Source organism: Absicoccus porci (genome assembly GCF_003725415.1).
GTDB lineage: Bacteria > Bacillota_I > Bacilli_A > Erysipelotrichales > Erysipelotrichaceae > Absicoccus > Absicoccus porci.
The window spans coordinates 436,417-494,087 of sequence record NZ_RJQC01000001.1; the positions used below are offsets into that span (position 1 = coordinate 436,417).

56 protein-coding genes, 1 tRNA gene, 1 pseudogene, 1 riboswitch and 1 other annotated feature (1 of these 60 running past the window's edge) are annotated in these 57,671 nt (G+C 37.9%); of the genes and pseudogenes, 47 read left to right on the forward strand and 11 right to left on the reverse strand.

The annotated features are described in order from the left end of the window. Nucleotides 1-26: 26 nt before the first annotated feature. Nucleotides 27-1,454, reverse strand: coding sequence for an IS3 family transposase (locus tag EDX97_RS02225; RefSeq protein ID WP_128519555.1), 1,428 nt, complete (start codon nucleotides 1,452-1,454; stop codon nucleotides 27-29). A 401-nt stretch (nucleotides 1,455-1,855) separates the two neighbouring features. On the opposite strand from EDX97_RS02225, the gene EDX97_RS11655 reads away from it, so the two are divergent. The 9 genes and pseudogenes from EDX97_RS11655 to EDX97_RS02270 all read left to right on the forward strand — a co-directional run bounded on the left by EDX97_RS11655 (nucleotide 1,856) and on the right by EDX97_RS02270 (nucleotide 8,808). Next, nucleotides 1,856-1,999, forward strand: a complete 144-nt coding sequence (locus EDX97_RS11655) for a hypothetical protein (RefSeq protein ID WP_183164236.1) — start codon at nucleotides 1,856-1,858, stop codon at nucleotides 1,997-1,999. A 48-nt stretch (nucleotides 2,000-2,047) separates the two neighbouring features. Then, a complete protein-coding gene (locus EDX97_RS02230) occupies nucleotides 2,048-2,392 on the forward strand; it encodes a hypothetical protein (protein WP_128519556.1) in 345 nt (114 codons plus the stop codon). A 47-nt stretch (nucleotides 2,393-2,439) separates the two neighbouring features. Next, a pseudogene (locus EDX97_RS11830) lies at nucleotides 2,440-2,941 on the forward strand (ATP-binding protein). 462 nt (nucleotides 2,942-3,403) lie between these two features. Then, nucleotides 3,404-4,243: a GYF domain-containing protein gene (locus EDX97_RS02245; RefSeq protein WP_128519559.1), complete on the forward strand. Its 840-nt coding sequence runs from the start codon at nucleotides 3,404-3,406 to the stop codon at nucleotides 4,241-4,243. 49 nt (nucleotides 4,244-4,292) lie between these two features. Continuing rightward, nucleotides 4,293-4,460: riboswitch (Lysine riboswitch) on the forward strand. Nucleotides 4,461-4,531: 71 nt separating this feature from the next. After that, on the forward strand, nucleotides 4,532-5,362 hold the full coding sequence (locus EDX97_RS02250; protein WP_128519560.1) for a transporter substrate-binding domain-containing protein: 831 nt from the start codon (nucleotides 4,532-4,534) through the stop codon (nucleotides 5,360-5,362). Between the two features lie 20 nt (nucleotides 5,363-5,382). Next, nucleotides 5,383-6,108 (forward strand): amino acid ABC transporter permease, encoded by a 726-nt coding sequence (locus tag EDX97_RS02255; protein ID WP_128519561.1) that lies wholly within the window; start codon nucleotides 5,383-5,385, stop codon nucleotides 6,106-6,108. An 11-nt stretch (nucleotides 6,109-6,119) separates the two neighbouring features. Beyond that, complete coding sequence (locus tag EDX97_RS02260; RefSeq protein ID WP_128519562.1) at nucleotides 6,120-6,860, forward strand: amino acid ABC transporter ATP-binding protein; 741 nt, start codon at nucleotides 6,120-6,122, stop codon at nucleotides 6,858-6,860. Between the two features lie 77 nt (nucleotides 6,861-6,937). Then, complete coding sequence (locus EDX97_RS02265) at nucleotides 6,938-7,645, forward strand: M15 family metallopeptidase (protein WP_128519563.1); 708 nt, start codon at nucleotides 6,938-6,940, stop codon at nucleotides 7,643-7,645. Further along, nucleotides 7,642-8,808 (forward strand): M15 family metallopeptidase, encoded by a 1,167-nt coding sequence (locus EDX97_RS02270; protein WP_245977979.1) that lies wholly within the window; start codon nucleotides 7,642-7,644, stop codon nucleotides 8,806-8,808. Before EDX97_RS02265 ends, EDX97_RS02270 begins: the two co-directional genes overlap by 4 nt. Before the next feature lie 3 nt (nucleotides 8,809-8,811). Here EDX97_RS02270 and EDX97_RS02275 read toward each other — a convergent pair whose 3' ends face one another. After that, a complete protein-coding gene (locus EDX97_RS02275; protein WP_128519564.1) occupies nucleotides 8,812-9,918 on the reverse strand; it encodes a hypothetical protein in 1,107 nt (368 codons plus the stop codon). Between the two features lie 38 nt (nucleotides 9,919-9,956). Here EDX97_RS02275 and EDX97_RS02280 point away from each other — a divergent pair, with 38 nt between their 5' ends. Beyond that, nucleotides 9,957-10,319 (forward strand): thioesterase family protein, encoded by a 363-nt coding sequence (locus EDX97_RS02280; RefSeq protein WP_128519565.1) that lies wholly within the window; start codon nucleotides 9,957-9,959, stop codon nucleotides 10,317-10,319. A 146-nt stretch (nucleotides 10,320-10,465) separates the two neighbouring features. Beyond that, the gene (locus EDX97_RS02285; protein WP_128519566.1) at nucleotides 10,466-12,181 is read left to right on the forward strand and encodes a putative glycoside hydrolase; all 1,716 of its coding nucleotides are present in this window, start codon (nucleotides 10,466-10,468) and stop codon (nucleotides 12,179-12,181) included. A 4-nt stretch (nucleotides 12,182-12,185) separates the two neighbouring features. Here the strand turns inward: EDX97_RS02285 and EDX97_RS02290 are convergent, their stop codons facing one another. Together EDX97_RS02290 and EDX97_RS02295 are read right to left on the reverse strand one after the other, a co-directional pair. After that, nucleotides 12,186-12,557 (reverse strand): VanZ family protein, encoded by a 372-nt coding sequence (locus tag EDX97_RS02290; RefSeq protein WP_128519567.1) that lies wholly within the window; start codon nucleotides 12,555-12,557, stop codon nucleotides 12,186-12,188. Further along, entirely contained in the window at nucleotides 12,550-13,053 is a 504-nt protein-coding gene (locus tag EDX97_RS02295; protein WP_128519568.1) for an HAD domain-containing protein, read from the reverse strand. Before EDX97_RS02295 ends, EDX97_RS02290 begins: the two co-directional genes overlap by 8 nt. Nucleotides 13,054-13,122: 69 nt before the next feature. On the opposite strand from EDX97_RS02295, the gene rapZ reads away from it, so the two are divergent. The 19 genes from rapZ to EDX97_RS02390 all read left to right on the forward strand — a co-directional run bounded on the left by rapZ (nucleotide 13,123) and on the right by EDX97_RS02390 (nucleotide 33,304). Further along, nucleotides 13,123-13,983 (forward strand): RNase adapter RapZ, encoded by an 861-nt coding sequence (rapZ, locus tag EDX97_RS02300; RefSeq protein WP_128519569.1) that lies wholly within the window; start codon nucleotides 13,123-13,125, stop codon nucleotides 13,981-13,983. Next, nucleotides 13,980-14,981, forward strand: a complete 1,002-nt coding sequence (locus tag EDX97_RS02305) for a gluconeogenesis factor YvcK family protein (protein ID WP_128519570.1) — start codon at nucleotides 13,980-13,982, stop codon at nucleotides 14,979-14,981. Before rapZ ends, EDX97_RS02305 begins: the two co-directional genes overlap by 4 nt. Continuing rightward, nucleotides 14,944-15,888 carry a DNA-binding protein WhiA gene (gene whiA, locus EDX97_RS02310; RefSeq protein ID WP_128519571.1) on the forward strand — a complete coding sequence of 315 codons (945 nt, stop codon included), beginning with the start codon at nucleotides 14,944-14,946 and terminating at the stop codon, nucleotides 15,886-15,888. Before EDX97_RS02305 ends, whiA begins: the two co-directional genes overlap by 38 nt. Beyond that, complete coding sequence (locus EDX97_RS02315; protein WP_128519572.1) at nucleotides 15,885-16,412, forward strand: hypothetical protein; 528 nt, start codon at nucleotides 15,885-15,887, stop codon at nucleotides 16,410-16,412. Before whiA ends, EDX97_RS02315 begins: the two co-directional genes overlap by 4 nt. Before the next feature lie 6 nt (nucleotides 16,413-16,418). After that, nucleotides 16,419-16,790 (forward strand): NusG domain II-containing protein, encoded by a 372-nt coding sequence (locus EDX97_RS02320; protein WP_245977980.1) that lies wholly within the window; start codon nucleotides 16,419-16,421, stop codon nucleotides 16,788-16,790. Further along, on the forward strand, nucleotides 16,790-17,293 hold the full coding sequence (locus tag EDX97_RS02325) for a Gx transporter family protein (RefSeq protein WP_128519574.1): 504 nt from the start codon (nucleotides 16,790-16,792) through the stop codon (nucleotides 17,291-17,293). The genes EDX97_RS02320 and EDX97_RS02325 overlap by 1 nt, the downstream gene beginning before the upstream one ends. Beyond that, nucleotides 17,290-17,898, forward strand: a complete 609-nt coding sequence (locus tag EDX97_RS02330; protein ID WP_128519575.1) for a hypothetical protein — start codon at nucleotides 17,290-17,292, stop codon at nucleotides 17,896-17,898. The genes EDX97_RS02325 and EDX97_RS02330 overlap by 4 nt, the downstream gene beginning before the upstream one ends. A gap of 84 nt (nucleotides 17,899-17,982) precedes the next feature. Continuing rightward, entirely contained in the window at nucleotides 17,983-18,627 is a 645-nt protein-coding gene (locus tag EDX97_RS02335) for a redox-sensing transcriptional repressor Rex (protein ID WP_128519576.1), read from the forward strand. Nucleotides 18,628-18,851: 224 nt separating this feature from the next. Continuing rightward, a complete protein-coding gene (asnS, locus tag EDX97_RS02340) occupies nucleotides 18,852-20,207 on the forward strand; it encodes an asparagine--tRNA ligase (protein ID WP_128519577.1) in 1,356 nt (451 codons plus the stop codon). Nucleotides 20,208-20,256: 49 nt separating this feature from the next. Beyond that, nucleotides 20,257-21,555 carry an N-acetylmuramoyl-L-alanine amidase gene (locus EDX97_RS02345; RefSeq protein ID WP_128519578.1) on the forward strand — a complete coding sequence of 433 codons (1,299 nt, stop codon included), beginning with the start codon at nucleotides 20,257-20,259 and terminating at the stop codon, nucleotides 21,553-21,555. Then, nucleotides 21,552-23,423 carry an ABC-F family ATP-binding cassette domain-containing protein gene (locus tag EDX97_RS02350; protein ID WP_128519579.1) on the forward strand — a complete coding sequence of 624 codons (1,872 nt, stop codon included), beginning with the start codon at nucleotides 21,552-21,554 and terminating at the stop codon, nucleotides 23,421-23,423. The genes EDX97_RS02345 and EDX97_RS02350 overlap by 4 nt, the downstream gene beginning before the upstream one ends. 56 nt (nucleotides 23,424-23,479) lie before the next feature. Further along, nucleotides 23,480-26,512, forward strand: a complete 3,033-nt coding sequence (locus EDX97_RS02355; protein WP_128519580.1) for a DNA polymerase III subunit alpha — start codon at nucleotides 23,480-23,482, stop codon at nucleotides 26,510-26,512. Nucleotides 26,513-26,566: 54 nt separating this feature from the next. Next, nucleotides 26,567-26,638: a sequence feature (ribosomal protein L21 leader region), on the forward strand. 11 nt (nucleotides 26,639-26,649) lie between these two features. Then, nucleotides 26,650-26,952, forward strand: coding sequence for a 50S ribosomal protein L21 (gene rplU / locus EDX97_RS02360; protein WP_128519581.1), 303 nt, complete (start codon nucleotides 26,650-26,652; stop codon nucleotides 26,950-26,952). A gap of 2 nt (nucleotides 26,953-26,954) precedes the next feature. Continuing rightward, a complete protein-coding gene (locus tag EDX97_RS02365; protein ID WP_128519582.1) occupies nucleotides 26,955-27,275 on the forward strand; it encodes a ribosomal-processing cysteine protease Prp in 321 nt (106 codons plus the stop codon). A gap of 5 nt (nucleotides 27,276-27,280) precedes the next feature. Then, on the forward strand, nucleotides 27,281-27,565 hold the full coding sequence (gene rpmA, locus EDX97_RS02370) for a 50S ribosomal protein L27 (protein ID WP_128519583.1): 285 nt from the start codon (nucleotides 27,281-27,283) through the stop codon (nucleotides 27,563-27,565). Between the two features lie 58 nt (nucleotides 27,566-27,623). Continuing rightward, nucleotides 27,624-28,907, forward strand: a complete 1,284-nt coding sequence (gene obgE / locus EDX97_RS02375) for a GTPase ObgE (protein WP_128520019.1) — start codon at nucleotides 27,624-27,626, stop codon at nucleotides 28,905-28,907. A 44-nt stretch (nucleotides 28,908-28,951) separates the two neighbouring features. After that, a complete protein-coding gene (locus EDX97_RS02380; RefSeq protein WP_128519584.1) occupies nucleotides 28,952-30,493 on the forward strand; it encodes a single-stranded-DNA-specific exonuclease RecJ in 1,542 nt (513 codons plus the stop codon). 60 nt (nucleotides 30,494-30,553) lie between these two features. Next, nucleotides 30,554-31,075, forward strand: a complete 522-nt coding sequence (locus tag EDX97_RS02385) for an adenine phosphoribosyltransferase (protein WP_128519585.1) — start codon at nucleotides 30,554-30,556, stop codon at nucleotides 31,073-31,075. A gap of 27 nt (nucleotides 31,076-31,102) precedes the next feature. Then, nucleotides 31,103-33,304 (forward strand): RelA/SpoT family protein, encoded by a 2,202-nt coding sequence (locus tag EDX97_RS02390; protein ID WP_128519586.1) that lies wholly within the window; start codon nucleotides 31,103-31,105, stop codon nucleotides 33,302-33,304. Nucleotides 33,305-33,316: 12 nt separating this feature from the next. Here the strand turns inward: EDX97_RS02390 and EDX97_RS02395 are convergent, their stop codons facing one another. Further along, nucleotides 33,317-33,853, reverse strand: coding sequence for a YdcF family protein (locus EDX97_RS02395; protein ID WP_128519587.1), 537 nt, complete (start codon nucleotides 33,851-33,853; stop codon nucleotides 33,317-33,319). After that, nucleotides 33,850-34,851, reverse strand: coding sequence for a nucleotidyltransferase family protein (locus EDX97_RS02400; protein ID WP_128519588.1), 1,002 nt, complete (start codon nucleotides 34,849-34,851; stop codon nucleotides 33,850-33,852). The genes EDX97_RS02395 and EDX97_RS02400 overlap by 4 nt, the downstream gene beginning before the upstream one ends. 77 nt (nucleotides 34,852-34,928) lie before the next feature. Here EDX97_RS02400 and EDX97_RS02405 point away from each other — a divergent pair, with 77 nt between their 5' ends. The 7 genes from EDX97_RS02405 (at nucleotide 34,929) to EDX97_RS02435 (ending at nucleotide 40,738) form a co-directional block, all read left to right on the forward strand. After that, a complete protein-coding gene (locus EDX97_RS02405; protein WP_173445805.1) occupies nucleotides 34,929-35,453 on the forward strand; it encodes a YceD family protein in 525 nt (174 codons plus the stop codon). Between the two features lie 11 nt (nucleotides 35,454-35,464). Next, on the forward strand, nucleotides 35,465-35,635 hold the full coding sequence (gene rpmF / locus EDX97_RS02410) for a 50S ribosomal protein L32 (protein WP_128519590.1): 171 nt from the start codon (nucleotides 35,465-35,467) through the stop codon (nucleotides 35,633-35,635). Nucleotides 35,636-35,738: 103 nt separating this feature from the next. Beyond that, nucleotides 35,739-37,181 carry a leucine-rich repeat domain-containing protein gene (locus tag EDX97_RS02415; protein ID WP_128519591.1) on the forward strand — a complete coding sequence of 481 codons (1,443 nt, stop codon included), beginning with the start codon at nucleotides 35,739-35,741 and terminating at the stop codon, nucleotides 37,179-37,181. Between the two features lie 70 nt (nucleotides 37,182-37,251). After that, complete coding sequence (locus EDX97_RS02420; RefSeq protein WP_128519592.1) at nucleotides 37,252-38,841, forward strand: ABC1 kinase family protein; 1,590 nt, start codon at nucleotides 37,252-37,254, stop codon at nucleotides 38,839-38,841. 4 nt (nucleotides 38,842-38,845) lie between these two features. Continuing rightward, nucleotides 38,846-39,343 carry a signal peptidase II gene (lspA, locus tag EDX97_RS02425; RefSeq protein WP_128519593.1) on the forward strand — a complete coding sequence of 166 codons (498 nt, stop codon included), beginning with the start codon at nucleotides 38,846-38,848 and terminating at the stop codon, nucleotides 39,341-39,343. Continuing rightward, entirely contained in the window at nucleotides 39,328-40,239 is a 912-nt protein-coding gene (locus EDX97_RS02430) for an RluA family pseudouridine synthase (RefSeq protein WP_128519594.1), read from the forward strand. Before lspA ends, EDX97_RS02430 begins: the two co-directional genes overlap by 16 nt. 1 nt (nucleotide 40,240) lies before the next feature. Further along, nucleotides 40,241-40,738: a deoxycytidylate deaminase gene (locus EDX97_RS02435; protein WP_128519595.1), complete on the forward strand. Its 498-nt coding sequence runs from the start codon at nucleotides 40,241-40,243 to the stop codon at nucleotides 40,736-40,738. A gap of 6 nt (nucleotides 40,739-40,744) precedes the next feature. Here the strand turns inward: EDX97_RS02435 and rnhC are convergent, their stop codons facing one another. Further along, nucleotides 40,745-41,593 (reverse strand): ribonuclease HIII, encoded by an 849-nt coding sequence (gene rnhC / locus EDX97_RS02440; protein ID WP_128519596.1) that lies wholly within the window; start codon nucleotides 41,591-41,593, stop codon nucleotides 40,745-40,747. Between the two features lie 36 nt (nucleotides 41,594-41,629). On the opposite strand from rnhC, the gene EDX97_RS02445 reads away from it, so the two are divergent. The 5 genes from EDX97_RS02445 to EDX97_RS02465 are packed head-to-tail and all read left to right on the forward strand — an operon-like array spanning nucleotide 41,630 to nucleotide 47,750. Beyond that, entirely contained in the window at nucleotides 41,630-42,145 is a 516-nt protein-coding gene (locus tag EDX97_RS02445; RefSeq protein ID WP_128519597.1) for a CvpA family protein, read from the forward strand. Then, nucleotides 42,126-44,435: an endonuclease MutS2 gene (locus EDX97_RS02450; protein WP_128519598.1), complete on the forward strand. Its 2,310-nt coding sequence runs from the start codon at nucleotides 42,126-42,128 to the stop codon at nucleotides 44,433-44,435. The genes EDX97_RS02445 and EDX97_RS02450 overlap by 20 nt, the downstream gene beginning before the upstream one ends. A gap of 14 nt (nucleotides 44,436-44,449) precedes the next feature. Then, complete coding sequence (uvrC, locus tag EDX97_RS02455) at nucleotides 44,450-46,207, forward strand: excinuclease ABC subunit UvrC (RefSeq protein WP_128519599.1); 1,758 nt, start codon at nucleotides 44,450-44,452, stop codon at nucleotides 46,205-46,207. 25 nt (nucleotides 46,208-46,232) lie between these two features. Next, on the forward strand, nucleotides 46,233-47,279 hold the full coding sequence (locus EDX97_RS02460; RefSeq protein WP_128519600.1) for a M15 family metallopeptidase: 1,047 nt from the start codon (nucleotides 46,233-46,235) through the stop codon (nucleotides 47,277-47,279). A 9-nt stretch (nucleotides 47,280-47,288) separates the two neighbouring features. Then, complete coding sequence (locus EDX97_RS02465) at nucleotides 47,289-47,750, forward strand: metallophosphoesterase family protein (protein WP_128519601.1); 462 nt, start codon at nucleotides 47,289-47,291, stop codon at nucleotides 47,748-47,750. On the opposite strand, the gene EDX97_RS02470 is transcribed toward EDX97_RS02465, so the two are convergent. The 3 genes from EDX97_RS02470 to EDX97_RS02480 all read right to left on the reverse strand — a co-directional run bounded on the left by EDX97_RS02470 (nucleotide 47,744) and on the right by EDX97_RS02480 (nucleotide 50,244). Next, nucleotides 47,744-48,415, reverse strand: a complete 672-nt coding sequence (locus EDX97_RS02470) for a B3/B4 domain-containing protein (RefSeq protein ID WP_128519602.1) — start codon at nucleotides 48,413-48,415, stop codon at nucleotides 47,744-47,746. The genes EDX97_RS02465 and EDX97_RS02470 overlap by 7 nt on opposite strands. 167 nt (nucleotides 48,416-48,582) lie before the next feature. Next, on the reverse strand, nucleotides 48,583-49,647 hold the full coding sequence (locus tag EDX97_RS02475; protein WP_128519603.1) for a hypothetical protein: 1,065 nt from the start codon (nucleotides 49,645-49,647) through the stop codon (nucleotides 48,583-48,585). A 520-nt stretch (nucleotides 49,648-50,167) separates the two neighbouring features. Further along, nucleotides 50,168-50,244 (reverse strand) — tRNA-Arg (locus EDX97_RS02480). 51 nt (nucleotides 50,245-50,295) lie between these two features. On the opposite strand from EDX97_RS02480, the gene EDX97_RS02485 reads away from it, so the two are divergent. From EDX97_RS02485 to yihA, 5 genes are all read left to right on the forward strand, one after another. Next, nucleotides 50,296-51,054, forward strand: coding sequence for an InlB B-repeat-containing protein (locus EDX97_RS02485; RefSeq protein ID WP_128519604.1), 759 nt, complete (start codon nucleotides 50,296-50,298; stop codon nucleotides 51,052-51,054). A 43-nt stretch (nucleotides 51,055-51,097) separates the two neighbouring features. Next, nucleotides 51,098-51,826, forward strand: coding sequence for a DUF3196 family protein (locus EDX97_RS02490; protein WP_128519605.1), 729 nt, complete (start codon nucleotides 51,098-51,100; stop codon nucleotides 51,824-51,826). Continuing rightward, nucleotides 51,816-53,093 carry a trigger factor gene (tig, locus tag EDX97_RS02495; RefSeq protein ID WP_128519606.1) on the forward strand — a complete coding sequence of 426 codons (1,278 nt, stop codon included), beginning with the start codon at nucleotides 51,816-51,818 and terminating at the stop codon, nucleotides 53,091-53,093. Before EDX97_RS02490 ends, tig begins: the two co-directional genes overlap by 11 nt. A 69-nt stretch (nucleotides 53,094-53,162) precedes the next feature. Next, nucleotides 53,163-55,466: an endopeptidase La gene (gene lon / locus EDX97_RS02500; RefSeq protein ID WP_128519607.1), complete on the forward strand. Its 2,304-nt coding sequence runs from the start codon at nucleotides 53,163-53,165 to the stop codon at nucleotides 55,464-55,466. Between the two features lies 1 nt (nucleotide 55,467). Continuing rightward, nucleotides 55,468-56,040: a ribosome biogenesis GTP-binding protein YihA/YsxC gene (yihA, locus tag EDX97_RS02505; RefSeq protein WP_128519608.1), complete on the forward strand. Its 573-nt coding sequence runs from the start codon at nucleotides 55,468-55,470 to the stop codon at nucleotides 56,038-56,040. Nucleotides 56,041-56,630: 590 nt separating this feature from the next. Here yihA and EDX97_RS02510 read toward each other — a convergent pair. Next, nucleotides 56,631-57,671 carry the 3' portion of an MATE family efflux transporter gene (locus EDX97_RS02510; RefSeq protein ID WP_128519609.1) on the reverse strand. Its footprint extends 309 nt past the window's final position, so the window shows 1,041 of its 1,350 coding nt (coding positions 310-1,350); its start codon lies off the right edge, out of view; the stop codon is at nucleotides 56,631-56,633.

The following is a 57,671-nucleotide window of genomic DNA, read 5'->3' on the forward strand; positions in this document are numbered from 1 at the left end:
TAGTGAACCCCAAATTTTGAACAAAGCTAAATAGAGATTAAGGCTTGATTTCTTGCTTGGCAAGGGGTCAAGCCTTTTAATCGTGTTTGTATGCGCTCTGTATTGTAATAGTCTATGTATTCTTTAATTGCGTTGCGTAGTTCATCTATTGTTGTAAATTCATATTCATGTCCATAAAACATTTCATTTTTCAACTTCCCAAAAAAGTTTTCCATGACACAGTTATCCAGGCAATTGCCTTTCCTTGACATGGATTGAATGATTCCTTTCTCTTCCAGTCTTTTATGATAGGCCTGCATCTGATATTGCCAGCCTTGATCAGAATGGAAGATCAATCCGTCCAGATTGAGATGTTTCTGAAATGCTTTATCCAACATGTCTGTTATTTGTGCAAAGTTAGGGCTTGTGGATAAATTATATGACACGATCTCATGACTATACATATCCAGGATTGGAGATAGATACAATTTGCCGGCTGCTATATGAAATTCCGAAACATCGGTTGTCCATTTTTCGTTGACGGTCTTTGTCTTGAAATTGCGAGTGTAGTATGTTTTATGTTCTTCTTCATCCACTACCTTATCTAGCAGTAAATTCTTTACTGTCCCATTCATATCTCCTTTATATGACCGATATTTCGCCCGTGGTGTTGCTCCGGCTAATCCCATTTTGTTCATCAATCGTTGTATTAATTTATGGTTTACATGGAATCCAGCATTTGATAGAGCCAGTGTTATTCGTCTATATCCATATCGTGTTTTATGATCATAGAAAATGGTTATTATCCTGTTCATCAGTTCATCATATTTCCAATCTGGATCCGAATGAGTACACCAGTAATAATAATCACTTCTACTGATATGCGGCAGTGTATCTGAACTGTTGATCGCATTCAATATAAATGACAATGAACGCTTTGTTTCCTGCCTTAGCTCCGTTACTGCCTGTGCTATTTCTTGTTTTCTCGCTTTTTTTTTGCCGTAACTAAGGCATCTAATTTTTTTAAGTATTCTTGCCGTATCATAAGAATCTCGTTCTGCTTGCGTAACTTTGCATTCTCTTCCTTCAGTGCTTTGTTCTCCGCTTGCAGATTGTTCGTCTTCTTTTTCATGAGACTTTCTCCCTCGTTTCTTTACAACAACAGTATACTCATTTTCTTCGAATTCTTTAATCCATCTTGTTAAAGTGCCTTTGTCTGATAATCCAAGATCAATAGATACAGACGTTATACTTTCATCATTTATTAATACTCTATTAATTGCAGTTAATTTAAATTCTGAAGCATAGTGATGTGAACAATGCTTCGTGCTTTCCAGACCATGTGCATCGATCAGACGAATAAGATAATTGATACGCGATTTATTTACTTCGTACTCTTCAGAAAGTGAAGAAACGGTCTTCCCGTTTTTACGTTTTTGATAAATTTCTTTTTTCTGTTTTTCTGTCAATTTCATAGAAAAAGTGAACCCTCCTGTTGAACTTCATTTTGTCCAACTTTCTGGGTTCACTACACTNGTTTTTGATAAATTTCTTTTTTCTGTTTTTCTGTCAATTTCATAGAAAAAGTGAACCCTCCTGTTGAACTTCATTTTGTCCAACTTTCTGGGTTCACTACAGTCGCAATTCAAAATTGACCAGTTTTTTTATTATGCTTCTTAATGGGTTTTTATAATCAAAAGGAGGCAAAAAAGAGATGAAAACGATTATGCAAAAGTAGGAAATCATTCGATTGAAGAAGGAGGGATGGAATGATAATAAGATTTTCAAGACATTTGGTGTTTCCAGAAATACGATTCCAAAGTACGAAAGATCCTATTGCAGCAATCTGTAGGAACTATTAAAACTTGATCCAAATGTGGACACACACAAGATCATTGAAACGTTGATCGATGATCCGTCCTATAATTCATCAAGACGAACTGCCAGAAAGTATTCCGAAGGAATGGATATCCAACTGCGTAAGATCCTGACCGATGAAGAAAACAGGACCAGACGCTAGGGACCGGGCCATAAGCAGGCCTTAAATGACAGGCAGATCTACCAGCTGTTGATCGATCAGGGATTTGATATTGGTGAAACAACGATACGAAATCGGCTGCGAGTCATTAGAGATGAAAAAAAAGAAGCTTTTATTAAACAGGAATATGATTACTGTGACCGATTTGAATACGATTTTGGCGAAGTAAGACTGATTATCGATGGCAGGAATATAAAAGGATACCTGGCCGTCCTGGTCTGTCCTGCATCCGGATTTCGCTGGGCCTATCTGTATCGCAATTCGAAGATGGATGTCTTCCTGGATTCACATGTACGTTTCTTCGAGATGCTTGGCGGATCTTTCAAGGAAGGGGTCTATGACAATATGAAGAATGCGCTAGAGAGGCACGATTAAAAGATATGAACTTTGAAGATTTTTTGGGAGAACTGTAGAAAAATGAAGTGGAACTCCGAACCAGAAACAGTATAAAGACGAGGATAAGACGGGCAAAGTTTCTCTATCCGATGATCTTGCAGGATTATCAAAAAGAACATCTAAGCATAGAGATACGACAAAAAATTCATGAACTGGAGACGCTTGAATTCATCGACAATAAGCTGAATATCATATTGATTGGCAATCCGGGAAGGCAAAACGGCACTGAGCATCGCATGGGGAACAGAAGCATGTCAGCAGGGCAAGAAAGTATTGTTTGTGAGCATACCGACCCTTTTGATAGAACGGAAAGAAGCAATGAATCAAAATCAAATAACGATGTACAAAAGAAAATTTGAAAGCTATGACCTGGTCATACTGGACGAGCTGGGATACTGCACATTCGACCAAGAACGAGGAGAGATATTGTTCAATCTGTTATCCAGCCGAAATGTAAAAGGAGCCATGATCATCACATCCAATCTGACATTTGATTGGTGGAATGAAGTGTTCAAAGACCAGGTATAAACAGGAGCAATCATTGACAGACTGGCATACATGTCTTACCTGATTGACATGTCTGGAGATAGTTATAGAACTCTGGCAACAAAGAATTGGAATTCAAAAAATGGTTCAACAACCAATCAATAGCTATTAAAGTATTCAGAAAAAATCGAAGATATTTCATCACGTTTCAGGATGAATATCTTCGATTCGAGAATGAATAGTTGGTCAGTTTTCAGTTGACAAATATTATCGCAGTTCTTATGGATTTGACAGTTTGAAGATGCTCGAATGTGTTTTGTTGGCTTTTGCTATGATAAAAGCTGCCTCCCATCTGTTAGATTTTTGAGCTAACTTTTTTTGGGGGAGTAGCTTGGCTCATAGATCAATGCGAAAATGCTTCTATTCGTTACAGTCCCTTTTTCTTTTGTTATTTAAGAGTTTAACCTATGCTATACTATAGAAAATGCATGTGGAGGAATTCTTATGAAGTGTACACATTGTGGTCATGAATTAAATGGAACAGAAAAGTTTTGTCCCAATTGTGGACAACCAGTCGATATACAACCAGCCGAAACGATAGAAGCACACCCAAATATCCAATGGTATTTTGTCGAAAATAATGAATCCAAAGGGCCTTTTACGGAATCACAAATGAAAGAATTTTATGATTCGGGACGTATCAACGATTTGACCTATGTATGGCATGATGGACAATCCGATTGGGAGTCCCTAAAAGTTTCGGGTTTAGCTTTTGGTGAATCTCAGGAAACAAAAGTGGATGGATGGTATTTCATCGATCTTCACCAAAACCAGCATGGGCCCTACACCAAAGCGCAAATGAATGGTTTTTTAGCCAATAATACTATTGGTGCTAACACCTATGTCTGGCGAGAAGGTATGGCGGATTGGGATACCTTAAATCATACGGAATTATATAGTCAATCCATGTACCCACAGATGCAATCCAATGAATCTTTATTCATCAAGCATCGAAGTATACTTTCTTGCATCCTATTGAGTATTTTTACTTGTGGAATCTACGCTATATATTGGCAATACAGTATTGCCCGTGATATGAATACCTTGCTTCGGTCCAATGGCTATCCAGAAGATACAAGTCCGGCGCAAGTGGTGATTTTTTCGTTTATTACCCTTGGTATCTATGGCATTTATTTCTTGTACAAAGTTGCTAAAAACCTGAATCAGATTGAAGATGTGTATAACAATAATGCTCTATTATATGTGATCTTAAGTATTTTTGGACTATCTATTGTAGCTTATGCCATTATCCAGGATAACATCAATCATAGGGTAGATGCATAATATATCCTTGACAATATGATTCACTGTTCTATAATATTGAGGTAAATCAGATGAAGATAGAGGCAGCGATGCGTCAGAGTATGAAATGGAGTTGGCAGACGGTGAAGTTTCAGAAAGGTAATCATCGCCGAAAGAAATAAAATGGCAATTTTATTTCTTGGGGTTCTAAGAAATACTTAGTTCACTCCTTCGTTGCAGAAGAGGCGTTATCTGAAAGCAAGGCATGTAGGCTATGTGAAGATAACACATAGCCTTTTTTCTTCATTTGTAGAAAAAGGAGAGAGAGAAATGAAAAAATTATTAACGGCAATCGCGGTTGCATCCTTAAGCATGTCTTTGGTGGGTTGTGGCAGTGGTTCTTCCAATTCAAGTGCAGATTCAGACACATTTACAGTAGGTATGGAATGCAACTATGCACCATTTAACTGGCAACAAAGTAAGAAATCATCTACAGCTTCCAAATTAGGCAGTGGAGCTGGTTATTGTGATGGTTATGATGTTGTCATGTCTCGTAAAATTGCGAAAAAATTAGGTAAGAAATTGGTGGTTAAGAAAATTAGTTGGGATGGTTTACAACCAGCTGTTGAATCGGGTGAAATCGATGCCATCGTTGCCGGTATGACCGCCAATAAGAAGCGTGAAAAAGGAATCGATTTTACAACACCTTATTATCAAAGTGAAACCGTCATGATCGTTCGTGCAAATAGTGAACAAGCCGGTTATACGAGTATTCAACAGTTCTCTGGACAAAAAGTCATGGGACAAAAGAATACAAACTATGATACGATCATTGATCAGATCAATGGCGTAAAACACGAGACACCAAAAGCAACGTATCCAGAATTGGTGGTTGCTCTACAAAATGGTGATGCCGATGGTATTCCAGCTGAATTACCAGTTGCCAATGGTATCGTATCCGCCAACCCAGATTTGACCATCGTACATTTTGCCGATGGCCAAGGATTTGATAATGATACATCCGTATCCATTGGTTTAAAGAATGGAACACGTAAAACAAAATACTTCAAGAAAGTGCAGAAAGCTTTGGATTCTATCTCTCAAGAAGAGCGAATGAAATTGATGGAAGATGCTGTTAAGCGTGCACCTACAGAAGACTAATAAAGTGAGGAGTAGATAGAATGCAAATTGATTTTGCGTATGCATGGCAAACATTAGTAAAATCGTGGCCCATGTTTGCTTACGGAATTCGTTTAACAATGGAATTTGCCATTGTTGGTACCTTAGTTGGTTTACTTTTAGGATTGGTTGTCGGCGCTATTCATGCCGTGGACATTGATCCATTTGATAAACCAATTACGCGATTTTTCAAACATTTAGGCCACATTATTACTGGTTTATATGTTTGGGTATTCCGTGGAACACCAATGATGGTACAAGCCGTATTCTTGTATTATTTATTGAAGCCAGCTTTGGGATGGACAGGCTTTACGGCTGGTATGTTTATCATTTCTATCAATACGGGTGCCTATATGGCTGAAATCATTCGTTCAGGTATTCAGTCCATTGATAAAGGCCAAACAGAAGCTGCTAAATCTATTGGTATGACCAATACGCAAACGATGATGCAGATCATCTTCCCACAAGCCATCAAAAATACCTTTCCGGCACTTGGTAATCAATTGATTGTCAATATCAAGGATAGTTGTATGTTGAATGCCATTGCTGTTACGGAACTTTACTTCCAAGCCACTTCGATTGCCGGATCCAACATGCGTTATATTGAAGTCTATATGGTAACTGCTATTCTCTATTTGATTCTAACCACTATTGCGACGATCATCTTGAACTATGTCGAAAAGAAAATTAATCACACCGACAAAGTGTCCTTTAAAGCCAATGTCTAGGAGGAATCAAAATGAGTGATACAGTTATTAAAATCGAACATCTACAAAAACACTTTGGTAAACTCCAAGTATTGAATGATATCAACTTCCAAATCACCAAGGGACAAGTCGTGACGATCATTGGTTCATCGGGATCGGGGAAAAGTACGATGCTTCGTTGCATCAACTTATTGGAAGTACCCGATGGCGGAAAGATCTATTATGAAGGAAAAGATATCTTAGGTGGTGACTTAGATGTCACGAAATATCGATCCAAAGTATGTATGGTTTTTCAGAGTTTCAATCTTTTCAATAATAAAAATGTTTTGGATAATTGTACTATAGGGCAAATCAAAGTCTTAAAACGCTCCAAAGCCGAAGCCGAAAAGATTGCGATGGAACATCTAAAAACCGTTGGTATGGAATCCTTTGCTCATGCCGCAAGTACTACACTATCGGGTGGACAAAAACAACGAGTTGCCATTGCCAGGGCTTTGTGTATGAATCCGGATGTCATCTTATTTGATGAACCAACCAGTGCACTGGATCCAGAAATGGTTGGTGGTGTATTGGATGTCATGAAAGATCTAGCCAAAAAAGGAATGACCATGGTCGTGGTTACTCATGAGATGCAATTTGCTCGTGAAGTCAGTGACTATGTTGTGTTCATGGACCAAGGTGTCATTGCTGAAGCGGCAGAACCGGAAGAGTTATTTGGCCATCCAAAAGAGGAAAGAACAAAACAATTCTTATCTCGGTATTCAAATCGCTAACGTCGTAGAAATACGACGTTTTTTTGTTATAATGAATACCAAGAGTGGGGAAGAGATATGAAAAAATATGGTTATTTATGATTTGCGCTTTGGTTTTGAGCGGATGTGGACCTTATTCCAAAGCAGAGAAAGCTCAATTAAGAGCAGATGGTGTATATTTAAGAGCAGGTGGTGTATATTCACAAGCCAAAGATTGTGCACATACGGATAGTGTGAAAAAAGATACGGATCCAGCCTATTTGGTCAATAAATTCTATGCTTTGCCAAAAGGGTATGAACCCAATGATTTAGAATCAATAGCCAGTGTTTGTACTGTAGGGGATACCGGATGCAACAGTGATGAACTTTATTTACGAAAAGAGGCAAACTCCGCTTTTCAAAAAATGGTGAAATCGGGTAAAAAACATGTGAAGATCGTTGCCATTTCGGGATATCGAACGTATGATTATCAATTGAATTTATGGACAACCAATGCCCAAACGTATGGGCAAGACTATGCCGATGCGTATTTTGCCCGAGCAGGTCAAAGTGAACACAATACCGGACTAGCAGTTGATATTACCTTTAATGATCATCCTTTTAACGAAATTGAAAACTACAAAGGCTATAACTGGATCTTAAAAAATATGCATACGTATGGATTTATCTTGCGTTATCCCAAAGAGAAAGAAAAGGTGACACGCTATAACTATGAAAGTTGGCATCTACGCTATGTAGGAAAAAAGGTAGCGAAGACTTGTTTTGAAAAGAATTGGACATTAGAAGAATATTGGGGGAATCAATGAAAAAAATCAACAAAAAGAAAGCACGACGGAATCGTGCCATATTGGTAGGTATCGTTGTGGTATTATGTATTGGTTTATTTAACCATACGCGCTTGCAGCTGTGGCATGCTGGATATACCTTTGATCAACAAACCGTGATCCTGCAAAGTGATGATATATCGCATTATCTAGATAAAAAAATCGATATCGATGCATGGGATACCAAGAAAAACAATCAACATTATTATGACTATGCCACCGTTCATCAACAAACCGGACTTTCGAAAGCCAAGACCATTGCGTATGTCGATGGTGTCTATCAAGTGGTTCCATCCCTGAAAAAACTGGGTTATTCGATGGATACGATTCGTTCGTTGATGAAACAACATATGTCTCTTTCCGCTATGAGGGCTTTAGCCAACAGCAAAGTGTCTTATACCACGGCAAAAAAATATATAAAGATCAATGGCTTTGTGGCACAAGACCTGAAAAAATATGTAGCTTCCAGGAAAAAGCCATTGGCTACCATATTATCCATTTCTCATGCGCAGATCAATTCCAAAAATAAGATGACACGGACTTATAGAATTGCCAATCCTTCGTATTTGACTTTAGTGAAAGATGGCTATGGTATTTCGAAAAACTATGTGCCCAATGATTTGGTTACCGTAAATGTGGCTACGGCTTCTGCGGATACACCGAATAAAATGCGTAAGGCTGCGGCCACGGCTTTAGAAAAAATGGCCAAGGCGGCCAAGAAAAAAGGCTTGGAACTGGTAATCAACAGTGCCTATCGATCTTATACGCAACAAGAAGAACTATATAATGAATATCATGCGATGTATGATACGGAAACAGCCGATAGTTTAGTGGCAAAACCAGGATATAGCGAACATCAATTGGGCTTAGGCGTTGATATGACCAGTCAAAGTGTCGTAGATGGAAAGTATTCGACATTTGGTGAAACGAAAGAATATCAATGGATGAAAAAGAATGCCTATAAATATGGATTCATTCTTCGTTATCCATCTTCCAAAACAAGTATAACGGGTACTTCGAATGAACCATGGCATTATCGTTATGTTGGAAAGAAAGCTGCGAAAGAATGCTATATAAACAATTGGACATTAGAAGAATATATTTTACATCACGGTTTTGATACCAAAATAATATATGCCGAGTAGATTCTACTCGGCACCTTCATATTCATCATCATTGTCGTATTCATCATCGTCATTTTTGGGTTCGGGTGGATCCATCTTGAAAATAGGTCGAATGGTCATTCCTAGCAATAAGTAACGAACGACATCAAAAGCAATATAGAAAATAAACGTTCGTACTGGATACGTAGTATCTTCCGCTCGAATATAGCCAATAAACGTTGGCAAATAACAAGCAATGCGAATCAGCTCACCTAAGATACAAGCTTTGACCAGTTGTTTCGATTTGGGGTGTTCATAATACATGAACAAAACCGGAACGGTCCATAAGATTGCACTAATCAGGCAGGATACAAACATATCATGATTGGCAAAAATGTATTGGTAATCATTGCTGGCAAACAAACTATGAAAGATTTGAATGAGAATAGGGAATAGCCCTAAACTGCTATAGACCACAATACCAATACGCACGGCCAGTTTTTGATACGTTAAGGTCTCGACCAAAGCCTCCGATACCTCATCATCAATTTCTTGATGAGGCAATTCCACTTGTGGCTGCTCCATATCTACGACTTGTACGGTATCATCTTCTCCCATATTCAATTGTGATATGGTTTTCTTTTGTTGCTTCGCTAGATCTTTGGCAAAACGAGGATCTTCAAAATTGCCATTTTCATCGACTTCAACGATATGATCAAAAAAGACCTTTGAAGACGGATTATTTTTTAAATAATCGCCCGTACTCCATAAGACTTGTAGCTTTACGATCATGCAAACCAGTAAAACCAAATACGAAAGCAAATGTCCCATATCGGTAATGGCCGTGGAAATAGGCACATACAACATGGCTACCGACAAAGCAAAAGCTACCCAATAGATATAACGATATATTTTCGATCCCGTTGTTAATAAGATAAAGATGACCATATAAATACCAACTTGCGAAAGTAAAATACCAGATAACAACACATCAAAACCATTGGCATCCACTTTTAAAAAAGCCGTATTTAAGGCATAAGCCACACCTACACTATAAGCAATCAAAAAAAGAAGCGTAATCAATAGGCGTCGCTCAACACGTCTTCGACAATTTCGATACAGGATCAAATCTTGTTGATTGACATTATTCATATGATTTATTATATCATATATAGAAATGGAGATAAAATATGAAGCAAACTGTAACATTACATACAATCGTAGAAAAAGCACATTTAGCCTCTACCATGAAAAGTGGATCCTTGGACGTTTTAGCTACCCCACAGATGATTGCTTGGATGGAACAAGCCGCATGCATGTGTTTGGAACTTGAAGAAGGACAAACCAGTGTTGGTATTGCGATGAATGTGACACATGATGCTCCAAGTCCACTTGGCGCCGAAATTACCATTCAAGCCACAGTAACTGAACAAAAAGGACGTATTATTCATTATGAAGTGAAAGCATATCAAGGCGATACATGTATTGGTAAAGGGGAACATACACGCTGTATTGTCAACAGTGAGAAGTTCTTGGCAAAAGTATATAAATAAACGTTGGAAGACGAATGACATTCCATTCGTCTTTTTTCGTTGCGAAAAATGGGACCAGATGGGTCAAAAGTGAAAATAAGACAGAGAAAATCGGTCTAAAATCGCCAAAAATAGCATGTTTTCGCAAACTATGATAGTATAAGTTTATGAATAAGAAGAATCAAAAGCGATTACAAATGCTGAAAGAAAGTTATCGTCATCATAAAAAAGGTCTCTTTATTACGGTCTTGGTGATTTTCGCTTTAGTTATTTGTGTTCCGCAAGTGGATGCTTTGATCCATCCCAAACGCTACATTGCCTGTAGCGGAGATACCTTGGAAGTAACCGTATCTTATTACGCTAAAAATGATGAAGCAGGGCAACGTGTTGTATCAATTCCACGAGGATCGGAAGTTGAACTACGCGAATTGGGTGAAAAGACATCAACTATCGTATATAAAAACGAGACATTGACCGTAGATAATGATCATTTAGTTGATAATCTAGAAGATGCGATTCAAATTAAATATGTGTATCCTCGACGATTATTAAATTTATTGATCAATAAACAAGGAAAGCTTTCGGACATGGTGGTTCGTAAAGGCGAAAAAGTGAAAGTCGTTTCCGTCAAAACGGAAGACCTAGATCGTAAGACCGGTCGTATCCAATGGTATCAAGTCAAGAAAAATGGTAAAAAATATTGGATCAATGGAGCGCATGTTGAAACAACCAAAAGTGCTGCCACTGCCAATTATGCCCAAGACATTACGTATTCAACCTATTGGGATGATTATTATGGTAAGGGATACTCCAAAGATGCCTATGTTGATCAAATCGATTATAAACCACAACCGGCCTCTCGGTATGCAGACAATCCGATTCGTACGGATATCAATTCGGTTCATGTTTCTCTCAGTAACTTAAAAAATCATAAAAAATATTATTTATCACTGATCAAAAAAACCGGAATCAACTCCATTACCATTGAATGTAAAGGCGATGGCGGAAATCTATTCTATGATAGTGATGTTCCCAAGAAATATTTATCCAAACCATCTGAAGCTTTGACGGGATCTGTCATGTCAAAACAAGAATTGAAAGATTTGATTCATGAATTTCAAGATGCCGGCTATTACATGATTGCACGATGTGTCACATTTAAAGATTCCATTTTTGCGAAACAAAATAAAAAAGAAGCCATTGTGGATAAAAAGGGCAACTTTATTGAAATCAATGATGAATATTGGCCAAGTATTTATTCACGCAAAGCCTGGATGTACAATGTGGACATCTGCAAAGAAATTGCCCAGATGGGCATCAATGAAATTCAATTTGATTATTGCCGTTTTCCAGATGGTACAGCCAGTCAAAAAGATGATTTGAATATGCGCAATACATACAATGAAAGTAAGGCCGCTGCCATTCAAGGCTTCTTTACATACGCAAAAGATCAGATTAGTCCGTATCATGTATATGTGGCCGCCGATGTTTTCGCATGGCCGATCGTTGTGCAAGATGACCAAGATATTGGCCAGTTCTTCCCAGCCATTGCGAATGTTGTTGATGTCGTTTGTCCGATGCCATATACCGATTTATTCTCTCAAGGCGCTATGGATATTGCCGATCCAACCGCGGTGCCAAAGAAAACCTTGTATAAGTTCTCCACCATTGCGAAGCGACAAATGGATGAAATTGGCACCCAAGCTATCTATCGAACTTGGATCCAAGCCTATAGTCCATTTGATGCAAGCGACGTCAAAGCGGAAATCAAAGGAATCAATAAAGCTGGATTTGAAGGCTATCTAATTTGGTTTGGCAATGGGGATCCCAACGATCTAAAAGGTGTACAAAAAGGTTTTGTTGATAGTAAGATCAAAAACTGAGCAATCATTTGCTCAGTTTTTTATATAGGCCCAAAAGGATCAGGGCCCCTAAGGTATCAATGCCTACATCGATGGGACTGCCACTTCGACCCGGAATAAAGAGTTGATGGAATTCATCTGTACAAGCATAAAGGATAACGATCCCAAGCGTTGTTTTAATGGTTGGTTTTTCTTGTGCCTGATAGACACAAAAAGCCAATAAAGCATAGATAGACATATGCGCTGCCTTGCGAATGAACCACACCTGTATATGCCCATGAAATAAATGATAAAACCAACCACTTTGCAGATTCGAAGCACTCGCATTTTGATTGGAAAACCAGAAAATTAGGATCATCACCAATATCGAAAGAAGTTTCCACACAAGCTTACGCATGTTGCACCTCCAATAGTTGAATCGCTAATTGATATTGTTCTTTAGAAAACAAATTATATGTCTTGATACAATGGCCTGGAAAATCAGCACGCATATCAATATCATCCAATACAAGATACACTTGGATATGATGGGCTTCAATATAAGCACGAATCTTATGAGGACGGGATTGATTTTCTTTTGAAGTTGTATCGATGACATATGTATCCAATTGACGCAAACTCAATAACGCTTTGATTTGCTTCAAAGAATAAAATTCTTTCCAAGAAGAGGTCACAACGATTTTTAAATCAAACCGATCACAAAGATTTTTGACATATCGACAAGCATCCACATCGAAATTCGTATTGACCTGACCAATCGTATAAGTCGGGATGTGTAAAAAGCCTGGATGCTTCCATATACGCAACCATTTCTTTCGATCTGGCTTGACCTCTTGTTTATACATATAGGGATTAATGACCCCATCAAAATCTAAAAAAAGAATTCCTCGCATATAAAATATTGTAACCGAGACTCAACGCTTTTCCAACTGTGATAGAATAGAAACATAGGAGGAACTCACATGAAGCAACATATCGTCCTATTAACAGGCATGTCTGGCGCTGGAAAATCAAGTGCTATGAACGCCCTTGAAGATTTAGGCTATTATTGTATTGACAATTTTCCTAAAGAATTATTACCTCAATTGGAAAATGTCTTACAAAAAGAACAAAAATACGAATATATCGCATTATCCGTTAGTGCGATTGATTATATGACCTTTTTTAACTTTTTCGATGACACTTCATCGGATATCCAGATTATTTTCTTAGATTGTAGCGATGAAGAATTATTATTACGCTATCGTTTTACGCGAAGAAGACATCCCCTGATTGCCAATGGTATGGCTACGACGTTAGAAGAAGCCATTGAATTGGAACGGGATTACTTCAATAAAATGCAAGGCAATCAAAAAGGAACCATTCATTTTGATACGACCAAGATGTCAACATCCGAACTCGCAAAGCGGATTCGCAATCGCTTTAAAGGCAATGATACTGCCAAATTTACGATTACTTTTCAATCGTTTGGCTTTAAACATGGTCTCCCCATGGATGCGGATATAGTGATTGATGTACGCTTTTTACCCAATCCATTTTATGAACCCGCATTGCGAAAGAAAACCGGAAATGATAAAGCCGTGTATGACTATGTCATGATGGCGCAAGAAACCCAAGATTTTATTACTCGTTTGAAAGCTTACTGTGATTTTGTGTTTGCAGCTTATAATGAACAACACAAATCCCATATGATTGTTGGCGTTGGCTGTACAGGTGGACAACACCGCTCTGTGACCATTTGTAACTGGTTATACGATACCTATAAAGATACCTATCGTTGCTTTAAAAGCCATCGCGATATCGGAGATCAAGAAATCGGATGAAAAACGTAGTCGTAATTGGTGGCGGATCGGGGCTTTCCAGTATGTTGAGCGGTATGAAAAAACTGGAAAATGCCAATATCACGGCCATTGTTACCGTTGCTGATAATGGTGGCAGCACCGGCCGATTACGCCAAACGTATAATGTTCCTGCAATTGGTGATATTCGCCATGTCTTGACTGCCATGGCCAATGTCGAAGATGAATCGTTATTTGCCGAACTGATGAATTATCGATTCAGTGGCAATAAAGATATTGGGGGACATAATTTAGGGAATCTGATGTTTTTGGCTTTAATGGACATTACCGGATCCTTTATGGGAGCCATTGAAGCCATTAGCCATGTCTTGAATGTACGGGGGAAGATCGTACCAAGTACCTTAGATATTGTGACTTTGTATGCGATGATGGAAGATGGAACAATGATTCGTGGGGAAGAATCCATTCCTAAAGCCCACAACAACATCAATAAAGTCTTTTACCAACAAAAAGTCCATCCCTATTTGGATGCACTGGAAGCTATTCGTGATGCTGATTTGATTATCTATGGAATTGGATCGTTGTATACCTCGATCATCCCGAATTTGATCATTCCCGAAATTAGTCAAGCCATTCATGATAATCCATGTCCAAAGATATATTTTTGTAATGCGATGACCCAGCAAGGAGAAACCGATGGGTATAGTGTAGAAGACCATATTCGCGCCTTAGAAAAACATTCCTTTAAAGACGCTGTTGATCTTGTGGTCGTGAATCAATCGTATATCCCAAGACCCATATTGGAGACGTATGCGAAACAGCATTCCTATCCAGTGGAAATCAAAGAAACCGAACATGACTATGGCATTATGCAACGATTATTGGTACAATTTGATGTCCAAGGACGCATTCGTCATGACCCGAAAGCAGTTTGTACAGCGGTGGCCGAAATCTTGGAAAAGATAGATAGTAAGGAGGATCTACGTGTCCTTTACCAGCGAAGTGAAAAAACAAATCTGTAAAGAACCAACCGATCGAAATCAAGCACGGGCACAAATTTGTGCCCTCTTTCAAATGCGCGCAAGCATGCATATGAACTTTCGAGGAATGTCTGTTTCTTATCAAACCGAAAACGCAACAATTGCCAAACATTTGTTTCAAATGTTGAAACAAGTATATGAAGTGAATCCCCGATTATCCGTCATTCGCAATATGCGCTTAAAAAAAAGCAATATGTATCGTGTAGAAATCTATGATAAAGCCAGTGAAATTTTAGATGATCTCGGCATTCTGACCGATACTGGCATTCACTATAAACCACTGGGTCGATTGATTCGTTCTGATAAAATGGCTAGGGCTTATTTATGTGGTTGTTTTCTAGCCAGTGGATCGATTAATGATCCCAAAACCGCCAATTATCATCTGGAAATGTCAACCACCGAAAGCGAATTGGCTCAATCCGTTCAACATTTGATGGAACGTTACCATTTGCCCGCAAAAATCACCAAACGGAAAAAATACGAAGTGGTTTATTTAAAAGCCGGTGATAAAATCGCTGATTTCTTGCGCCTATGCAATGCCAGTCAAGCCCTGTTTGAATTTGAAGACAGTCGGATCCAACGTGACTTCTTTAATCAAATGACGCGTTTGGATAATTGTGAAGTGGCCAACGAAATGAAGACCCAAAAAGCAGCTAAAAAACAATTAGAAGCGATTGCGATTTTGGAAGCCAATCCCCAAAAGGTCGATATTTCGGAAAAAATTCGACATGTGATGGAAATTCGTAAACAATTTCCCGATGCCAGTATGAATGAATTATGTGAAGAAGTGTATCGTGCTTATGGCGATATTATATCGAAATCGGGAATGAAGCATCGTTTGAATCGAATCAAAGAGATGGCTGCATCGATTCAGGAGGAATCCGTATGAAAAAATTCATTTTACTATTGGCTCTAAGTCTATGGCTGACGGGATGTTCCAGTTCGGTTGAACTACAAAAACATACCTTTACCTATGAATTGGGAGCCGATGTGTATGGCAATCCAAAGTTATATATCAAAAATGCCGATAAGTATAATACCGACAAAATGGAAGTCGTACCACAATCAAAAGGAATCTATAAAGAAAAGAATCGGTTTGTAAATAAAGGCAAAGATTATTTGGTTTGCGGAACCTATGATTTTACCTTAGTTGATGGTTCTACCAAAATTCCATTTAAGATCAAGATCAAAGATACCCAAGCTCCATTGGTCAATAATTCGCCAACTGAGATTACCTGTACTGTTGGCCAAGAACCCGATTATCAAACCGCCTTTGATGCCAGTGATTTATCGGGTGTGAACTATGAAAGTGATGTGGATACATCCACGACCGGAACCAAATCGACAACGGTTCGAATTTATGATCGCTTTGGCAATAGTGTTGAAAAAAAAGTGAATATCGTCGTTCAATAGTCTATAATGATTGACATGACAAAGGCAGATAAGATATTGATCGTTTGTATCATGATTCTTTCGATTGGTTTGATTTTTCCTTTATTGCACAATGCTCCCACATCAAAAGTGGCAGTTGTTCAAGTGGCCAACAAAGAAGTCTTACGCATCGATCTAACCCAAAATAAAGAATATACCGTCAAAGGGAAATTAGGCCCTGTTCATATTCAAGTAAAAGATGGAGCCGTTCGAGTCCGACAAGAAAACAGTCCCCATCATACCTGTTCGAAACAAGGCTATGTATCCAATGCCAATACCCCCATTGTTTGTCTTCCCAATGAAACGGTCGTTCAAATTGAAGATGGACAAGATTCCAATGAGGATACGGTGATTCAATGATGAATACAAGAAAAAGTGTCAATTTAGGCTTTTTGATGGCCGTTGGCATCTTATTACAGTTGATTGAAAGCTTTGTGCCGATTGTGATGATCGTTCCTGGATTTAAGATTGGTTTGGCGAATTTAGCCAGCTTGTTTGCCTTGATGATCTATGATAAAAAATCCATGTGGATCGTCGGTATCGGACGCATCTTTTTGAGCGCCTTGTTACAAGGAACGTTATTTAGCGTCGCCTTCTGGCTTTCGTTATCGGGTGGATTATTAAGTTTGATAGCGATGTCCATTGCTGCCGATGTAAAAGTCTTTTCCATTTATGGCATATCCATATTAGGTGCTGCTTTCCACAGTGTCGGACAAGTGATTGCGGTCACATGGATCTATCAACAATATTTCATGCAGCTCTTTTTACCCATCTTGTTAGCATTATCAATCGTTAGTGGGTTAGTCGTTGCGATATTATCTCAAAAGATGCTGGATCGATTGAAAGGAAGGATCATTTCATGACGCAACCATATATGGGAGCTCTCAAACAAGTGGAACGCTTGATGCAAGATAGTTTGGGAGTCTATTCACAAAATTCCATGAATCAATTACACGATCTCTGTGTACAAATGAGCCAAGATACCATTTATGATGTGGATTACTTGAAATTAATGGAATTGTATGGCCGGAAATATCGAAAAGAAAAAAATGAAGATGCCTTACGTTATGTTGTCATGCGCATGCAACAAGTCACTTTGGCTCGAAAGAATCCCAAAAGTGCAGCGAAATATAAAGGCATTGTTTTTACCGATAAACCATTAGATAGCTTCACCAAAGCATTTCTTCAAGAATTTCCATTGCTTTTACATACATATGAAGAACGTTATAAAGTACGCATTCTCCAAATGGCTACTTTTGTTTTTGTGATTCTTCTGATACCATTGGTGCTTTTATTTCATTTGTCATTCTTGATCATTTGGCTGCTCTTGCTCCTTCTTTTTGGAATCTTTGTTTATTATACATTTAAGTATGGCTATGAATCCATTGTGAAAGATCAAATTCAAGATCTGATACAATCGGTGGATCCTACCCTAAAAAAATTAGATCAAATGCAGATGTCACAATAATTTGTGACATCTATTTTTTTATTCACAATGGTTGCGAAATTCTTCACAAGCAGTTACAATATACTTAGCTATGCGGAGGTTGTAATGACAACAAATAATAATAATAAAAACGTGCCTAAAGCCACCTTTCAAAGATATCCAGTCTATCTAAAAGCATTACGAAAACTGAAAAAACACGGCGTTGAACGAGTCATGTCCAAGGAATTGGCAGAACTCGTTAACATCGAACCCACAACCATTCGTCGCGATTTTTCTTTCCTAGGCAATCTTGGCAAACAAGGCTATGGCTATAGTGTGGATCGATTGGTAGATATCTTTAATCAACAATTAGGCGTTGATTTTGATGAAAAAATCATTCTCGTTGGAGCGGGTAACTTGGGTCGCGCCTTGATGAACTACAATAAATGGGATTATGTGGTAGGAGAAATCGTCTGTGCGTTTGATCGTGACGAATCAAAGATTGGTATGGAGTTATATGGTGTTCCCGTTTATTCCATCGATGAATTAGAAGAAAGAATTCCATCCGGATGTCACATTGCGATTTTAACAATTACCCACGGTGTTCAAAACACAGTGGATCGTTTAGTGGAATGTGGAATCACCGGAATTATAGACTTTACATCCAAGCATTTTAATGTACCAAAAGGGGTTGTTGTAAAGAGCGTGGATGTGGTATCATCAATACAAGAATTGGTTTTTGAATCCAATTCCATGAATAAAAAAGCATAGAAACAGGACGGACATATCGCCAGTAGCGACTTGTGATGGTGAAAGACAAGAAAAGATATCGAAGAACACCTGTGGAGCTGGACTGGAGAAAATAAGTAGACAGTCTCGTTAGATACGTTACATCTATAAAAAGGGTACATAGTCATATGTAAAATGAGGATGGCACCGCGGTTTATTCAATCGTTCCTTGATGGAACGATTTTTTTATTTGGAGGAGAAAGATAATGTTAGTTAAAAAAATGAAAGAACAAGCAGCCCAAATGGATGGTCAAAAAGTGGAAATCCAAGGTTGGGTACGTACCAATCGAGCAAGTAAAAAAATCGGGTTTATTGTGATCAATGATGGCTCTTGCTTCACCAATGTACAAGTTGTCTATGAACAAGATTTACCAACCTTTGAACAAGCTGGAAAAATCACATTAGGATCTGCCGTTGAAGTCAAAGGAACTTTTGTGTATACACCAAACGGAAAACAATCCTTCGAAATTCATGCGGATTCCATTGAAGTATTAGGCGCATGTGATCATGATTATCCAATTCAAAAGAAACGTCATAGTTTTGAATATATGCGTGAAATTCCCCATATCCGACCTCGCGCCAATAGTTATTATGCGATATTCCGATTGCGTTCGGTTTTAAGTATGGCCATTCATACCTTTTTCCAAGACCAAGGCTTTGTCTATGTACATACGCCAATCATCACGGGAAATGATGCGGAAGGAGCCGGCGAATGCTTTACTGTCACAACTCGAAGTGATGACAAATATGATAAAGATTTCTTTGGCAAACATGCCCAATTAACCGTATCTGGTCAGTTACATGTAGAGCCATTTGCCCTTACATATCGAAATGTCTATACATTTGGACCAACATTCCGTGCCGAAAATTCCAATACAACACGTCATGCATCTGAATTCTGGATGATCGAACCGGAATTGGCTTTTGCTGATTTATCCGATGATATGGACTGCATTGAAGCGATGATCAAATATTGCATCAACTATTGCTTAGAACACGCACCTGAAGAAATGGCCTTCTTCAATCAATATGTAGATAAAGGTGTGATTGATCGTATTAAGCATGTTGCCAATTCCAAATTTGTTCGCATGACCTACACAGAAGCAATCGAACATCTAGAAAAAGTCAAAGATCAATTTGAAAACAAAGATATCTATTGGGGCATGGATCTGCAAAGTGAACATGAACGCTATATTTCTGAAAAAATTGTCAATGGTCCTGTATTCTTGACTGACTATCCAAAAGATATCAAAGCCTTCTATATGCGTGTCAACGATGACAATAAAACTGTAGCCGCTTGCGATTTATTGGTACCATATGTTGGTGAACTGGTAGGCGGCAGTCAACGTGAAGAACGTTATGACGTATTAGAAAGCCGTATGAAAGAATTGGGTATGGACCAATCCATCCTGCAATGGTATCTGGATCTTCGTCGTTTTGGTGGATGTAAACACTCTGGATTTGGACTTGGATTTGATCGTATGTTGATGTATGTCACAGGTATGCAAAATATTCGAGATGTCGAGCCATATCCAAGAACACCAAGAAACTTAATTTTCTAATCGAAGCTGTCACATTGACGGCTTTTTTAAAGTTTGGTATAAATACGGTATGGCAAAGAAAACATTTCATTCGATATCACCAGTTCGTCGTTCTATATTGCTGGTTACGACCATTGCCTTGATCGTCGTTTCGATATTTTTGTACGTTACTCGACCGACAGATGTGGATCGTATCAACGAAACCTATTTAGATACGATTAAAGATACATCCATCTTATCAAAAAATATCAATACATCTTTTAAACAGAACTATCAAGTCAAGACTTACACCATGTATGGAGAATCGTTAAAGTTGTATGATGATACCGCTTTAAATAAAACCGATGATCTCATGGGAGCCAACTTGATTTTAGTCAATGTGGAAACCCAAGAAGAAATAAATTATACCTTTGGTTCGGGAGCTGATGAGGGCATCAAAACCAATCAATTAGATCCCGGCTTGTATGAAGTCTATGTCTATGATCATTTTGTGAAAAAGCGTGTTTACTTCAATAAAAAAGTACATATGGAACCATTTGAGACAGTACGACGCAATCATCACGTTAAACATATTTCGATGGATGCAGACACTGATTATTTAGACGATTATGATATCCACTTAAAGAAGAATTATGCCTTTATTTCGGTAACAGAAAATATCCCGAAAGCGGATACCGTCGATGTGATGATCGATCCTTGTGGAGATATCTATGATACCGAAACCAATCAAGTTGCCGATGGCTTAACAGCAGGTGATCTCACGGAACAAAAAGAAGCCTATGACTTTGCGAAAAAAGTGAAAACCGAATTGGAAAAATATGGTTTAAAAGTCCAATTGACGCGTTCAGAAGATGGAACACCATCGTATAGCGGTCGAAATGGACGCGTTGCGAAAGGGTATGAACATAAAGCAAAAATTTTCTTAAGCGTTGGCTTTAGTCAGTTCGACACGACCGAAAAGCCATTCCTATTGGTATCACCACATACTTCTGGTGTATTGGCTGATAATATTTCCTATATCATGCAAAAAAATGGCATAAAGATGGATGATACCCAATCTACGGCACGGCAAATCCATGAAGATGGCGTGATTTTTGATGGCTACAACGATGAAAATGATAAGTATGAAGTCTGGCCTCAATTACGAGAAAGTGGTGGAAAAGCAATTTTTGCAGGTCGCTACACTTCCTCAAAAGAAAATCAACGCTATAAAGACAATCCGGGTATGTATGGTATCTATTTCCAATTTTTGAATGGGGAAGATAAGAATAGTATTCAGTACTACCAAAAAAATAAGACCAAGATCGTGAAATCATTGGCAAAAGGAATTGCTTATTATTTAGATGTAAAGAAAGAAGGATCAAATTGAAAGTCAGCTTAAGTCGGATCCAGAAAAGCTATGGTACCCAGATGGTTTTGAATGGGGCCGGCTTGACGGTCAAATCAAAAGAAAAAATCGGATTAGTGGGTCGGAATGGATGTGGGAAGACAACCCTGTTGAAAATTATCTGCCAACAAGAAGAACCCGATAGTGGACATGTTGTCATTGCCAATGATACCCATGTCGGCTACTTATCACAAATTACCTTTTACGATCAAGACAATACCGTTTATGAAGAACTATTGACAGCTTTTGATCATGTGCGCCAATTAGAAAAAGAATTATTGAAACAAGCCGATGTATTGGCAACCGATTCAAGTCAGGCACAACTCGAAAAATACGATCGCATGCAAAATGAATTTGAAATGCTCAATGGCTATAATTACGAAGTGGAATTAAAAAATGTGTTCTTCCACTTTTCCTTTACGGAAGACGATTTAAATAAACCCATTCGAGAGTTTTCCAGTGGGCAAAAAACCCGCATTGCCTTGGTGAAATTGTTATTGTCAAAACCAGATGTCTTATTATTAGATGAACCGACTAACCATTTGGATGTTGATTCCATCGAATGGTTGGAAGGATATGTGAAAGCCTACCCCTTTGCCGTCATTGTCGTATCTCATGATCGTGTTTTTCTAGATCATGTTTGTGATGAGATCATTGAAATCGATCATGGCAAAACTTTACGTTTTCCTGGTAATTATACCCATTATGTACAAGCCAAAAAAGAATATATCGCGAAAAATCATGAAGCGTATCTTCGTCAACAACAGGAAATTCAACGTCTAACGGCATTGATTGATAAATTTCATGCCAAAAGTTCCAAAGCTGCTTTTGCGAAATCAAAACAAAAATATTTAGATCGCATGGATAAAATTGAAGATATGCAAGCGAATCAATCGCAAATGCGCGCTCATTTTACGTCCGCTCGAAAAGGTGGCAATCAAGTCTTAGAAGTGGAACATCTACAAGTTGGTTATGACCATGTTTTGAGTACGGTTGATTTTCAATTGCGTAAAGGCTGGCGTATGGCCATTATTGGTCCCAATGGCATTGGCAAAAGTACACTGGTCAAAACATTGATTCAAAAGATCCAACCATTGCATGGAACCTATCATTGGGGCCATCAAATTGATATTGGTTATTTTGATCAAGAAAGTGCCCAGATGACATCCGACAAAAACGTATTAGACACCTTATGGGAACATGATCCCATGGCCAATCAAACGGAAATTCGAAATATTCTGGCTTCTTTCTTGTTTACCGAAGATGAAGTCTTTAAAGATGTGAATACCTTATCGGGTGGGGAACGCGTGCGTTTAGCTTTAGCTTGTCTGATGTTAGAACACGACAATTGTTTGGTTTTGGATGAGCCCACCAATCATTTGGATATTCCCAGCAAAGAAGCATTGGAAGATGCCTTGATGCAATATGATGGAACCTTATTGTTTGTATCCCATGATCGTATGTTTCTAAAGAAAATGGCCGATCATGTCTTGGAAATGGGACCAGAAAGTCATGTATATGCATTATCTTATGATGACTATTTAGCGAAAAAAGCACAATCTGACTTGGTAGAGGAGATACAACCTCAAAAACAAGAAAAGAAGGAATCAAAAGTTTCTTTTCAGGATGCGAAACAATTAAAAAATCGGGTCGCTAAATTGGAAACTTTGTTGGAAACGGCTGAATCTGAATTGGAAGAATTAAGAAATAAACGATTTGAACCCGAATATTATCAAGACTTTCGTAAGATGGACCAGCTCAATGAGAAAATTGATGACAAACATAATGAAATAGCCCATTTAGAACAAGAATGGGAAGAAAAAATGGCACTTTTGGAACAAGTGGATTAGGGCACGAATGTGCTCTTTTTTAATGTGCTATACTAAAGATAAAGGAGGATGGATCCATGGTACATCTACATGCACGTAGCTATTATTCATTACTGCAATCGCCCATGTCCATTCGATCATTAGTCGATACATCCAAATCGATGGGATTGGAGCATGTCGCCTTGACCGATTGGAAATCCATGTATGGAACGATGGCATTTTGGTCGTATGCCCAAAAACAACAAATCCATCCGATTCTTGGTTTAGAAGGCGATTGCATCTATCATGAACAAACCTTTTCCTTTGTTTTTTTGGCTAAAAATGACACCGCTTTGCAGCAACTCTATCATGTTTCCACGCAATGGATGCATGACAAAGAATTTACTCTGGATGAATTAGCCCATCAAACCAGTGCATGCATCGTCATATCAACCGATAGTTTTGAACAATGGATCAATCATAAAGAAACCGATGTATTGATTGAACATTTATCTCATTGTAAGTCATTATGGACCGATTTCTATGTAGGTATGGCCATGAATGATTCTGTCTATCGTAAAGAAATCAATGAAAAAGTGAAAGCTTGTGCGCAGAAGCAAGCTATTTCTACCGTGGCACTTTCTTGTATTTATTATCAAAAACCAGAAGATGTAAAATTGCTGCGGATTTTACGTGCTATCGCTAAACAAACAACCATCCAAGATCAAACCTTAGATGTACAAAACGATCGTTTCATTCGACCCGCGTGGGAAATGAAAAAACTCTATGATCCATCCGATTTGGAAATGACCGATTACATTGCGAGTCAATGCAATGTACAAATGGCCATGAAAAAAAGTCATTTGCCACAATTTGAAAATAAACTCCATATTGATAATACCGACTATTTGATCAAATTAGCCAAAGCCGGATTAAGCAAACGAATGAATCATAAGGTACCGACAACATATGTTAAACGATTGGAATATGAATTATCCGTGATCATCAAAATGGGCTTTACCAATTATTTCTTGATCGTATGGGATTTTATTCGATATGCTCGTTCCCAAAATATTTATGTTGGTCCTGGACGAGGATCGGCCGCTGGTTCTTTGGTTGCGTATTGTTTAGGCATAACGCATATTGACCCTATTAAAAATCATTTATTATTTGAACGATTTTTGAATCCAGAACGAATTTCCATGCCCGATATCGATACCGATTTTCCCGATGATCGACGCGATGAAGTCATTGAATACGTTCGTCAAAAATATGGTGATGCACATGTCGCCCATATTGTTGCTTTTAACACAATGAAAGCCAAAGCGGCATTACGTGATGTGGCTCGGGTATTGAATTATCCTATTCGAAAGGTGGATACCATTGCGAAAACATTGAATCGTGAAACCTTATTGGAAGCCTATCAAAACAATCGAGCCTTTCGTCGATTGATTGACCAAGATAAAGACAGTCAAGAATTGTATGATTGGGCCGCTAAAATCGAAGGTACGCCACGACATATTTCGTTACATGCAGCAGGTATCGTCATTTCCAATCAACCTATTGAAAAGATTTGTCCATTGGTAGCTGTGGATGAAACGGTACAAGCTACGCAATTTCCAATGGAATATTTAGAAGATCTTGGTTTGATCAAAATGGACTTTTTAAGCATTCGGAATCTAACGACAATTGCTTCCATTGTATCGTCGATGGAAAGAAATCAACATCGCAAAATAGATATATTAAAACTGCCTTTAAATGATGCGAAAACGTATCAATTGTTTTCAAAAGGTGATACCATGGGCGTATTTCAGTTGGAATCCGAAGGTATCCGGAAGTTATTGATCCAGATGCAACCCAAACGATTTGAAGATATTGCAGCTGTATTGGCCTTGTATCGACCGGGACCTATGCAAAATATATCTATCTATTTAGAGAATCGTAAAGACCCACGAAAGATTCACTATTTGGATCCACGCTTAGAACCTATCTTAAAAGACACCTATGGTATTATTGTGTACCAGGAACAAATCATGCAGATTGCCCAAACGATTGGTGGCTTTCGATTGGCAGAAGCGGATAATTTACGAAAAGCCATGGGAAAGAAAAAGATGGATTTGATGGTCTCCTATCGTCAACAATTTATCGAGGGAGCTATTCGAAATCAATGTTCCAAAAAAGTAGCTGAGGAAATCTTTGATTTGATGGAACGATTTGCGGAATATGGCTTTAATAAATGTCATAGTTATGCCTATGGCATGGTTGCTTATCAAATGGCTTATTTAAAAGCCAATGCTCCTTTATACTTTTATCAAAGCATATTAAATAGTGTCATTGGTTCGGAAACGAAGACAAGTATGTATATCTATGAATGCCAAAGAAGACATATTTCCATCTTGTATCCAGATGTCAATGCATCTAAAAATGGCTATACGATTGAAAATAAAGGTTTACACATGCCACTGGATGTAATGAAAGGGATTGGCAAACTGGTACAGCAACAATTGGAACCAGGCAAGCCATATAAAGACTATATTGATTTTGTGGTTCGTGCTTCGGCCCATAAAGTCAATGAATCCAATATGCGAATATTGATCGATGGTGGAGCTCTGGATGGTTTCGGATTGAATCGACAAACGATGCAAGAAGCTTTGAGTGATGTCTTGCAATATGCTTCCATTGTTCAAACGGAAACCAAAGAAGGCGTCCTGTTCAATTACGATATAGTGTCCCCACCAAGGATTCTGCCAATGAAAGAAGATCAATTAACACGATCCAAAAAGGAAAAGAATGTCTATGGTTTTTATTTGACGGAACATCCTATCGTTCGTTTGCGCCAACAAATGCGAAATTGTATCCCCATCCAACAAGCCTTACAGACAATGGGGTATATTACCGTTGTGGGACAGATTACTCGTTATCATTTACATCGAACCAAAAAAACACAGGCGATGATGTGTTTTATTACCTTAGAAGATGAAACGGCCCAAATGGATCTAGCCATCATGCCAAGAATGTATGAGAGCGAAAAAGAGAACATTCAAGTGGGGGCGTTTGTGAAAATCAATGGCAAAAAGGATCGAGCGGATTCGATGATTGCCAATTCCATGACATGGATCAAAGAAAAATAATAAAAAGATTGACGGAGACGGCTGGTTTGGATAAAATACTATTGTTGCAGACTCCGCAGTCGGCAACCGCACAGAAAAGGTCTTAAAGTTGTTTAACACACCTTAATGGCGAGTATTCATGAATAGGAGGTGCACATATGTACGCAATTATTGAAACTGGCGGAAAACAAATCAAAGTTGAACAAGATGCTGTAATCTATGTTGAAAAATTGGCTGCTAACGAAGGTGATGAAGTCGTATTCGACAAAGTATTATTCGCAGATGGTAAAATTGGAAAACCATATGTAGAAGGTGCAAAAGTTACAGGTGTCGTTGAAAAACAAGGAAAAGGTAAGAAGATCACAATCGTAAAATACCGTCCTAAGAAGAGTTCAACTCGTCGTAAACAAGGACATCGTCAACCATATACAGCTGTGAAGATTGCTTCTATTGAGGCTTAGTAATGTTCATTGCTGTTCACGAGCAAAGACATCAAAAAAATTGGGAACTCATCGTTGTAAGTGGTCATGAAGATCAACAAGAACATGAGCAATATGCTCTTGTATGTGCCCAAGTGAGTGCCATCAGCGTAGGGATTCTCAATAGCATTGATCAACAATGCCCCAATAGTTGTGAACTAACAATGGAAGATGGCTTTGTGAGTATTCATGTAAAAGAGTCTACCCCTCTTTTACAATCGATTCTTGAGACGTTTGTTATTCAATTGGATACGGTGGCTCAAGTGAATTCGAAAACAATTAAAATAGAGAAAGTTGAGGTGTAACCGACATGAAATTCGTTTTAAATAATCAATTATTCGCTTCGAAAAAGGGAGTTGGTTCGACTAAGAACGGTCGTGACTCTGAATCAAAACGTTTAGGATGCAAAGTTGCTGATGGACAAGCTTGCCATGCAGGAAGCATCATTTATCGTCAACGTGGTACAAAGATTCATCCCGGAACTAACGTAGGTCGTGGTGGCGATGACACATTGTTCGCATTAGTGGATGGTGTTGTTAAATTTGAACGTTTGGGAAAACATAAGAAACAAGTTTCTGTTTACCCACAAGCTTAAGACGAATGACCCCGGCAAAACCGGGGTTTTCTTTTAGAAAGAAGGTGTGGAAATGGCAATGTTTGTCGATCAAGTAAAAGTCAATGTCAAAGCCGGAAATGGCGGAAATGGTATCGTTAGTTTCCGTCATGAAAAATATGTTGCCTATGGCGGTCCCTTTGGCGGTGATGGTGGTAAAGGTGGCGATGTCATCTTTGAAGCCGATCCCAATATGATCACATTGATGGATCTTCGTTATCATCGCAAAATCAAAGCAACGCCAGGAGAAAATGGCAAAACGAAAAAGATGCATGGGGCCAATGGGGAAGACACCATTGTGAAAGTGCCATTGGGAACCATTGTGAAGCATGCCGATACGGGGCAAATCGTAGCCGATCTTACTCAACCTCATCAGCAACAAATTGTTGCTCATGGTGGTCGTGGCGGACGTGGCAATTATCATTTTAAATCCAGTCGGAATACTGCTCCAAAATACGCAGAAGATGGAAAGCCCGGTGAAGAATTTGATTGTATCGTTGAATTACGTGTATTAGCCGATGTCGGTTTGGTTGGTTTCCCTAGTGTTGGTAAATCCACTTTTTTAGATGCGGTCAGTCGTGCCCATCCCGAAATTGGCGATTATCCATTCACTACCCGTGCACCGAATGTTGGGGTTGTTGAAACCAAAGATGGACGAAGTTTCATTTTGGCCGATTTGCCTGGACTGATTGAAGGAGCTAGCCAAGGGAAAGGATTAGGCCATGAATTCTTGAAACATATCGAACGTTGTCGTGTTATCTTACACGTGATCGATATGGGTGGTGAAGAAGGTAGAGATCCGGTCGAAGACTACAAGATCATCAATGATGAACTGGGATCCTATCAGATGCGCTTGTTGGAAAGACCACAAATTGTTGTTGCCAACAAGATGGATCTCGATCATGCCAAAGAAAATCTGCAACGATTTAAAGAAGCGTATCCAGATGTACCTGTTTTTGAAACATGTACGATCATTCATGAAGGTTTGGATCCAGTCTTACGAAAAGCAGCGGATCTATTGGCAACCACACCACCATTCCCAATTATGGATGATATGGGTCAAGATGTCGGTGTGACATACACAATGGAATCCAAACCCAAAGACTTTGAAATTGTGGAAGTGGAACCCCATGTCTTTGAAGTCAAAGGTCCAAAAATTGATCGTTCGTTTGACATTACGAAGCTCAATACGGAAGAAGACTATTATTTATTCAGTCAACGAATGCGTTATATGGGCATTGATGATGCTTTACGCAAAGCGGGTTGTCAAGATGGCGATACCGTACGCATTCATGGATTTGAGTTTGATTTTATTGAAAGCTAAGCAGGACAAAACGTTCTGCTTTTTATTTGTGCTATAATACTTGCATGGAAAATTTAGCACAAAAAGTCTTACAATTCATCGTCCCAGATTCTTCTCAATGGGACTATTGGACACATACACAAAACTTAGCTCCGGTTTCACAAGCCCCATGCATTCAGTCCTTTGTGAATTATATTTTATCCCATAAAAAGGAAAAAATATTTGTGGGTGGAGATTATGATTGCGATGGTATTTTGGCAACGACCATCATGGTCCATGGATTACGACGTTTAGGAATCGAAGTGGGGTATTATATTCCAGATCGGATTCGAGAAGGGTATGGCCTCCATCCAGAAACGGTCCAGATGGCACATGCTAAGGGATATACAACCATTATTACGGTAGATAATGGGGTAAAAGCCATCGATGCATTGGAAAAAGCCAAATCCTATGGGATGACAACCATTGTAACCGATCATCATGAAATTGAAGAGGAAGTTCCGTGTGATATTCTTGTTCATCCGACGCATATGGAACCCATCTTTTCAACGTTATGTGGCGCAGCTGTTGCGTTTGAATGCATCCGTGCTTTAGGCGTAGTGACAACGTATGACTTAGAACTTGCTGCCATTGCCAGTATTGGAGATGTCATGATTGTCAAAGGACAAACGAGGGCCATCATCCAACAAGGCTTACAATTATTAAATGCAAAAGCTGAGTATCATATTTCACCCTTGGCAAGAGATCGACAATTAAATGAAGTCAATGTAGGCTTTCAAATTGTTCCAAAGTTAAATGCCGTAGGTCGATTATCCAATTTAGGAAATGTGAATACTGTTGTTCGATATTTTTTATGTAGTGATCGCAGTCAATTATTTTCTTTCCAGCAACAAATCAATCAATTGAATGAGCGAAGGAAAGATTTATCGATGCAAATGGTTAAACATGCCAAAGATAAATGTGCTTTACAAGAAGATGTGATACTGGTCAGTGATGCCTCTTATCATGAAGGGATCATTGGTTTAGTTGCAGGGAATTTATGCAATGCCTATCATAAACCAGCCATTGTTATGACCAAAAATCAAGAAGGATATAAAGCTTCCATGCGTTCACCAGAAGGCTTTAACTGCATGACCTTTTTAAAAGATTTTCCATCGTATTCCACATTTGGAGGACATGCGCAAGCGGCTGGCTTTAGCTTAAGTCCGCAAGATTATACTGCATTTAAAAAATACATACATGATCAGATTCAAACATTCACATGGGAAGAACCGGATTTGGAAACATTAGTGGTATTACCCGAAGAATTGACTTTATCGGCGATCCAAAGTTTAGATCAACTACGACCTTTTGGTCCTGGTTTTCGTTGTCCTTCTTTTGAATTGATCCAACCAACGATTGAATCCATATCTCCTATTCAAAATGGGAAACATGTGCGGTATGTGCTAATCAATGGCTTGGAATGTATGAATTTCAATCAAACCGAGGAAGAGAAACAAAAAAGTGTCAATCAAATCTATAGTTTTGTTGGTCAGGTACAAATTAATCAATTTCGAGGAAAAAGAAAACCATCTTTTATCATCGAAAAAATCAATTATATTGGCTAGTTATGCCATCGTGTTGTAAAATAGCGATATATAGTAGTAAGAAAAGAGGACAAAATCATTATGGATATTAAAAACTATATTGCCAGTATTCCTGGTTTTCCGAAAGAAGGAATTATTTTTAGAGATATTACACCAATCCTTCAAGATCCCCAAGCATTACGTTATGTAACAGATACGTTTGTAGATTTTGTGAAAAAAACCGATGCGGATTTTGTGATTGGACCGGAAGCGCGTGGCTTCTTATTCGGCGTACCCGTTGCTCTAGAATGTAACCTTGGATTTGCACCAATCCGTAAACCAGGTAAATTACCACGGGAATCAATTTCTGTGAAATATGGTTTAGAATATGGTGAAGATGAATTATGTATGCATACCGACGCTATCAAACCAGGACAAAAAGTTGTCGTAATCGATGATTTGTTGGCAACGGGTGGAACCACAGAAGCTGCCATTCAATTGGTTGAACAAATGGGTGGTAAAGTCGTTGGTTGTGGCTTTGTGATTGAATTGGATGATCTACATGGTCGAGATAAGATTGGTGATATTCCAGTTTGTTCATTAGCTCATTATGCGGGCGAATAATTCATAATAGAAAGAGAGGGTATGGATATGAGTGAATTTAAAGAAGTTTCTTTTGAAGAATGTATGGAACATGTGAAGACTTATATCCATAACTCGGATAGTTTAGAGAAAATCCAGGAAGCTTACGAATTTGCTTCGGAAGTTCACAAAACGCAAAAGCGTAAAAGTGGAGCCCCCTATATTACCCATTGCATTCAAGTTGCGGATACGTTAGCTTTGATTCATTGTGGACCAAGAACCATCGAAGCCGGTTTGTTGCATGATACAGTGGAAGATTGTGAAGGCGTCACCTACGATACGATCAAGGAAAAGTTTGGTGAAGAAGTAGCCGAAATGGTAGAAGCGGTCACCAAGGTTGGTAAAATCAAATTTCAAGATGAAGAAGATTATCAAGCCAGCAATCATCGGAAGTTATTTATTGCGATGGCAAAAGATGTGCGTGTCATCTATATTAAGTTAGCCGATCGTTTGCACAATATGCGTACGCTTCAATATATGAAACCAGAAAAGCAGCAACGCATTTCCAAGGAAACTTTAAGTGTTTATGCCCCCATTGCTCATCGATTAGGAATGAATGAAATCAAGAGTGAATTGGAAGATCTTTCCTTTAAATACTTAAAACCAAGAGAATATGAGAACATCAAAGAATTGGTTCAAACCCGCGTTTCTGAGAGAAATGAACAAGTGCAAATGATGATCAAAGATATCCAAACAATTTTGAATTCGTATCATATTCCATATCGTATCTTTGGTCGAAGCAAACATTTTTATTCCATCTATAAAAAGATGGTCAATAAAAATAAACGATTTGAAGAAATCTTAGATTTATATGCGATTCGTATCATTACCGATACAGTTACCCATTGTTATGAGATATTGGGGTATATCCATGCAACGTATCGTCCAATTCCTGGTCGATTCAAAGATTATATTGCGATGCCGAAAGCAAATTTATATCAATCTTTGCATACAACGATCGTAGAACCAACGCATGGAAATATTTTTGAGGTCCAAATTCGTACCGAAGAAATGGATGAAGTAGCTGAACGGGGTGTGGCTGCCCATTGGAAATACAAAGAAAATAGTAATTTTAATCATCAGACACGACAAAAAGATATCGAGGATTCATTAGCTTGGTTCCGTGATTTTTCACAAATGACGGATGAAGAGAGCGAAGATGCCAAAGAATATATGTCAGTCCTTCAAAAAGATATTTTTGAGGCCAATGTCTATTGCTTAACACCAAGAGGACGAGTCATTACATTACCGCCTGGTTCTTGTCCGATTGACTTTGCCTATCGAATCCATACCGATGTGGGTCATAAAACAGTGGGTGCCAAAGTCAATGGTGCCATTGTTCCATTAAATACAAAATTAAATAATGGAGATGTGGTGGAGATTCTCACCAATAAGAATTCACCAGGTCCATCGCCAGATTGGATCAAGATCGTTCGAAGCGGTCATGCACGAAATAAAATTCGTTCATTCCTGCAAAAGAAAAATCGTGAAGAACAGAAAGAAATGATCAAACAGGGCGAACAGATGTTGAAAGAAGAAATCAGCCGGCGGAATTTAGATGAGAAGTTAATTGAGCCACAACGTTTGGAAACGATCATTGGTTCTTTATCGTATAAAACATTGGATGACTTTTATATTGGTTTGGCAAATAAGCGAGTATCGATGCAAGCTGTCATGGATCGTATCGATACAACCAAAGCGAAAGCCATGGAAGATGATGACATCATCAAATTGTACAATAAACCGAATGCAAATCGGAAAAAATCGGAAACCGGTGTAATCGTACCGGGTATTGATACCATTGCGGTATCACTGGCCAATTGTTGTCAACCGATTCCTGGTGATGAAATTGTAGGTTTTATTTCGCAAGGACATGGTGTGAAAGTGCATCGTAAAGATTGTCCGAATGTAGCCCATGAAACAAAACGGCTGATTCCGGTACAATGGGAAGATGACCTAGAAGAAAAACAGTATGAAGCGCAATTAGTCATTCATAGCGATGATCGCAATTACTTATTGAGTGATATTGTGACGGTGATCCAACAATGTAATGTCAATTTACGTCATGTGGATTCCGGTGTTGATACGAATAGTTTGACAGCGACCACAAAATTGACAGTAGGTGTTAAAAATGCGGCTCATCTTCAAAATTTAATGGCAAATCTGAAAAAGGTTCGTTCGGTTCGCGATGTGATTCGAGTCATACAATAAAAAAGAGGTTGTTCAGTGCAACCTCTTTTTTAGTTCAATCTTGATATAAAGAAGACGAGAAGCGATTTCTCGTAAAATATGTTTGGGACGATGTTCTGGATACCAGATGGCACTGTGTTGATGAAAATGCTTTTTGGCGATGGCACAGGCACGACGTGCATGCGTTCCACTGGTGATGATCAAAACCGGATGATCCTGGATGATTTTTTTGGAGTACACCATATTTTCCCATGTATTTTTTGACTGGGTCTCACATAGAATGGGCATTTGGCATTGCTTTAGAATATAGTCTTTCATTGCCAAGGATTCGGTATACTGGTTCTTTACAGCGCCACCCGTAATGACCAACGTTTCAAATTCATGATTTTGATAGGCTTCTATAGCTCTTTGGCAACGTTTTTTAGCCGATGTGCATAAACGACCATCATCATGACATGGACATCCCAATAATAGAGCGTAGGGATATACACCTTTCTGTTTTGGAATGGGTGGAAAGTAATGTTCATAAATAAGGACACATAAAAGAACCAAAAGTAAAAGTAAGATCATATTTTTAAGACCGCCTTTCTTTGAATCGGGTGAGGTTGCACACTATTGTATAGGGTAATAGTTTGATTTTCGATATATTGGTCAAATGCATTCATTTCTTTAAATTTTGTGGCCACCAAATCATGATCTTTCAATAATTGTTGGCCTTTCTCATTGAACCCTAAGACGATCAAGGAACGAAATTGGTCATGTTTTTTCATCATTTCTTTGGTGATCTGTAATAAAATCATCAAACACGTTCGTTGAATTCGTGATTTGGAGTAGGTCTTGGAAATCGAAGCCTCTAAAAAAGCAGGCCATGTATTTTCTTTTGCGGCTTTCTTTAAGCGATATTCAATGCCTTCATTTACCAAAAAAAATTGTTCGAGTGTTTGTGCTGGTGTTAATTGTAAGAATGTTTTTAAGTAGGGATAATAGTTTTCCCAGCGTTGTTGGCTTTGAAAATAGGTATCAAAAAGCACTTTCTTATTGGAAAAATAATCCTTGCGTGTTTGGGTTGCGGATGGATAGGTTTTATTTCTTTGCATCGATTCTGGAATGATTCCCATTTCTTTGCATTCATGTACATAATGTATAGCCAATTGATCATTGGGCAATAGATCCAATTGGAGATTATGATTCATGCTGGTGGATGCATTGATTGTTTTGGATTGGATGGAATCATATATTGTTTCTAATCGATGGATATCATTGGATTCTGAACCAAATAGCAAGTGATCAATGGGAACTTGTTGTAGAGCTTGTAAACTATATTTCGCAAAATAAGCCGCACTTTGTGCCGTATAACAGACTGGCAGACCAATGACTAGATCAGCACCGTAGTTCAAACTCAATCGAGCTTTATCTTCCGGTAATAGCAAAGAGGGCAATCCTCGTTGACTATAATACATCGAAGTTATGATTACGATGGTATCAAAATGTTGTTTGGCATATTGTAGCTGATAGACATGTCCTCGATGAAAAGGATTGTATTCAGCAATGATTCCACAGATTGACATACCTATAGTCTAACATATTTTATTGACATTCTTGTGTGCTTTTACTATAATATCAAATGCGACATGAGGTGAAGATCGTGAAATTTACAAAAACAGACTTCTTGCATTCCGAAAATGGAATCATACATATTGATGAACATCTCGCTATGGAAGAAAACGATCTACTCCATCATACTCAAGTTAAGTCCATTCCTGAAGTGCATGTTACAGGTACTTTACAGTTTGACGGAAACGCACTGGTTTTCTCTGATTTGGACATGGACGGTGTGATGATCGTTTGTGATTCGATTACTTCAGAGGATATCGAAGTGACATTTGACACGACGTCGCAATCAACCTACTCATTTGTTCGACTCGATCAATTGGATGAGGAAGATGATGAGATCATTGTAGTGAAACATGACTCCATTGATCTGAATCCGGAAATATTTGAGACCGTGCTTTTAGAGGCACCAATCAGTATTAGCCGATTACCGCGTGACCAATATCCAAAAGGAGATGGTTGGCAGTTGCTTTCTGATCAAGATCCGCAAGAGGATGAAGATACGATCGATCCACGATGGGCAAAGTTAAGTGAATTCAAACTGGATGATGATGACTAGGAGGTGCGAGCATGGCAGTTCAACAAAGACGAGGATCTAAAACACGTAAGGGAAAACGTAGAAGTCACTATAAATTAGTGCCACCAACATTGGTTCGTTGCCCTAACTGTGGCGAATACAAATTAGCTCACAAGATGTGTTCTTGTGGAGAATATCACGGTCGCCAAGTCGTTGAAAAGTAATCCTTAGGCATAGATGAAAGTCTATGCTTTTTTTAATTAAATTTTGTACTTTCCATAGCCTTTGTTTGCTATAATAAAAATAGTTAAGTTAGGAGGTTATCTCATGTTGATCAAAGATGACGCCTTGCGAGCAGCTGTTGCTTCAGCCCTACGCATTAAAGAAGACGAAATTACACCAGAAAAAATGAAAGAACTGATAAATCTACAAGTTCCTGGTAAAGAAATTGAATGTTTAGATGGTTTGGAATATGCCGAAAATTTAGAACGTTTAAATGCATCCAATAATAAGTTACAAACGTTAGAGCCTATTAAGGATCTTCGCAACTTGGAAGATCTAAATGTATCGATCAACCAATTACGCGATATTCAAGCTTTGCATGGATTTCGACAATTGAAACGATTGGATATTTCTCGTAACAATTTGTATACGATGGATGTATCCAGTATTGCTGCCATGATTGATCTAGAATATTTGAATTTGGAGCGATCAAAGATTGATAGTATCGAATATATTGAGCATTGTCGTAAGTTGGAAACAATTTACATCAATACCGAAAATGGTCCATTTAGCTATGCGATATTAGGCACACTGAAACACTTAAAGAAATTAAAGATGGCCAGAATGCGTTTATTTGATGTAGAAGATCTGACATATTTATCTCATATTGAAGAACTGGATCTATCTACCAATTTGATGTCTGATTTGTCACCATTGTTGTCAATGACAAACTTGACAAAGTTGGATGTTTCAAACTGTCCATATTTAACAGAATATGATATTTTATCCAAGTTCCCAAAATTAAAGATCTTGAACATTTCGTATAATCATCCAAAGAACTTTGATTTCCTCAAAAAACTTCATTACATTGAAGAAATCTATATGGAACAAACGGGATTTACGGATATGCGCTTATTGAATGGTTTTCCAAACCTGCGTATGGTGAATGTATCCAAGAATACATTGACTCACTTGAATGAATTTACGAATGTAAAGAATCTAGAGGCTTTTTCGGCTCGTTTCTGTCAGATTTATGACATTGGTTTCTTAAAGAATGCCACAAAACTTGTGCATTTGGATTTGTATACCAATCATATCAGTAATATTGATGTCTTAAAAGGATGCAAACAAATGGTGGATCTGAATTTGGCAAGAAATAGTGTGAAGGATATCAATTGTCTAAAACAAATGAAATTATTAGGCATTCTGTCATTGGAAGATAATGATGTCAAAGATATTTCGGTATTAGGCAATCTAGAAAATTTATGCAATGTCGATCTCTACAACAATATCATCACCGATCTGCGTCCATTAGAGAAATGTCCATTTATTTCTTATTTACGCTTGGATCATAATGCAATTAGTGATTTGACACCGTTATCACATCTACAATTCTTGTGTTCTTTAACATTGAAAGGCAACTACATCACGGATGTAACCCCATTAAAAGATCTTCAATTATTGGAGGCATTGCGTTTGGATGATAATCCAATTGCAGATACTTCGGTACTGGAGAGCATGGAATTCTATGATAAATTTACTGACTAGGTCCGATTAACGGGCCTTTTCATTTCATGCATGGGTAGTTGACTTTCATAGAGTGTGATAAAATAGAATTATGGCAAAAACAAAAGCAAGTGGGGCTCGTTTTATTGAGATCCTGTCCATTTTACGCAAACACAAAATACAGAAAGGTATGGATCCAGTAAAATTTCGTGAAATCTTAGAAGATTTAGGACCTACATTTGTGAAAATTGGACAAATCATGTCAACGCGACAAGATATGTTCTCACAACGATATTGTAAAGAGCTGGAGAAATTAAGATCCAATGTACGACCTATGCCTATGTCGGATGTGGATATGGTTTTGACACGCGCGTTTGGTCCCAATTGGCATACCCTTTTTCCATATTTTGATGAAGATCCTTTGGGTTCGGCATCGATTGCGCAAGTGCATGCCGCAAAACTGGCAAATGGCGAGCATGTGGTTGTGAAGATTCAGCGTCCGAATATTTATCAAATCATGGAACGAGATATCAAATTGGTCCGAAAAGCAGCTCGTTTCCTGAATTTATCCGATATTGTGAGTTCTGTTGTTGATTTAGATATGGTTTTGGATGAATTTTGGACCACATCGCAACAAGAAATGGACTTTACGATTGAAGCTCGTTTTGCGAAACGCTTTAAAGAAACGTATGCGGATGTAAAATATATCGATGCACCATGCATTTATGATCAATATACCTCTCGTTATGTTTTGGTCATGGAATATATTGATGGCATCGATGTGAATCAATCGGCCCAATTGGATGATCATGGCTATGATCGAAAGGATCTAGCTAAAAAACTGGCATACAACTATATTTCCCAGATTATTGAAAATGGTTTTTTTCATGCGGATCCTCATTCTGGTAATATTCGAATTCGTGATGATGTGATCGTATGGATTGATTTTGGTATGATGGGAACGCTTGATACACGTGAGCGAGAAATTATGAAAGATGCGGTACAAGCCATCGCCATGCGCGATACGATGAGTGTTGTAGATGATATTTTGGCGATAGGAAAACCTAAAAAAGAAATTGATTATGCGAAATTCATGGTTGAAATTGAAGAGTTCATGAATCAATACATCAACATGCCGTTTTCGCAGATTGATATTGCGAAAATGATTCAAGATGTTTTTGCGATTTGCCATAACTATCGCATTCAATTGCCAAAAGGCGTATCCATGTTAGCACGTTCGATGACGGTCATGGAAGCGACCTTGGAAGATTTAGATCCAAACACAAATATGTTGCAGATTGCCGCCAATCATAAAGCAACGATGCGTCAATTCCATTTGAAACATGAGTTCAAACAATGGATACGAGATAATGCACGTGCCTATGAAAAAACCTTGCATATTCCTGGACAAACCAGTGATGTGTTAAAGATGCTCGAACGCGGACAATTAAAGATGAACCTCAATCTATTAGGGTCCAATCAGCCCATCGCGAAATTGGATCGTATGGTCAATCGTTTGATTGTTTGTATTTTAATTTCTGCAATCTTATTAGGATCCAGTCTATTATGTATGACAAATATGAAACCAGAAATTTTAGGTATACCTGCCTTGGGATTCATTGGCTTTGTGGTTGCCATTTTGATGAGTTTCTGGCTCTTTGTGAAAATGTTGGTATTACATCGACGAAATAAAATGTTCTAAGCTTATGAAACCAAAAAAAAGTTCTTTAATATTAAGTATATGTATTTTATTTGTGATGATTGGCTTTGATCAATGGACCAAAAGTGCTATTGTTCATACCATTCCATTAGGAAATTCCATTGAAGTCATTCATCGTTTCTTTTATTTAACCTATATTCAAAATACGGGTGCTGGATTCTCTATTTTTGAAAATTTTGGCATTTGGTTTTTTGGTGTTATCACTATCATTGCGTTGGGTGTTATGATCTATTTTTACTTTCATTGTGATAATGATCTTCGTACGCAACTTTGTTTATCGTTTGTGGTGGCTGGAACCATTGGTAATTTTATTGACCGCTTGAAGTTAGGTTATGTTCGTGATTTTTTCTCTTTTTTGATTTTTGGCCAACCATTTCCTGTATTTAATGTGGCCGATATTTGTATTACCGTTGGCTTTGCCGCTTTGGTAATTATTCTTTTATATGATGATTGGAAGGTGAAATCGCAATGGAAAACAAAATAATTACGATCACCGAAGAAATGGCTGGAACTCGTATGGATAAAATAGTATCCAAGACCTGTGATCTATCAAGAACACGTGTTAAGGAACTGTTAGAGCAAGAAAAGATCCATGTTAATGATCAGTTAGAGAAGGGCAGTTATACGTGCAAAGTTAATGATACGATTACTGTGGAAATTCCAGATAACCAACCATTGGATGTGAAACCCGAAAAGATGGATCTAGATATTATTTATGAAGATCATGATGTCTTGGTCATCAATAAGCCCAAAGGAATGGTCGTTCATCCGGCTCCAGGTCATTTGGAACATACGCTGGTAAATGGCTTACTGTATCATTGTGATGATTTGTCTGGAATCAATGGTGTTTTACGTCCAGGTATCGTACATCGAATCGATAAAGATACATCTGGTCTATTGGTCGTGGCCAAAAACGATAATGCACATATGGCTTTATCTAGCCAATTGGCCGATAAGACGTGTCATCGAGAATATGTAGCTATCGTTCATCATCCGTTTAATCACAGTTATGGTACGATTGATGCTCCCATCGGAAGAGATCCTAAAGATCGTCAAAAAATGGCGGTGACCGAAAAGAATTCAAAACCGGCCATTACGCATTTTCAAGTCCTTCAAAACTTTAAAGACTATGCCTATATTCGTTGTCAATTAGAAACGGGAAGAACGCATCAGATTCGTGTGCATATGGCCTACATTGGGCATCCCATTGCCGGTGATCCAAAATATGGATATCGCAAGACCATTGCAGCCAATGGTCAATTACTACATGCTTGTGCTTTGGAGTTTATTCACCCCACAACACATGAACACATGCATTTTGAGGCGCCATTGGATCCCACTTTTGAAAAGATATTGAAACAATTAGAAACGGAAGGATAGTATGAAACGAAATAATGTTTTAAGTTGGGATGAATATTTTATGAGTGTTGCCCATTTAAGTGCTATGCGTTCAAAAGATCCCAATACACAGGTAGGTGCTTGTATCGTCAATCCAGATAAACGGGTTGTAGGTTTGGGATATAACGGTTTCCCACGAGGCTGTGATGATGATGTCTTTCCTTGGCAACGAGATGGGTCTTTTTTAGAAACGAAATATCCATATGTTGTGCATGCAGAATTAAATGCGATTCTCAATAGTATCCAAGATCTAAAGGGATGTACCATTTATGTTTCGTTGTTCCCGTGTAACGAATGTGCAAAAGCCATTATTCAATCTGGTATTCGTTGTGTTGTCTATGAAAGTGATAAATATAAAGGAACGGAAGAAAATATCGCCAGCAAGAAGATGTTTCGGGATGCTGGTGTCGAATTAGTGCATTTAACCTATCAGACCAAAGTAAATGTAGAAATCATCAAAGATGAAAATAGCGACCAATAATGGCCGCTATTTGAGTTTTTTCGTATTCGCAAAATGTAGTTTTGCCACATGTCCTAATTCCGATTTTCCAAATTCATCCACAAAACGTTGCGCACACAAATCGACTTGTTTTCCAGCTCCTTTTTCAAAGTGAAAGTGATATTTGGCTTCCATCGCATCCCATGCTTCTAAAAAGGCATTTCGAGCTAAGATACTGCCACACGCCACCGATAGATATTTGTTTTCGGCTTTGGTCTCAAAATGAATATCCGGAATGACTTTTGGTTGATTCTGTAAATAGCGGTAATAAGAACTTTTTTGGACAAATTGATCAATGATCAAAAAGTTGGGAAGCGTATATCCTTTTTGTTGGAGATTGACATAGGCTTGATTGTGTAATAAACATTTGATATCTACCATATTATGCGTTTGATGGACTTGGTTATATTTATCATTGGATACGACCAAAATCGTATAAGGGCATAATTCCTTGATACGAGGAGCTAATTGACGAATCTTTTCATCATTGATTTGTTTCGAATCTTGTATGCCCATCGATCGCAATACATCGACTCGGTCTTTTTCAACAATGGTTGCACTGACAACAACAGGTCCAAAGTAATCGCCAGTTCCGACTTCATCACTGCCAGCTTGTGGATACACATCGGCTTGTTGTGGGGTATCTGGTGCTAACCAATCCAAATCTTTTCCTTGAAAAACGACTTTGCCAGAGGTGTAAGCTGTAATTGTACATTCGCGTAATTTGATTTGATAAAACGTATATTGTGGACGACTTTCTTTTTGGATTTGATTGGCTACACGTTCTTTTAAAGCGAAGATTTCTTGTTTCGACATTTTTTTCGTAATGGTATTCATATCCACATTTTATCATAAAATATGTTAAAATGAGATATGATACTAAATTCGAACTATTTTGCGATCTACGACTTTATTCTCGTATTGATTAGCTTTTTCATTTTGTTGCACGCATTTCAAAAAGGCTTTCTGCGCCAACTCTTAGATCTTGTGGCAACCATCTTGTCGTTTGCAGGTGCTTGGTGGTTTTATGATGATCTGAGCCAAGCCTATCCATTGGTTCATGTATATCGTTTGATTGATGATCCATTGAATAAGTTATTGTGGTTTGTGCTTTTGATCATTGGCATTCGTATCTTTCTACGCTTATTTATCTATCTATTTCATGCTTCTCGTCCAAAAAGAAAAATGAATGCACTGTCTTTTATGAATCATGTGGCCGGTTTAGGAATCGGTTTTGTGCAAGTGGGATGTATCTTTTTCTTATGGACGGCATTTTGTCAATTGCCATTTATTGAAAATGGCGATACCTATGTACAACATAGTGTGGTGATCCATACGGTAAACCAATGGAAAGAAGAGGTGAGTGACCATGTCAACAACCTACAATGAATATGATCAAGCCATTGATTGGCAAACGGTATTGAAGCAAATTTCTCATTTTGCTTCTTTTTCTTGTTCACAACAAGATATTATGGAAAGTATGCCACTGACCAATCTTCATGAAATCCAGACAAGATTGGATTTTGTGAAAGAAACTATGGAATTGCATCGACAAGGGATTGTCGTTGAATTTGGTGGTTGTAAAGATATACAACCTTATATCCAACAAGCGACAAAACAAATGGTGCTTTCAGGACATGATTTGAGTGATATTGCGATTTTTTTGGGCACTTGCCGAAATGTACAACATACATTGCATACAACCGAAGCTACGCGTTGTATTGAATTAGCGAATACGATGGATCCATGTACACCGTTAATGAAAGCCATTGATCGACAAATTGATCGAACGGGATCCATTAAATTGGATGCCACTCCGAAATTAGCTGGTTTACATCGTGCTTTAACGGGTGCTCGTTTGGCTTTACAAGCTAGTGCCAAAGCTTTTATCAAAAAGAATAAAGATCATTTAATGGATACAACAACATCCAGTATTGGTGGACGTTTATCGGTTTTAGTCAAAGCCCAAGATAAAAACTATTTTGGTGGTATGATCCATGGACAATCACAGAGTGGTTTGGCTTTTTATGTGGAACCGAATGCGTTTGTTTCTGCCAATAATCAGATCCAAGATTTAGAAGGTGAGATTGAACAAGAAAAAGAACGAATCTGCCGAGAATTAAGTCGACAAGTAGCAAAAAAAGCAATCCTTCTTCTTTCCAATCTAGAAACGATGACGATATTGGATGTAGCTTTTGCGAAAGGTATGTGGGCCTATCAAAAAGATGGATGTGTACCTATGATCCAAACGCGTGATCATGCCTTTTTATTTGAGCAGGCACGCCATCCTTTGATAGATTCCAAAAAAGTAGTGGCAAATACGTATGCGTGTTCAAAAAATCAATATTGTTTGATGATATCGGGTCCGAATATGGGAGGAAAAACCGTCACATTGAAAACGATAGGTTTATTTGTGGCTTTAGCTCATGCAGGTTTTCCTGTCATTTGTCATCGAGCGATTGTCCCTTATTATACGTCTTTGTGGTTTGATATTGGGGATCATCAATCGATTGAACAAAATTTATCTACGTTTTCATCGCATATTTCTAAATTAGCAACCATCTGTTCTCAAGCCAATGATAGAACATTTGTCCTCATCGATGAATTAGGTAATGGAACGGATCCTTTAGAAGGAGCTAGTTTAGCCGTTGCGATTTTAGATTACCTGATTCATAAACAAACAACGATCATCACAAGTACGCACTTTAATGAAGTGAAAGCCTATGGCAAGACCAATGATCATATCTTGGTTTCTAGTGTGGAATTTGATCAAGAAACGCTGCAACCAACGTATCGTTATTTAGCAGGCATTTCAGGTTCTTCGTATGCGTTTTCGATTGCGGCCCAATATCATTTGGATCCTCAAATTTTAGCCGCAGCCAATCAATGGAAACAGACCCATATGCAGAAAGTGGATCAAGAATTGGCTCGTTTGGAAAAGATGCAGAATGAAGTACAGGCCAAGGAAGATCGATTTGATGCTTTGATTGAAAATGCACACGATTTACAACGACAGGCAGAAAAAGAAAAGCAGCAATGGCAAAAGAAAAAAGAGGAGTTGAATCAAACGTATGAAGAACAGTTGCACGAAATGTTGGAAAAGAAGCAAGAAGAAGCACAGTCCATCATTCGCGAATTAAAGCAGCAGAAGCAGGGAAAACTACATGAACAAACGGCTTTGTTGCATCAATTGCATGTCATGGATCAAACGCCACAAGAAAAGGAAGCGGCACCAGAAGTCTTGCAAGTAGGGGATTATGTACAAGTCAAAGGTTTGCAATCGCATGGAACAATCATTGATATTCGTAAAAAAGAAGCTACGATTGAAACCAATGGTATGCGTATGAAAGTCAAGTTGAATCGATTAACCAAGATTCATAAACCGAATGTAAAGCCAGTCGTTCGTAAAACGCATGTGGATCCAAGTTTTCATCGGTTTCCTTTGGAATTGAATTTAATCGGTATGCATGTGGAAGAAGGTATTGAAGCATTAGATCGATATTTAGATCAGGCCATTGTTCATCATGTGAAACAAGTACGTATCATTCATGGTATGGGTACAGGTCGATTGCGTGCAGCGGTATGGGATGATCTAGATAAGAATCCGGTGGTGAAATCAAAAATGGCAGCCGGTCCCAATGAAGGTGGGCTTGGTGCAACCATAGTATTGTTGAAATAAGGAAGGGAACAAGTATGGCGATTTCTCAAAATCTACAAGATAAATTGGCTTTATTGCCGGATCAGCCGGGTTGTTACATCATGAAAGATGAAAAGGGAGAAATCTTATATGTGGGGAAAGCCAAGGTGTTGAAGAACCGTGTGCGTTCCTATTTTCATGGTGTCCATAATGAAAAAACAACACGGTTGGTGAGTCATATTCGTGATTTTGAATTTATTGTGACAGATTCCGAAAAAGAATCATTATTATTGGAAATCAATTTAATTAAAAAACATCACCCTCCTTACAATATTATGTTGATGGATGATAAAAGTTATCCATATATTGTGATGACGCATGATGATTATTTTGCGGTCCGTTTAAGTCGACGTGTGACATCGAAAAAAGATACCTATTTTGGTCCGTATCCAAGTAGTGGAGCTGCCAATGAAATCGTAAAATTGATCAATACGCTTTGGCCAATTCGTAAATGCCGTACCATTCCAAAACAGGTTTGTTTGTATTATCATATGCATCAATGTCTGGGTCCGTGTATCCATGAAGTGGATAAAGAACAAATGGCAACATATCGAAAAGAAATCAGTGCTTTTTTAAAAGGGGATGCCGATGCCATCTTAAAACAATTACAGGAAAAAATGATGAAGGCAAGTGAAAACTTGCAGTTTGAGAAAGCACAAGAATATCGAGATATGATTGTTTCAATCCATCATGTCATGGAAAAACAAATCATTGATTTTAAAGATCGAAAAGATCGCGATGTATTTGGATGGTATGAAGATAAAGGATATATTTCTCTACAAGGATTCTTTATTCGGGATGGGAAACTGTTGGGCCGGAATTTTACGGTCATGCCCATCTACGAAGAGACGATGGATGCGTTTGTGAGCTTTATCTTGCAGTATTATCAAAATAATGTGATTCCCAAAGAAATACTAGTACCCGAAGGGACGCCAACGGATATCTTAGAAGATACGTTAGGTGTTCATGTGTACATTCCGCAGCGTGGCGATAAAAAGACCTTGGTGGATTTAGTCTGCAAGAATGCGAAAACCGCCCATGAACAAAAATTTGAACTGGTTTTCCGTAAGCAACATGAATTGGATCAGGCCAATGAGCAATTGGCTTCAATTTTTCATGCACCTATCCATACGGTTGAATTGTTTGATAATAGTCATTTATCCGGTACATTCAATGTGAGTGGCTTGGTTGTTTTTGTGGATGGAAAACCCGATAAAAATCAATATCGCCATTATCATTTGGATACATATCGATCCGATTTAGATAGTATGAAAGAAGTGGTGTATCGACGGTATGTTCGCTTGTTGAAAGAACACAAACCAATGCCGGATTTACTGCTTGTGGATGGTGGTGCCCAACAAATTGAAGCAGCCAAAGAAATACGCGACATGTTGGATCTGGATCTACGTATTGCAGGACTTGTCAAAGATGATAAACATAATACACGAGCGTTAATGAATGATCAATTGGAAGAGATTCCGCTAAAGAAGGAGTCGAGTTTATTTTTCTTATTGACAAGAATGCAAGATGAAGTGCATCGATTTGCGATTTCTTATCATCGTAAATTACGAAATCAGGCTATGACCAAATCCATTTTAGATACGGTAGAAGGGATTGGTCCAGCGCGTAAAAAAGCATTGATGAAAACATTTAAAAGCATGAAACGAATGCGAGAAGCCAGCGTGGAAGAACTATCACAAGTTGTTCCTAAAGGGGTCGCACAAAGCTTATATGATAGGTTACATGAAGTATGATATAATGCATGCGAGGTATTGAATATTGGAACGAAACGTACTTTTTGCACGTATTCTATTGATCATTCTATGTGCTACATTGACAGGAGCTTGCTTCTATCAATTAAATCAATCCTATGATCCTTTGGCTCGCTATCCTTATGCGACCGAAAAGAATCGTGCCACCATTTTAAAATACATGGATTCCCGTGACATTGATTATATTATTTCTCAACAAATCCGACCATCTGTATTTATGGATTTTATTAAGATTCCTGGGTTTAATATTCGTTTAGCCAATGAATATCACTTAGCAAAACAAACACAAGAAGAATCCAATGCATATATCGTGAACTTTGTGAATAAGTATTCTACATATTTTACGTCGAATGAATTAGAAGATTTATTGACATATTATACCTATGCGGATTTAACCACTTTTTATGAGAATGATGCCACAACAACGAAAAAATTGACTCTGCAATCGGATCCTACGAATATGTATTTGGTCTTAAATACAAAGACATCGGTTTATCGTTATCAGCCAGCGAATTTGGTACAAGTAGATTCTATACAGATCCAATCGAATGTAGTCGATGATTGGAATGAGATGAAAGAAGCGTATAGTAGGATGTGGAATGGCGAAACATTAAGTGCGGTTTCTGGATATCAATTGTATGATACGATCAATGAATCGTATATGACTTTGGAAAATCAATATGGCGAAACGGTTTTAGATCGGTTTCAATTGCCAGCTGGCCAAAATGAGACACAATTGGGATATACCATTCAATTGATCAATCCACAAGATTGGATCGATGCTTGTCAAAAAAATCAAAATGAAGATGGAACATACAATTATGAAAATGCCATCAAATCATTGTCTCAATCCCAACAAAATCAAATTGTATGGTTGGAAGAAAATGCCTATCATTATGGGTTTGTGATTCGTTATCCAGAAGACAAGGCCGATAAAACGAAGATGGCATATCAGCCTTTTGTATTGCGCTATGTTGGTCGGAAAGCAGCCAATAAAATGTGGAAAGACCATTTATCAATGGAAGAAATGGATTTTGAAGAATATCAAGAGTAGGAGGAAATGATGCGTATCATTGTAGCCAGTGATTCTCATGGACATAATGAGATTTTGGATACCATATATGATCAACATCCTGAAGCAAGCTTGTTTCTGCATTGTGGTGATCTATGTGATGATCCAAGAAATTATCCAAATTGGTTATTTGTGTTAGGAAATAATGATTTTTGGGGTGAATTTCCGAATCGTAGGATTCTTTCAGTTGGCACCCATCGTTTATTTATGGAACATTCGCATCGTTGTTCTTTTTTTCATCGAGAAGATGACTTAGTGCGTTTAGCGAAAGGACATGCGTGTGACATTGTTTGTTTTGGTCACACGCATCGTAGTTATATTGAAAAAAGAAAAGGTGTTTTTTTATTAAATCCAGGTTCAACTTGGATGTCTCGTGATGGCAATCCGCCTAGTTATGCGATCTTGGATGTCGATACGAGTATTTCGGCACAGATTGTTTTTCTTGATCAATAAATGATCTGTCCTTGTCCACCACAGAATTGGGTTACACGATCGATAAGCTTTTGTGCCGTTTCATCTAGTAAAGAAGAAGGTGTAACTTCATTGCCTTGAATGATAAAATATATGTTTTTAGAATTTTCATCAACCAATGTTTTATTGACCTGACGTATTTCTAAATGGCAAATGATCTCACTGGAGTCATCGATATAACTGTATTCACCAGCCTTTACCGGTTGTGGTTCATTGGAACCAAGCGGAATAAATCGTTCGGTACCATCTTGTATTCGTAAAGTGACGTTGCCGTCGATCTTATCAATATCATGCGCACCAAGAGCTAATTCGGTATCAGTAGAAATGATGTTGTAGATATCCACCAATTTATTGATAGAAGGAAGGTCATTGCGTTTTTGAATCAATTTGATCAAAGTTTCCGATGCCGGGGGATTCTTGCGACGACGAACCCCTACCTGATCATGTAAGGTATAAAAGCCTTGAACAATAGGTTCTTGTTTAGCATTGATGCCTTCATATTTTTTCTGAAGTTGTTGGATGGCTTCTTTTCGATAGGCAAGATACTCCGGTGAAATTGTTGTGTTATCGATGCCTTCGATTACAACAGCTTTTACTTTAACACCTAGATCCAATACTTCCTGTGTAACGTTAAATTGAAATCTCATGTAGTATCACCTCCTTATTATCGTATCGAGAAAGGTTACAAAGGGGAACTAGAAGTATTTGATAGTGGACATTAATAAAATTTATAGAATATGCAATTATCAACAAGATAATTGTTTTTTTATCCAAATAAAAATGGCTCTAACATCTCTGTTAGAGTCATCATTCATTATTGATTTCGTTTTTTAAGAATTGGAAGTCCCAGTGCACCAAGGGCAGAAATCAAAGCAGCACCTATCAATGATCCACTATGATTAGCAACACCGGTATCAACACTTGAAACATCTGTACTCGTTTGTGTTGTGGTTGTTGTAGAAGAAGTGTTTGTGGCACTCATTTTGGCATTTGGTGATGTCATATTGGCAGTTGTTGATGATGCAGTATTGGAACTCGTCGAAGGTGTTGTTTTTGTATTATCCACACTTTGAGCTGGAGTAACGGTTAAAGTACCATCTACTTCACAATCAACCATTAATGGACCGGTTAAAACTTCTTTAGGGTATCCATAAACAATATGTAAATTAAATGGTTGCCCAACAGGTAGACTTTCCAAATAAGATGGCTGGATCTGGATTATCGTACCATCATTAAAATAATTATCATAAAAATCATACCCATCCATGTTTCCATTATTTACATTAATATATGAATATTTGTAGTCATCTGTATTTAATACCTTACCATTGATAGAAAGAGTATAGAAATTTCCATGTACACTATTGATTTTGATTGTCAATGGGGTGTTAGAACCCTTGGTCCATTTTTGATCTTTGCCATTAGTGATGCGATAGTCAGCTTTCCAAGCTGCATAACATGCTAAGTCACCTTTCACGTTGGCTGGAATACTATTTGTTCTATGCATATCACCATCAATAAAATAAATCCATCCATTAAACTTCATACCATCTTTTTTCAATACTGGAAGAGGAGTCTCCTTTCCAGATGTGTAATTTGTCATTTTTGGTACAGTTACTCCAGGCATCGAATTATCCAAAGTAAGTGAATACGTTTTTTGTTCATCCTCTGTTTGTACAGGTGTAGCACTGACATTTGGATTCTCTTCATTAACAACTGGTGTTGTTTCATCGGTTGTTGTTTCTTGTGTTGTTTGTTCTGCTTTTATTTCATCGGTAGGTGTTATTTCATCTGCTAGAATCTTTGTAGCTGGTGTTAAACCAAATAACAATGCAGCAGCTGCCGCCGCATATAATGCATGGCAAGTTTTCTTCTCCATTTCATTAACCTACCTAAAATATTACTTATACTTAAAATATAGTATAGACGAATGCATATTTCAACTTGTTTTAAAAGGATAAATGGCCATTAAAAATTACTTAAACGAGGAAAGAAGAAAAAATGTCATAGAAAAGAGAAGAAAGAAATATATTTGCAGAGAATGAATTGGTTTTGTAATAAAATAATAAATAAGAATAAATTGTTGATGATTAGTCAGAATGATAGATTCATTTATAATTAAAGTGCTAAGAATTTCAATAAATAAATAGTATTGGTGTATAATTGTAGTGCCTTGGACGAAATTCTTGCATGTAATAAAACATTTCTAATTAGAAAAAATGGATGTAAGAAATAAATGGAATCTATTCGAATCACTTAAAAAGGTTTACTTAGATAATGACTTGCAGTATGAATGTTTGGCTTCGAATGGAGCAAATAAGAAAAATAGATGATATTGTACGGCGTTTGTACGGCACCAAAATAAAAACCCCTTTACATAAAGGGGTTAATGGATAGAATGGCGTCCTGGGAGGGATTCGAACCCCCGACCGATCGCTTAGAAGGCGATTGCTCTATCCAACTGAGCTACCAAGACAGCTAACACATTATAACAAATCTATTATAGAATATCAATGGGGAATCGGGTATGAAAAAAGAAGGATATCAATTTGTGGGATGGTATGTGGATCCAGAATGCACAAAGCAGATCAATCCAGCTGCAGAGTTGCCAAAGATCACAAAACTCTATCCCAAATGGGCACCAGTTTGGTACCCGATACATTATAAAATGAATGGTGGTATGAATTCACGACTGAATCCACGATATACCAGTTGTGAATCACCAGCTTATGTCTTGTATCCACCGCAGAAAAAAGATCAGGTATTTGTAGGATGGACATATGATGGAGAACCAACGGATGTTGTACCAGCAAAGCCACATGGATCGGTCACAATAGAAGCACATTTTGTGGATCCTTGTATCGTTTCGTTTGAAACATTTGGAGGACGACCAATTGACCCCCTGGAAGTGGCACAGGATGGTTTTATCCATTCTTTACCAGTCGCTAAACAAAGTGGTTATACATTTGAAGGGTGGTACTGGGATGAACAATTTTTATTTCCTTTTCATATAAGTCAACAAATCAATAATTCGTGTACATTATATGCAAAGATGACTAAAAATGAATATCCAATCACTTACGATACACAAGGTGGTTATTCGGCACGAAGTAATCCGGATCATTATTGTTTTGATGATCCAACAATTTTACTAAAGCCAGCGAAAAAGAAGGGATATGTATTTGATGGATGGTATGATCAGATTGGTCGGAAACATGATTTTATTCGCCATCATTCGTTGGGACCATTACATTTAGTTGCACGGTTTCATCATATTGATTCTTAAAAGACAGTATGATAAAATTAGTATGTTTCGCTAGGAGGATTTGGTGAATCTATATTATCAAGCACTTATACAAGAAATTCATGAATTGATGGCACAGGAGAAATATGATTTGGCTCTCGATAAGGTACAAGCTGAATTGGATTTACCCTACGTTCCACAACCCGAATTGGATGTATTAGAAGCATATAAAGAGGAATGTTTGACACACATTGACAAACCCGTTCCTCATCATGAAATCGAAGTTTTGATTCATGGCAATATGGAGCAACAAGAAGCTGCGGTTGCGATGATGGGTGATATGAATCTTTGGAATATGCATGATGAAGTGCAATTCTTATTGGATTCCGATGTCCTGCTGAATGAAATCAAGGGAGAATTGATTGAGCATTTAATGGCTCAAAAGATTGATACACCCTATACAATGAAAAAATCCGGATTGGAACTGACTTTTGTGCCTAGTTTGATCATTCCTAAAGAAGATGATCAAACACTCATTCAAATCAATCAATTATTTATCGATTGGTTTGCGAATGATAATCCGACTTTCTATCAATTCTGTACACGTCTTTTAGAACAAGAAATGTTAGAAAACCGGCCATTTGATTTTATGGATCAAGATCCCAAACCGATTGCGAAAGCGATTGTACGTTTGGTTGCAGAAGCATTTGGACAATCCGATGAATTTAAGTTGTTTGTTACCCAAAAACAATTGGGTGAGATAGCGGATATACCGCTCATGATTGAAAGTCGAGGAGAACAAAATGAAAAGTAGTTGGACATTGAAAGAACATTCAGAAGGTGTTTTGGAAGTTATCGTGGATGGTGATGTTTGGACAAAAGCCCAAAAACATGCATTTCAATATTTTAAGAAAAATATCACAATGAAAGGTTTCCGTCCTGGACAAGTACCAGAAGCTTTATTAAAGAAACAAATTTCAAAAGAAGCTATTTATGAACAAGCTGTTGAAAATATTGCGAATACAGTATTGGCACAAGCTGTTCAAGAACAAAAGTTGGAATTAGTAGCACGTCCTACATTGGACTACAAAGATGCAAGTGATGAATCTGTAACATTGGATTTTAACTGTGTTGTAGAACCAGAAGTTACTTTAGGAGAATATAAAGGATTAGATATTCATAAAGATGAAGTAGAAGTAACCGATGAAGATGTTGATAAAGAATTAGAACGAGTACAAGATCGTTATGCTGACTGGGTATTACGTGAAGAAGGCGAAGCAGCTGTCGAAGGTGACCAAGTTGTGATCGACTTTGTTGGTAAAAAAGATGGTGAAGCTTTTGAAGGTGGTTCTGGTGAGAATTATCCATTGGAATTGGGTTCTCAATCTTTCATCCCAGGTTTTGAAGATCAATTGATTGGTGTGAAGACAGGTGATGTAAAAGATGTAAATGTTACATTCCCTGAAGATTATCAAGCCAAAGATCTTGCTGGACAAGATGCTGTATTTACAGTAACTGTTCATGACATCAAATATAAAGAACGTCCGGAAATTAATGATGATTTGATCAAACAATTAAAACGTGATGGTGTTGAAACGGTAGAAAAATTCAAAGAAGTCACAAAAGAAGATCTTACGAAAGAGCGTGAACGTCAAGCTGAAGACAAATTTACTTCTGAAGTAATCAAGGCAGCTAGTGATAATGCAACCGTAGATATTCCAACTGTTATGATTGAAAATGAAGTCGATAGTGAATATCAACAATTTGTACAACGTATGCAACAATCTGGCTTTACCGTTGAACAATATTATCAAGCAACTGGACAGACAGAAGAAGATATGAAAGCACAGATGCGTCCAGAAGCAACGGATCGTGTAAAGAACTCTTTGGTTCTACAAGCTATTGTAAAGGCTGAAAATATCGAGATTTCACAAGAAGATGTTGATAAAGAATACAAAGAAATGTCTGAATTGTACAAGATGGATGTCAATCAAATCAAACAATTGCTTCCAGCTTATCAAGTAAGAGCAGATCTTGCACAACAGAAAGCGTTAGAATTGATTAAGACTTCTGTAAAGTAGTAAAATAAATATGTATAAAAAAGGCGCTCGGCGTCTTTTTTAGAATCTAGAAATTAAGGAGGAATTTCGATGACAGAAACATTCCCGTTAGTCTGTACCCGAGGTGTTGTTGTTTTTCCAAATCAAGATATTGTGATTGATGTTGGACGTGAACCATCTCTACAAGCTGTTGACAATGCTCAAAATAATTTTGAAAACCATATCGTATTGGTTTCACAAAAAGATATAACAACGGATGAACCTGGTTTGGATGATATTTATCATGTAGGAACACTTTGTGAAGTTCGCCATGTTCGCCGTTTTGAGAATTTTATTCGTGTAAAATTTAGAGGATTAAAACGTGTTCGCTTGAATGAATGGATCCAAGGTAATGACAGTGACATGGCTGTTGTGGATGAATTAGTAACATATCGTCAAGATGAGACCGAAGAACAAGCATTAATGCGTATGATCGTCGATGCCTATGATCATTTTACCGGTGCCGATAAATTCATGTCCAAAGATATGATGATTGAATTATCCAAAGGTGTAGGTCCAGAAGGATTGAGCGATAAAGCCGTAACAGCTTTACCTATTTCTTTGGATCGTAAACAAGCCTACTTGGAAACATTAGGTGCGAATGATCGTTTGGAGATGTTGTTGGCCGATATTGAAAAAGAAAAGAAGATGGGAGAAGTTGAGAAAAAAATCAACGATACTGTCAAACAACGTATTGACCAAGGACAAAAAGATTATTACTTACGTGAAAAATTAAATGCCATTAAAGAAGAATTGGGAGATGTCGTTGAACAAGATAAGGATGCAGAACAAATTCGTAAGCGTCTAGACGAAAATCCATATCCTGAAAATATCAAAAAGAAAGTCAAAGAAGAATTATCTCGTTATGAAATCTTGCCAATGGCAAGTGGAGAAACGGGTGTCATAAAGACATATATTGATTGGTTGATGGATTTGCCTTGGTGGCAAGAAACGCAAGATAATCAAGATTTAAATCAAGCCCAATCCATTTTGGATGCGGATCATTATGGCTTGGAAAAAGTCAAAGAACGAATCCTAGAATATTTGGCTGTCAAACAAATGACCAATTCTTTAAAAGCGCCAATCCTTTGTTTGGTAGGCCCTCCTGGTGTTGGTAAAACATCATTAGCACGAAGTGTTGCTCGTGCCCTAGATCGTAAATTTGTGAAGATTTCTTTAGGTGGTGTACGTGATGAAGCCGAAATTCGAGGACATCGCCGTACCTATTTAGGAGCTATGCCAGGCCGTATCATTCAAGGAATGAAAAAAGCTGGCGTTGTGAATCCGGTCTTCTTGATTGATGAAATCGATAAGATGGCCAGTGATTATAAGGGAGATCCTTCTTCTGCTATGTTGGAAGTATTGGATCCAGAACAAAACTCTTACTTCTCCGACCACTATATTGAAGAACCTTATGATCTAAGTAAAGTGTTATTTATTGCGACTGCTAACTATTTGGAAAATATTCCACCAGCTTTACGTGATCGTTTGGAAATCATTCAATTATCCAGTTACACGGATGTAGAAAAAATCCACATCGCAAAAGAACATTTATTACCAAAACAATTGAAGGAAAATGGCTTGCATGCCAGTCAATTAAAGATTTCCGATGATTTATTATTGTATTTGATTCGTTACTATACAAGAGAAGCCGGTGTTCGTCAGTTAGAACGTACAATTGCAACTATTTGTCGAAAAACCGTTTTAGCCATTTTAAAAGACAATAAGAAATCCATTCGGTTATCAAAAAAATTGGTTCATGAGTGGTTAGGCAATGAAAAAGTAGATTATGGTCATAAAGAAAAGAAAGATCAAGTCGGTACAGTCACAGGACTAGCTTATACAAGTTTTGGTGGTGACATTTTGCAAATTGAAGCCAATCGTTTTGAAGGTAAAGGACGATTGATCTTGACTGGACAGTTAGGTGATGTCATGAAAGAAAGTGCCAACATTGCGCTGGATTACATCAAAGCCCATGCCAAAGAATATAAGATTGATCCAAAATTGTTTGAAACCAATGATGTACATATCCATGTACCAGAAGGAGCCGTACCAAAAGACGGACCAAGTGCCGGTGTAACAATGACAACAACTTTGGTTTCTTGTTTCTCAGAAATTCCAGTAAAAGCCAATTTGGCCATGACGGGTGAAGTGACTCTACGTGGTAATGTATTACCAATTGGTGGCTTAAAAGAAAAATCTTTAGCTGCTTATCGTTCAGGTATTACAACAATATTGATTCCAAAAGAAAATGTGCGTGATTTGGATGAAATTCCACAAGAAGTCAAAGATGCAGTTGAGTTTATTCCGGTATCAACGGTTAAGCAAGTTTTGAAACACGCTCTAGTTGCATAGTATGAAAAGTGAATTTGTAACAAGCGCCACATGCAAAGAACAATGGCCACAATCTTCTTTACCGGAAGTTGTGGTTGTTGGTCGCTCCAATGTAGGTAAAAGCAGTTTTATCAATGCGCTAACACAACGGAAAAAACTAGCTTATGTTGGTAATACACCCGGTAAGACACGATTGATCAATTTCTTCTCGATTGATGAAAAATGGATGTTGGTTGATGTTCCAGGTTATGGTTATGCCAAGATGAGCAAACAAATGCTTTTAAAAATGGGTGCCATGATGGATGAATACTTCACTCAAAGAGAACAAATTGCCGGTGTCATATCCTTGGTGGATGCACGACATGAACCAACCCATGATGATTTGGATATGATTGACACATTAAAACAACTTCAAATCCCCATTGTGGTGGTTGCGACCAAGATTGATAAAGTTCCTAAGACAAAACGAGTGAAAGCCATTAAAGTGATTTCACAAAAATTACAGTTGCCGATGGCACATATTTATCCGGTATCAAGTATCGAAAAAACAGGATTTACGCCTGTATATAATGCCATTCAAGAGTGGATTCGATGAGCTTCGGCTCATCTTTTTTTTAAAATTCCAATAATTGTGCCAAAAATTCCAGTTTATTGTAAACGAAAAATTATCTGCTATTATAAAAGTACAAAAGATAGATACGAAGAAAAACTTCTTCGATATCAACCATTTGTTCATACACAGTACAAAAATTCATTCAAAAAGGGAAAGAGGTAAGAACAAAAAAATTCTGAAAAAGCTGTTTTGAATGAAAGTTAAGTATTCGAAAAAGAAGATACATGCGAAGAGAGATCCAATGGAAAGAAATCTTCAAAGGGTATGGATTAAGAATACGAGTACGAGTAAATCATTTGGAAGAGGATAGCGGTAGGAATAAAAAAATTCTGAAAAAGTCGTTTCAAATGAGAATTGATGGAAATATTTGGAAAAGGATGAATGCGAAGAGAAAATAATAAGAAAAAATCTTCAATAAGGGTCATCTTTGAAAGAATATGAAAATCAAGTGTGTGGGTTAGAAAACATCCGAAATGGGTGAATGGGTACAATTAAAAAAACAAATAAAGAAAAGAGAGTACGTAAAATTAAACAAACAAATAACCCAAGAACAAATGGCATAGAGAAAAGAGCTAATCAAATTGGTTAGCTCTTTTCCATGTGTTCTCAGTTTTTATGATACGATAGGAAATCCATAATTGGATACTCATCAATGTCCAAATAACGGGTTCACATAAGATCACACCAAAATAAGCAAGTGCAGGAATGACCCATATCGTGAAGACGATCTTACCAGCTAATTCAATACCGCTGGAAATTAATGGATAAATCTTATAACCATTTCCTTGCAAAGCATTTCGATACGTTAATAAAGGCCCCAGTACAATAAAACCAGGAATATTGATTTGCAGGTAGCGAGTACCATTTGCCAGGACAATGTCATTGGCCGATCCACTGAGAATATGGATCATCGGTTGCGCAAATAAGAAAACAATGACAGTTAATACAATCGTATAAAGCCAATCAAAGTGAATACAAAAGCGAATACCTTGTTCCATTCGATCCCATTGTTTGGCACCACGATTTTGCGATACAAATGTCGATGTCGTTGCTCCTAAGGTTGAAAGAGGCAATACCAATAACGCAAACCATTTTCGAGCCGCTGTATGCGCCGCAATGATATTCGTACCTAAAGGATTGATCCCACTTTGAAGAATAATCGTTCCAATGGAAACAATAGAAAACATAAAACCCATCGCAAATCCTTGAGAAAGAAGTTCGTGGACAATATCCGCATCCATTTTAAAATGATTTCTCTTTGGCACCAATAATGGTTCTTTTTTGTAGATGATACCAAAACAAAGAAGGGCTGCCAGTACTTGTGATAGAACCGTTGCGAAAGCAGCTCCACGAATACCAATATGCCATTGTGTGATAAAAATTGTATCTAGAATAACATTTACGATCGAAGTGATGATCAATACATATAATGGGGTCAAACTATTTCCAATCGAACGAAATAGACAAGCGGCTAAATTATAAAACATCGTAATGATCAACGTGGCTGCAATGACATGAATATAACTATAAGCCATGGAATAAATTGCATTTGGTGTTTTCAATATCCGCAATAACCATGGCATGATCGAACAAGAAACAATGGATAAAAACAA

Coding starts and splice junctions, on each gene's coding strand:
- EDX97_RS02225 (WP_128519555.1), bottom strand. CDS start 1,454: ATGAAATTGACAGAAAAACAGAAAAAAGAAATTTATCAAAAACGTAAA.
- EDX97_RS02245 (WP_128519559.1), top strand. CDS start 3,404: ATGAAGTGTACACATTGTGGTCATGAATTAAATGGAACAGAAAAGTTT.
- EDX97_RS02250 (WP_128519560.1), top strand. CDS start 4,532: ATGAAAAAATTATTAACGGCAATCGCGGTTGCATCCTTAAGCATGTCT.
- EDX97_RS02255 (WP_128519561.1), top strand. CDS start 5,383: ATGCAAATTGATTTTGCGTATGCATGGCAAACATTAGTAAAATCGTGG.
- EDX97_RS02260 (WP_128519562.1), top strand. CDS start 6,120: ATGAGTGATACAGTTATTAAAATCGAACATCTACAAAAACACTTTGGT.
- EDX97_RS02265 (WP_128519563.1), top strand. CDS start 6,938: ATGATTTGCGCTTTGGTTTTGAGCGGATGTGGACCTTATTCCAAAGCA.
- EDX97_RS02270 (WP_245977979.1), top strand. CDS start 7,642: ATGAAAAAAATCAACAAAAAGAAAGCACGACGGAATCGTGCCATATTG.
- EDX97_RS02275 (WP_128519564.1), bottom strand. CDS start 9,918: ATGAATAATGTCAATCAACAAGATTTGATCCTGTATCGAAATTGTCGA.
- EDX97_RS02280 (WP_128519565.1), top strand. CDS start 9,957: ATGAAGCAAACTGTAACATTACATACAATCGTAGAAAAAGCACATTTA.
- EDX97_RS02285 (WP_128519566.1), top strand. CDS start 10,466: ATGAATAAGAAGAATCAAAAGCGATTACAAATGCTGAAAGAAAGTTAT.
- EDX97_RS02290 (WP_128519567.1), bottom strand. CDS start 12,557: ATGCGTAAGCTTGTGTGGAAACTTCTTTCGATATTGGTGATGATCCTA.
- EDX97_RS02295 (WP_128519568.1), bottom strand. CDS start 13,053: ATGCGAGGAATTCTTTTTTTAGATTTTGATGGGGTCATTAATCCCTAT.
- rapZ (WP_128519569.1), top strand. CDS start 13,123: ATGAAGCAACATATCGTCCTATTAACAGGCATGTCTGGCGCTGGAAAA.
- EDX97_RS02305 (WP_128519570.1), top strand. CDS start 13,980: ATGAAAAACGTAGTCGTAATTGGTGGCGGATCGGGGCTTTCCAGTATG.
- EDX97_RS02315 (WP_128519572.1), top strand. CDS start 15,885: ATGAAAAAATTCATTTTACTATTGGCTCTAAGTCTATGGCTGACGGGA.
- EDX97_RS02320 (WP_245977980.1), top strand. CDS start 16,419: ATGATTGACATGACAAAGGCAGATAAGATATTGATCGTTTGTATCATG.
- EDX97_RS02325 (WP_128519574.1), top strand. CDS start 16,790: ATGAATACAAGAAAAAGTGTCAATTTAGGCTTTTTGATGGCCGTTGGC.
- EDX97_RS02330 (WP_128519575.1), top strand. CDS start 17,290: ATGACGCAACCATATATGGGAGCTCTCAAACAAGTGGAACGCTTGATG.
- EDX97_RS02335 (WP_128519576.1), top strand. CDS start 17,983: ATGACAACAAATAATAATAATAAAAACGTGCCTAAAGCCACCTTTCAA.
- asnS (WP_128519577.1), top strand. CDS start 18,852: ATGTTAGTTAAAAAAATGAAAGAACAAGCAGCCCAAATGGATGGTCAA.
- EDX97_RS02345 (WP_128519578.1), top strand. CDS start 20,257: ATGGCAAAGAAAACATTTCATTCGATATCACCAGTTCGTCGTTCTATA.
- EDX97_RS02355 (WP_128519580.1), top strand. CDS start 23,480: ATGGTACATCTACATGCACGTAGCTATTATTCATTACTGCAATCGCCC.
- rplU (WP_128519581.1), top strand. CDS start 26,650: ATGTACGCAATTATTGAAACTGGCGGAAAACAAATCAAAGTTGAACAA.
- EDX97_RS02365 (WP_128519582.1), top strand. CDS start 26,955: ATGTTCATTGCTGTTCACGAGCAAAGACATCAAAAAAATTGGGAACTC.
- rpmA (WP_128519583.1), top strand. CDS start 27,281: ATGAAATTCGTTTTAAATAATCAATTATTCGCTTCGAAAAAGGGAGTT.
- obgE (WP_128520019.1), top strand. CDS start 27,624: ATGTTTGTCGATCAAGTAAAAGTCAATGTCAAAGCCGGAAATGGCGGA.
- EDX97_RS02380 (WP_128519584.1), top strand. CDS start 28,952: ATGGAAAATTTAGCACAAAAAGTCTTACAATTCATCGTCCCAGATTCT.
- EDX97_RS02385 (WP_128519585.1), top strand. CDS start 30,554: ATGGATATTAAAAACTATATTGCCAGTATTCCTGGTTTTCCGAAAGAA.
- EDX97_RS02390 (WP_128519586.1), top strand. CDS start 31,103: ATGAGTGAATTTAAAGAAGTTTCTTTTGAAGAATGTATGGAACATGTG.
- EDX97_RS02395 (WP_128519587.1), bottom strand. CDS start 33,853: ATGATCTTACTTTTACTTTTGGTTCTTTTATGTGTCCTTATTTATGAA.
- EDX97_RS02400 (WP_128519588.1), bottom strand. CDS start 34,851: ATGTCAATCTGTGGAATCATTGCTGAATACAATCCTTTTCATCGAGGA.
- rpmF (WP_128519590.1), top strand. CDS start 35,465: ATGGCAGTTCAACAAAGACGAGGATCTAAAACACGTAAGGGAAAACGT.
- EDX97_RS02415 (WP_128519591.1), top strand. CDS start 35,739: ATGTTGATCAAAGATGACGCCTTGCGAGCAGCTGTTGCTTCAGCCCTA.
- EDX97_RS02420 (WP_128519592.1), top strand. CDS start 37,252: ATGGCAAAAACAAAAGCAAGTGGGGCTCGTTTTATTGAGATCCTGTCC.
- lspA (WP_128519593.1), top strand. CDS start 38,846: ATGAAACCAAAAAAAAGTTCTTTAATATTAAGTATATGTATTTTATTT.
- EDX97_RS02430 (WP_128519594.1), top strand. CDS start 39,328: ATGGAAAACAAAATAATTACGATCACCGAAGAAATGGCTGGAACTCGT.
- EDX97_RS02435 (WP_128519595.1), top strand. CDS start 40,241: ATGAAACGAAATAATGTTTTAAGTTGGGATGAATATTTTATGAGTGTT.
- rnhC (WP_128519596.1), bottom strand. CDS start 41,593: ATGAATACCATTACGAAAAAAATGTCGAAACAAGAAATCTTCGCTTTA.
- EDX97_RS02445 (WP_128519597.1), top strand. CDS start 41,630: ATGATACTAAATTCGAACTATTTTGCGATCTACGACTTTATTCTCGTA.
- EDX97_RS02450 (WP_128519598.1), top strand. CDS start 42,126: ATGTCAACAACCTACAATGAATATGATCAAGCCATTGATTGGCAAACG.
- uvrC (WP_128519599.1), top strand. CDS start 44,450: ATGGCGATTTCTCAAAATCTACAAGATAAATTGGCTTTATTGCCGGAT.
- EDX97_RS02465 (WP_128519601.1), top strand. CDS start 47,289: ATGCGTATCATTGTAGCCAGTGATTCTCATGGACATAATGAGATTTTG.
- EDX97_RS02470 (WP_128519602.1), bottom strand. CDS start 48,415: ATGAGATTTCAATTTAACGTTACACAGGAAGTATTGGATCTAGGTGTT.
- EDX97_RS02475 (WP_128519603.1), bottom strand. CDS start 49,647: ATGGAGAAGAAAACTTGCCATGCATTATATGCGGCGGCAGCTGCTGCA.
- EDX97_RS02485 (WP_128519604.1), top strand. CDS start 50,296: ATGAAAAAAGAAGGATATCAATTTGTGGGATGGTATGTGGATCCAGAA.
- tig (WP_128519606.1), top strand. CDS start 51,816: ATGAAAAGTAGTTGGACATTGAAAGAACATTCAGAAGGTGTTTTGGAA.
- lon (WP_128519607.1), top strand. CDS start 53,163: ATGACAGAAACATTCCCGTTAGTCTGTACCCGAGGTGTTGTTGTTTTT.
- yihA (WP_128519608.1), top strand. CDS start 55,468: ATGAAAAGTGAATTTGTAACAAGCGCCACATGCAAAGAACAATGGCCA.